Source organism: Bacillus sp. RC251 (genome assembly GCF_044908765.1).
Lineage (GTDB): Bacteria > Bacillota > Bacilli > Bacillales > Bacillaceae_G > Bacillus_A > Bacillus_A wiedmannii.
On sequence record NZ_JBIYDP010000011.1, the window covers coordinates 1 to 57,671 of the forward strand.

Annotated in this window: 45 protein-coding genes, 9 tRNA genes and 3 pseudogenes (1 of these 57 running past the window's edge); 41 read left to right on the forward strand and 16 right to left on the reverse strand. The window is 37.0% G+C overall.

Translation table 11 applies throughout. The features are described 5' to 3' along the window. The first annotated feature begins 15 nt into the window (after positions 1 to 15). The 12 genes from ABH961_RS23700 to ABH961_RS23755 all read left to right on the forward strand — a co-directional run bounded on the left by ABH961_RS23700 (position 16) and on the right by ABH961_RS23755 (position 3,758). Positions 16 to 91 (forward strand) — tRNA-Asp (locus ABH961_RS23700). Between the two features lie 14 nt (positions 92 to 105). Beyond that, positions 106 to 181: transfer RNA gene (locus tag ABH961_RS23705), tRNA-Phe, on the forward strand. Positions 182 to 195: 14 nt separating this feature from the next. Further along, a tRNA-Thr gene (locus ABH961_RS23710) sits at positions 196 to 271 on the forward strand. A 10-nt stretch (positions 272 to 281) separates the two neighbouring features. Next, positions 282 to 357 (forward strand) — tRNA-Lys (locus tag ABH961_RS23715). Between the two features lie 13 nt (positions 358 to 370). Then, positions 371 to 441: transfer RNA gene (locus ABH961_RS23720), tRNA-Gly, on the forward strand. A gap of 10 nt (positions 442 to 451) precedes the next feature. Then, positions 452 to 528 (forward strand) — tRNA-Ile (locus tag ABH961_RS23725). Between the two features lie 7 nt (positions 529 to 535). Further along, positions 536 to 610, forward strand: a tRNA-Asn gene (locus ABH961_RS23730). A gap of 6 nt (positions 611 to 616) precedes the next feature. Further along, positions 617 to 707 (forward strand) — tRNA-Ser (locus tag ABH961_RS23735). Between the two features lie 5 nt (positions 708 to 712). Next, positions 713 to 784: transfer RNA gene (locus tag ABH961_RS23740), tRNA-Glu, on the forward strand. 136 nt (positions 785 to 920) lie between these two features. Further along, a complete protein-coding gene (locus tag ABH961_RS23745) occupies positions 921 to 1,415 on the forward strand; it encodes an RNA polymerase sigma factor (protein WP_098131968.1) in 495 nt (164 codons plus the stop codon). Continuing rightward, complete coding sequence (locus tag ABH961_RS23750; RefSeq protein WP_098131967.1) at positions 1,402 to 2,382, forward strand: anti sigma factor C-terminal domain-containing protein; 981 nt, start codon at positions 1,402 to 1,404, stop codon at positions 2,380 to 2,382. Before ABH961_RS23745 ends, ABH961_RS23750 begins: the two co-directional genes overlap by 14 nt. 431 nt (positions 2,383 to 2,813) lie before the next feature. Further along, a complete protein-coding gene (locus ABH961_RS23755; RefSeq protein WP_048541166.1) occupies positions 2,814 to 3,758 on the forward strand; it encodes an L-lactate dehydrogenase in 945 nt (314 codons plus the stop codon). A 326-nt stretch (positions 3,759 to 4,084) separates the two neighbouring features. Here ABH961_RS23755 and ABH961_RS23760 read toward each other — a convergent pair whose 3' ends face one another. Together ABH961_RS23760 and ABH961_RS23765 are read right to left on the reverse strand one after the other, a co-directional pair. Continuing rightward, positions 4,085 to 8,308, reverse strand: coding sequence for a S8 family serine peptidase (locus tag ABH961_RS23760; protein ID WP_098152847.1), 4,224 nt, complete (start codon positions 8,306 to 8,308; stop codon positions 4,085 to 4,087). Between the two features lie 32 nt (positions 8,309 to 8,340). Then, a complete protein-coding gene (locus ABH961_RS23765; RefSeq protein ID WP_098047218.1) occupies positions 8,341 to 8,946 on the reverse strand; it encodes a CalY family protein in 606 nt (201 codons plus the stop codon). A gap of 471 nt (positions 8,947 to 9,417) precedes the next feature. Between ABH961_RS23765 and glgB the strand changes: the two genes are divergently transcribed. The 5 genes from glgB (at position 9,418) to glgP (ending at position 17,457) form a co-directional block, all read left to right on the forward strand. After that, complete coding sequence (glgB, locus tag ABH961_RS23770) at positions 9,418 to 11,355, forward strand: 1,4-alpha-glucan branching protein GlgB (RefSeq protein ID WP_000382600.1); 1,938 nt, start codon at positions 9,418 to 9,420, stop codon at positions 11,353 to 11,355. Beyond that, the gene (gene glgC, locus ABH961_RS23775; RefSeq protein WP_000057613.1) at positions 11,303 to 12,433 is read left to right on the forward strand and encodes a glucose-1-phosphate adenylyltransferase; all 1,131 of its coding nucleotides are present in this window, start codon (positions 11,303 to 11,305) and stop codon (positions 12,431 to 12,433) included. The genes glgB and glgC overlap by 53 nt, the downstream gene beginning before the upstream one ends. Positions 12,434 to 12,451: 18 nt before the next feature. Then, complete coding sequence (glgD, locus tag ABH961_RS23780; protein ID WP_000504143.1) at positions 12,452 to 13,486, forward strand: glucose-1-phosphate adenylyltransferase subunit GlgD; 1,035 nt, start codon at positions 12,452 to 12,454, stop codon at positions 13,484 to 13,486. A 113-nt stretch (positions 13,487 to 13,599) separates the two neighbouring features. Next, the gene (gene glgA / locus ABH961_RS23785) at positions 13,600 to 15,030 is read left to right on the forward strand and encodes a glycogen synthase GlgA (RefSeq protein WP_002203738.1); all 1,431 of its coding nucleotides are present in this window, start codon (positions 13,600 to 13,602) and stop codon (positions 15,028 to 15,030) included. 18 nt (positions 15,031 to 15,048) lie between these two features. Then, positions 15,049 to 17,457 carry a glycogen phosphorylase gene (gene glgP, locus ABH961_RS23790; RefSeq protein ID WP_098047220.1) on the forward strand — a complete coding sequence of 803 codons (2,409 nt, stop codon included), beginning with the start codon at positions 15,049 to 15,051 and terminating at the stop codon, positions 17,455 to 17,457. 120 nt (positions 17,458 to 17,577) lie between these two features. Here glgP and ABH961_RS23795 read toward each other — a convergent pair whose 3' ends face one another. The 3 genes from ABH961_RS23795 to ABH961_RS23805 all read right to left on the reverse strand — a co-directional run bounded on the left by ABH961_RS23795 (position 17,578) and on the right by ABH961_RS23805 (position 19,468). Further along, positions 17,578 to 17,712 carry a hypothetical protein gene (locus tag ABH961_RS23795; RefSeq protein WP_000911073.1) on the reverse strand — a complete coding sequence of 45 codons (135 nt, stop codon included), beginning with the start codon at positions 17,710 to 17,712 and terminating at the stop codon, positions 17,578 to 17,580. Positions 17,713 to 17,788: 76 nt separating this feature from the next. Next, positions 17,789 to 18,511, reverse strand: a complete 723-nt coding sequence (locus tag ABH961_RS23800; protein ID WP_001260119.1) for a lipase family protein — start codon at positions 18,509 to 18,511, stop codon at positions 17,789 to 17,791. 174 nt (positions 18,512 to 18,685) lie between these two features. Then, positions 18,686 to 19,468, reverse strand: a complete 783-nt coding sequence (locus tag ABH961_RS23805) for a TIGR00266 family protein (protein WP_001147830.1) — start codon at positions 19,466 to 19,468, stop codon at positions 18,686 to 18,688. A 321-nt stretch (positions 19,469 to 19,789) separates the two neighbouring features. On the opposite strand from ABH961_RS23805, the gene cspD reads away from it, so the two are divergent. Then, complete coding sequence (gene cspD, locus ABH961_RS23810; protein ID WP_001193052.1) at positions 19,790 to 19,990, forward strand: cold-shock protein CspD; 201 nt, start codon at positions 19,790 to 19,792, stop codon at positions 19,988 to 19,990. Between the two features lie 43 nt (positions 19,991 to 20,033). Here cspD and ABH961_RS23815 read toward each other — a convergent pair whose 3' ends face one another. Together ABH961_RS23815 and ABH961_RS23820 are read right to left on the reverse strand one after the other, a co-directional pair. Next, complete coding sequence (locus tag ABH961_RS23815; RefSeq protein WP_098079229.1) at positions 20,034 to 20,765, reverse strand: yteA family sporulation protein; 732 nt, start codon at positions 20,763 to 20,765, stop codon at positions 20,034 to 20,036. Positions 20,766 to 20,913: 148 nt separating this feature from the next. After that, positions 20,914 to 21,867 (reverse strand): 1,4-dihydroxy-2-naphthoate polyprenyltransferase, encoded by a 954-nt coding sequence (locus tag ABH961_RS23820; RefSeq protein WP_098498991.1) that lies wholly within the window; start codon positions 21,865 to 21,867, stop codon positions 20,914 to 20,916. A gap of 194 nt (positions 21,868 to 22,061) precedes the next feature. Here ABH961_RS23820 and ABH961_RS23825 point away from each other — a divergent pair, with 194 nt between their 5' ends. The 11 genes and pseudogenes from ABH961_RS23825 to ABH961_RS23875 all read left to right on the forward strand — a co-directional run bounded on the left by ABH961_RS23825 (position 22,062) and on the right by ABH961_RS23875 (position 34,751). Continuing rightward, positions 22,062 to 23,456 carry an isochorismate synthase gene (locus tag ABH961_RS23825; RefSeq protein ID WP_098079224.1) on the forward strand — a complete coding sequence of 465 codons (1,395 nt, stop codon included), beginning with the start codon at positions 22,062 to 22,064 and terminating at the stop codon, positions 23,454 to 23,456. Beyond that, positions 23,453 to 25,207, forward strand: coding sequence for a 2-succinyl-5-enolpyruvyl-6-hydroxy-3-cyclohexene-1-carboxylic-acid synthase (gene menD / locus ABH961_RS23830; RefSeq protein ID WP_048541145.1), 1,755 nt, complete (start codon positions 23,453 to 23,455; stop codon positions 25,205 to 25,207). Before ABH961_RS23825 ends, menD begins: the two co-directional genes overlap by 4 nt. Beyond that, entirely contained in the window at positions 25,204 to 26,016 is an 813-nt protein-coding gene (menH, locus tag ABH961_RS23835; protein WP_098047222.1) for a 2-succinyl-6-hydroxy-2,4-cyclohexadiene-1-carboxylate synthase, read from the forward strand. Before menD ends, menH begins: the two co-directional genes overlap by 4 nt. A gap of 68 nt (positions 26,017 to 26,084) precedes the next feature. Continuing rightward, positions 26,085 to 26,903 (forward strand): 1,4-dihydroxy-2-naphthoyl-CoA synthase, encoded by an 819-nt coding sequence (menB, locus tag ABH961_RS23840; RefSeq protein WP_000963888.1) that lies wholly within the window; start codon positions 26,085 to 26,087, stop codon positions 26,901 to 26,903. 445 nt (positions 26,904 to 27,348) lie between these two features. Then, positions 27,349 to 28,833 (forward strand): o-succinylbenzoate--CoA ligase, encoded by a 1,485-nt coding sequence (locus ABH961_RS23845; protein WP_404520149.1) that lies wholly within the window; start codon positions 27,349 to 27,351, stop codon positions 28,831 to 28,833. A 12-nt stretch (positions 28,834 to 28,845) separates the two neighbouring features. Beyond that, positions 28,846 to 29,422: pseudogene (locus tag ABH961_RS23850) on the forward strand (IS607 family transposase). After that, positions 29,419 to 30,575: pseudogene (locus ABH961_RS23855) on the forward strand (RNA-guided endonuclease InsQ/TnpB family protein). Before ABH961_RS23850 ends, ABH961_RS23855 begins: the two co-directional pseudogenes overlap by 4 nt. Before the next feature lie 155 nt (positions 30,576 to 30,730). After that, positions 30,731 to 31,837, forward strand: coding sequence for an o-succinylbenzoate synthase (menC, locus tag ABH961_RS23860; RefSeq protein WP_098076081.1), 1,107 nt, complete (start codon positions 30,731 to 30,733; stop codon positions 31,835 to 31,837). Positions 31,838 to 32,010: 173 nt separating this feature from the next. Then, entirely contained in the window at positions 32,011 to 32,709 is a 699-nt protein-coding gene (locus ABH961_RS23865) for a response regulator transcription factor (protein WP_098047225.1), read from the forward strand. Continuing rightward, complete coding sequence (locus tag ABH961_RS23870; protein WP_098076079.1) at positions 32,702 to 33,808, forward strand: HAMP domain-containing sensor histidine kinase; 1,107 nt, start codon at positions 32,702 to 32,704, stop codon at positions 33,806 to 33,808. Before ABH961_RS23865 ends, ABH961_RS23870 begins: the two co-directional genes overlap by 8 nt. 82 nt (positions 33,809 to 33,890) lie before the next feature. Continuing rightward, positions 33,891 to 34,751, forward strand: coding sequence for a M15 family metallopeptidase (locus ABH961_RS23875; RefSeq protein WP_098076077.1), 861 nt, complete (start codon positions 33,891 to 33,893; stop codon positions 34,749 to 34,751). Positions 34,752 to 34,837: 86 nt separating this feature from the next. On the opposite strand, the pseudogene ABH961_RS23880 reads toward ABH961_RS23875, so the two are convergent. Continuing rightward, positions 34,838 to 36,052, reverse strand: a pseudogene (locus ABH961_RS23880) (translocation protein TolB). Between the two features lie 194 nt (positions 36,053 to 36,246). On the opposite strand from ABH961_RS23880, the gene ABH961_RS23885 reads away from it, so the two are divergent. The 7 genes from ABH961_RS23885 (at position 36,247) to ABH961_RS23915 (ending at position 42,796) form a co-directional block, all read left to right on the forward strand. Beyond that, positions 36,247 to 37,347, forward strand: coding sequence for an amidohydrolase/deacetylase family metallohydrolase (locus tag ABH961_RS23885; protein WP_098076073.1), 1,101 nt, complete (start codon positions 36,247 to 36,249; stop codon positions 37,345 to 37,347). Continuing rightward, positions 37,325 to 38,428 (forward strand): DgaE family pyridoxal phosphate-dependent ammonia lyase, encoded by a 1,104-nt coding sequence (locus ABH961_RS23890; protein WP_404520152.1) that lies wholly within the window; start codon positions 37,325 to 37,327, stop codon positions 38,426 to 38,428. Before ABH961_RS23885 ends, ABH961_RS23890 begins: the two co-directional genes overlap by 23 nt. Before the next feature lies 1 nt (position 38,429). Continuing rightward, entirely contained in the window at positions 38,430 to 39,185 is a 756-nt protein-coding gene (gene dagF, locus ABH961_RS23895) for a 2-dehydro-3-deoxy-phosphogluconate aldolase (RefSeq protein ID WP_044793624.1), read from the forward strand. Further along, positions 39,178 to 40,194 carry a sugar kinase gene (locus ABH961_RS23900; protein WP_098047230.1) on the forward strand — a complete coding sequence of 339 codons (1,017 nt, stop codon included), beginning with the start codon at positions 39,178 to 39,180 and terminating at the stop codon, positions 40,192 to 40,194. The genes dagF and ABH961_RS23900 overlap by 8 nt, the downstream gene beginning before the upstream one ends. Beyond that, positions 40,194 to 40,919: a GntR family transcriptional regulator gene (locus ABH961_RS23905; RefSeq protein ID WP_000539282.1), complete on the forward strand. Its 726-nt coding sequence runs from the start codon at positions 40,194 to 40,196 to the stop codon at positions 40,917 to 40,919. Before ABH961_RS23900 ends, ABH961_RS23905 begins: the two co-directional genes overlap by 1 nt. Positions 40,920 to 41,103: 184 nt before the next feature. Beyond that, positions 41,104 to 42,429 (forward strand): gluconate permease GntP, encoded by a 1,326-nt coding sequence (gene gntP / locus ABH961_RS23910; RefSeq protein WP_404520154.1) that lies wholly within the window; start codon positions 41,104 to 41,106, stop codon positions 42,427 to 42,429. A 169-nt stretch (positions 42,430 to 42,598) separates the two neighbouring features. After that, positions 42,599 to 42,796, forward strand: coding sequence for a YjcZ family sporulation protein (locus ABH961_RS23915; RefSeq protein ID WP_001290407.1), 198 nt, complete (start codon positions 42,599 to 42,601; stop codon positions 42,794 to 42,796). A 50-nt stretch (positions 42,797 to 42,846) separates the two neighbouring features. On the opposite strand, the gene ABH961_RS23920 is transcribed toward ABH961_RS23915, so the two are convergent. The 6 genes from ABH961_RS23920 to ABH961_RS23945 form a co-directional block, all read right to left on the reverse strand. Continuing rightward, entirely contained in the window at positions 42,847 to 44,820 is a 1,974-nt protein-coding gene (locus ABH961_RS23920) for an FtsX-like permease family protein (RefSeq protein WP_000144903.1), read from the reverse strand. Beyond that, complete coding sequence (locus ABH961_RS23925) at positions 44,817 to 45,569, reverse strand: ABC transporter ATP-binding protein (RefSeq protein ID WP_098076067.1); 753 nt, start codon at positions 45,567 to 45,569, stop codon at positions 44,817 to 44,819. Before ABH961_RS23925 ends, ABH961_RS23920 begins: the two co-directional genes overlap by 4 nt. A 20-nt stretch (positions 45,570 to 45,589) precedes the next feature. Beyond that, complete coding sequence (locus tag ABH961_RS23930; protein WP_098076065.1) at positions 45,590 to 47,545, reverse strand: ABC transporter permease; 1,956 nt, start codon at positions 47,543 to 47,545, stop codon at positions 45,590 to 45,592. A 68-nt stretch (positions 47,546 to 47,613) separates the two neighbouring features. Further along, on the reverse strand, positions 47,614 to 49,593 hold the full coding sequence (locus ABH961_RS23935) for an ABC transporter permease (protein WP_098076063.1): 1,980 nt from the start codon (positions 49,591 to 49,593) through the stop codon (positions 47,614 to 47,616). 94 nt (positions 49,594 to 49,687) lie between these two features. Further along, a complete protein-coding gene (locus ABH961_RS23940; protein ID WP_048541114.1) occupies positions 49,688 to 50,710 on the reverse strand; it encodes a sensor histidine kinase in 1,023 nt (340 codons plus the stop codon). Between the two features lie 2 nt (positions 50,711 to 50,712). Further along, the gene (locus ABH961_RS23945; RefSeq protein WP_098076061.1) at positions 50,713 to 51,408 is read right to left on the reverse strand and encodes a response regulator transcription factor; all 696 of its coding nucleotides are present in this window, start codon (positions 51,406 to 51,408) and stop codon (positions 50,713 to 50,715) included. A gap of 207 nt (positions 51,409 to 51,615) precedes the next feature. Here ABH961_RS23945 and ABH961_RS23950 point away from each other — a divergent pair, with 207 nt between their 5' ends. Both ABH961_RS23950 and ABH961_RS23955 read left to right on the forward strand, forming a co-directional pair. Continuing rightward, positions 51,616 to 51,888 carry an autorepressor SdpR family transcription factor gene (locus tag ABH961_RS23950; RefSeq protein WP_001070536.1) on the forward strand — a complete coding sequence of 91 codons (273 nt, stop codon included), beginning with the start codon at positions 51,616 to 51,618 and terminating at the stop codon, positions 51,886 to 51,888. Next, a complete protein-coding gene (locus tag ABH961_RS23955) occupies positions 51,885 to 52,523 on the forward strand; it encodes an SdpI family protein (protein WP_098076059.1) in 639 nt (212 codons plus the stop codon). The genes ABH961_RS23950 and ABH961_RS23955 overlap by 4 nt, the downstream gene beginning before the upstream one ends. 42 nt (positions 52,524 to 52,565) lie before the next feature. On the opposite strand, the gene ABH961_RS23960 is transcribed toward ABH961_RS23955, so the two are convergent. Further along, complete coding sequence (locus tag ABH961_RS23960) at positions 52,566 to 53,438, reverse strand: AraC family transcriptional regulator (protein ID WP_000377706.1); 873 nt, start codon at positions 53,436 to 53,438, stop codon at positions 52,566 to 52,568. 306 nt (positions 53,439 to 53,744) lie between these two features. Between ABH961_RS23960 and ABH961_RS23965 the strand changes: the two genes are divergently transcribed. Further along, positions 53,745 to 54,515: an ABC transporter ATP-binding protein gene (locus tag ABH961_RS23965; RefSeq protein WP_000859659.1), complete on the forward strand. Its 771-nt coding sequence runs from the start codon at positions 53,745 to 53,747 to the stop codon at positions 54,513 to 54,515. Then, on the forward strand, positions 54,502 to 56,451 hold the full coding sequence (locus ABH961_RS23970) for an ABC transporter permease (protein WP_098076055.1): 1,950 nt from the start codon (positions 54,502 to 54,504) through the stop codon (positions 56,449 to 56,451). Before ABH961_RS23965 ends, ABH961_RS23970 begins: the two co-directional genes overlap by 14 nt. Before the next feature lie 67 nt (positions 56,452 to 56,518). Here the strand turns inward: ABH961_RS23970 and ABH961_RS23975 are convergent, their stop codons facing one another. Then, a complete protein-coding gene (locus tag ABH961_RS23975) occupies positions 56,519 to 56,977 on the reverse strand; it encodes a hypothetical protein (protein ID WP_048561984.1) in 459 nt (152 codons plus the stop codon). Between the two features lie 308 nt (positions 56,978 to 57,285). Here ABH961_RS23975 and ABH961_RS23980 point away from each other — a divergent pair, with 308 nt between their 5' ends. Then, positions 57,286 to 57,671, forward strand: partial view of a class I SAM-dependent methyltransferase gene (locus ABH961_RS23980; RefSeq protein WP_098076051.1) — the 5' portion only. It continues 193 nt past the right edge of the window; 386 of the gene's 579 nt are visible here — the first part of the coding sequence; it begins with the start codon at positions 57,286 to 57,288; its stop codon lies beyond the right edge, outside the window.

Sequence of the window (57,671 nt, forward strand, 5' to 3'; positions counted from 1 at the left end):
TCCCCGCAACCAAATGGTCCCGTGGTGTAGTGGTTAACATGCCTGCCTGTCACGCAGGAGATCGCCGGTTCGACCCCGGTCGGGACCGCCATTTTTTTACATAAAGGCTCGGTAGCTCAGTCGGTAGAGCAGAGGACTGAAAATCCTCGTGTCGGCGGTTCGATTCCGTCCCGAGCCACCATTTTGAAGTCGCAAGCCGACTTAGCTCAACTGGTAGAGCAACTGACTTGTAATCAGTAGGTTGGGGGTTCAAGTCCTCTAGTCGGCACCACTTTCAAAATGAGCCATTAGCTCAGTTGGTAGAGCATCTGACTTTTAATCAGAGGGTCGAAGGTTCGAATCCTTCATGGCTCACCATTTACAATTTAATGCGGGTGTAGTTTAGTGGTAAAACAAGAGCCTTCCAAGCTCTGGTCGAGAGTTCGATTCTCTTCACCCGCTTTTCAATTATGGGCCTATAGCTCAGCTGGTTAGAGCGCACGCCTGATAAGCGTGAGGTCGATGGTTCGAGTCCATTTAGGCCCACCATAATTATTCCGCAGTAGCTCAGTGGTAGAGCTATCGGCTGTTAACCGATCGGTCGTAGGTTCGAGTCCTACCTGCGGAGCCATATTATAGAGAAGTACCCAAGTGGCTCAAGGGGCTCCCCTGCTAAGGGAGTAGATCGCGAACGCGGTGCGAGGGTTCGAATCCCTTCTTCTCTGCCAGAATTGGCCCGTTGGTCAAGTGGTTAAGACACCGCCCTTTCACGGCGGTAACACGGGTTCGAATCCCGTACGGGTCATACTAAAAGAGATAGCATAATCTGCTATCTCTTTTTTGTTGTGTAAAGGTGGACTTTGAATAGTCTGCTTTTTTTTATGGGTTTCTTGTATACTTTTTTCTATTTAGATCGTCTAACTAATAGAAAGGAGAGAGCGATGGAGTATGAAAAAGTCATTATAGAATCATCTAGAAGCATTTATAGATACTTGCTTAAAATTGGAGTAACACCAGCAGAAGCAGAGGATATCGTTCAAGATACGATACATAAAGCGTTAGTATCTATACCGAATATGAAAATTACGTATATAAAAACATGGTTATTTCAAGTTGCGATTAATAGGCATCGTGATCTAGTGAAAAGGCGAAATCGTATTGAACAAATCCCGATTGAATCTGTTCAATTAATTGGAGCAAAAGGATTAGATGAACCACTTTTAAGAAAAGAGCTTCAAGTAGAAATACAAAGCATACTCGGAAAGATGAATCCGGTATATAAGCATATTCTTTTATTAAAGTATGATTATGGACTTTCTTATAAGGAGATAGCAGCCGTACTAGAGATGAAAGAAGAGACCGTACGTGTTTCTTTGTACAGAGCTCGCAATGAGTTTAAAAAGCTTTATAGGAGGTTTGAAGATGGGCAGAGATGATTTTGATTTTGATATAGATTCAAGTAAAGTATCAAAAATGTTGAAGAAGGCGAAGCGAAGACAATTATTAAAAATAATCGTAATTTCAATTGCACTTTTTATTGTTTTATTCTCCGGCTCTATTATAGGAATTTCACAATTGAATAATAGAGCTTATCTAGCTATGGATCGTGACGTAAATATGATAAGACAAATTACAAGGCCTAATACGGAAAGAGGGGTAGCAATTACTTCTAACGGTTTATTTAAAAGCACGATAGAGTATAAAACATATAAGGTTATTGAGGGGAAACCTGTTAAGTGGGAAGATGAAGTGTATGAGTATAAAGTTTGGAATACATTTCGCCGATTATCGGATGTAAACCCATTAACAATAGCAGATAATGTTGTAATGGGGAATGAGCGTATTAATAAGGCGAGTGAATTGTACAATAATCAAACAATGGAAAGAGAGATGCAATTTTATCTGCCATTTGCTTCATATAATAGTTATATAAATGATATAGAGAAAGTAAAAAGTGAAAATAAAGTAGCTGAATTGGCTATATCTTTTGATAAACCACATAAGGTGTCTGAAATAAAAAAGATGCTGCCAGAAGGGATTCATCCTGTTTGGTATTGGGTAGATACGTATGATGATAAAAAATCATATTCTATTAATGATATGACCGAAAGTGCTTATAATGTGTACGGTTTTAAAGCAAAACCAGGTGATATTGAATTTGGAAATGGAACGGAAAAAGATTTCCTTTTAGCAATTCAAAATGGGCTGGAGCAAAAGGGAAAGTATTATGAGGAATATAAGCGTATATATGACTACCTAAAAGGAAAGAAAACAAAACCAAGTGAGCAGGATGTAAAAGTCATTGGAGTAGTTGTGACAGGAACGGCTGCGGATTTACAGAAGTTAAATGGTCAAAATTTCGTAAAAGCTGCTGTATTAGGAGCTACTGCGGAAAATAAATAAAAAAGCTGTCTCTAATAGATGATCTATTGGAGACAGCTTCTTTATGTTGTCATTATTGTCGGGTTTGTCGGTAAGTCGATATTCCTTGTCGAATCGTTGATATATTTTGAGTTACGGTCGATATATTCTAAAAATCGTTGATATATTTAAAGAATCGTCGATATAATTTCACTTACCGGTAAAAACGGAACAATTTCACGTTCACAATCTAAAGAAAACGCCTCCATTGAGATTGATTTCATACTTGATTTAATAACTTTACACTCTATGTGAAAAAGTTCACAAATAGGTCATAATTTGTGAAGTAATTCACAATTATACGTGCTACAATATGAATGTAAAGAAGTTAAACAACATTAAATTAGTATTTTAATTAATTACTTAAACAATCATAAAAAAATAGATGTGAACAATAGAGAGGGGAAATTACCATGAAAAAAGGTATCAATCGTGTAGTATTAGTAGGAACAGGAGCTGTAGGTTGTAGTTACGCTTACTCAATGATCAACCAAGGTGTAGCTGAAGAATTCGTATTAGTAGATGTTAATGAAGCAAAAGCAGAAGGGGAAGCAATGGACTTAAGCCATGCGGTACCATTCTCTCCATCACCAACAAAAGTTTGGAGCGGTAGCTATGCAGATTGTAAAGATGCAGATCTAGTTGTTATCACTGCTGGATTACCACAAAAGCCAGGTGAAACTCGTTTAGACTTAGTTGAGAAAAATACAAAGATCTTTAAACAAATCGTTCGCGGCATTATGGATAGCGGGTTCGATGGAATTTTCTTAATCGCTACAAACCCAGTTGATATTTTAACTTACGTAACTTGGAAAGAATCTGGTTTACCAAAAGAGCGTGTAATCGGTTCTGGTACTACTTTAGACTCTGCTCGTTTCCGTTACATGTTAGGTGACTACCTAGATGTAGATCCACGTAACGTTCATGCTTACATCGTTGGTGAGCACGGTGACACTGAACTTCCAGTATGGAGCCACGCTACTGTAGGTGTACAAAAGTTAGAAACAATCTTAGCTAACAACGAGCAGTACAAACAAGAAGACTTAGATAAAATCTTCGAAAATGTACGCGATGCAGCTTATCATATCATCGAACGTAAAGGTGCAACTTACTACGGAATCGGTATGTCACTACTTCGTGTAACTAAAGCAATCTTAAGCAACGAGAACAGCGTATTAACTGTATCGGCATACCTTGAAGGTCAATATGGTGAGAAAGATGCTTTCGTAGGTGTTCCAGCTGTTATTAACCGCGAAGGTGTACGTGAAATCGTAGAACTTGAGCTAAATGAAGAAGAAAAAGCGAAATTCGCTCATTCTGTAAAAGTATTAAAAGAAACAATGGCACCAGTACTATAATAATTGCTAAATAATTCAGAGGCGGGAAACTGCTTCCTACCTCTGAGTTTTTATATAATTTAATATAAATTCCTTTTCCGGTTTCCCTTGTATATCCCCAATATACCCCTTTTGCTGGATAAGGGTCGTTTATAGAAAAGAGCACTCTACTTTATATAGAGTGCTCTTTATTATCCCGCTATTTGCCGGGCAGTAAGATCCCCACCTCAAAATGCAGCGAAAGCAACGAAGTTAGTTTGGTGATCAACTGCTCGTAAAAGCCCGATTGGTGAGGGCTAATAATCAGTGGGGGATGAACACCCCCCACTGATTAAAGTTTCACTTTATCATTTTTTAGGTGTTAATCCTAATTTCTTTAAAATATCTGCCAGTGTACCGCTTTTTGATTTTTCAACAGGTATTTGTGATTTAGATGCATCCGGTCCTTTTTTCAAGAAGTTCTTTTCAACGAAACGAATATCTTTTTCGTCGACAATGCCATCTTTGTTAAGGTCGCCGTCTTTTACAGATAGTCCTTTTTTACCATAGTTGCTAGCGATAATTTCAGCATCTTTTATATCAATTACTTTATCTCCATTTACATCACCGGCAAGATTTTCATCAGGTCGTGCATAATAATATTGGCCAAGCAGCTTACCATCTTTTTCAGTACCTAATTTCGTTGTTAGTCGGCTTGTTAAATGCCCTGGAACCTCCACGTATAAGTTATAATCACGTTTATTAACAGGAAGTCCATTTAGTTTAAAGTAACCGTATTTATCAAGTGAGCCTTCAAACTTATGACGGTAAGAATCCGTTGCATATACTTTTACACCAAGCTTTGTATAATCGAATTTCTCATCTAAATATCCACGTTCATTTAAGAATGCACCAGGTTTAATATTTCCTTCTACTTTTGAGTTTAAAGACATAACTGAGAATGTTTGATCTTGAAGGACACGCATTCTATTTGGCTCTGATTCACCTTGTTTCCAGTAAGCAAACACTGCTAAATCTAATTGAGCATTTGCTTCATAAAATTCATCATTTTCTACTTTGAAAGTTACATCAATGAACGGGAAATCACCATCTAATCCGCCGAAGTTTTTATCATCAATAGCCCCGCCTACTGTAACAGAACCTTCTTCTAGTTTCGGTTCATTTACTTTTGCTGTTACCCCTTTTTCGGAAAGGAGCTTTTCAAAAGCAGGATTCAATTTCGCATTTGCAAATTTGAAGTTTTTCTCTAGGAATTCTACGTTAAATTCTCCAGACACAAATTGTTTTACATGTTTGGCGTTTAGCGTCACAGTGAATTCATCATCTTTATATAATTCCTTTTTATCGTAACTAGCTTTTGCATATTGAGCGCCTTGCGGGATAAACCAATAGTTATTTACACCGCTCGGGTAGTCAGGACCTGCAGTTGCATAATCGAAAATATATACGCCTGTATTCATTGGGCCTTCCACCTTAAAGGATTCAGGAGTAATGCCAACTTTAAAGTCACCATTTGCATTAATAGGCAAAAACTTATGCAAGTATGGAGAATAATCATAGTACATAACACCGTTCGCTTCTTGCGTAATGTTAAATCCTTTTCCTTTTAAGTAGTCAACGTTAGAATCATATACATTTCCTTTAATCCATAGTGCTTTTTTACCGTCTTCTACTGTATAGTTTTCTTCATTTAATTCATAAATACCAGGCTGTAATCCAGTTAATTTCACTTCTGGCGGTGTATTATCAATTACGACATAATCGCCTTTCACACGTGCTTTTCCGGCTTTATCATAGCCAACAAATTCAATTGTGTAATCACCTTCTGGTAAGTCGATTTTCTCATCACCAATTGGTTTTGCAGGATCATTTGTAAAAGGATACACTCTGCCGTTAAAGAATGAATCTAAGTAGTAATACACGTCCGTTTTTAGTCCACTCGTGTTTAACGTTCCGATGAAGCCGAGAGCCTTATTTGTTTTCGAATCTTTCACGATAAGATCTAACGTCTCCAGTTCGCTATTTAATTGGAATGCCCCGTGCAAATACGATTCACGGTATGGATTGAATGTAGATGTATCAGTTGAGATTGTTTTTCTTGATAACAGTGCATTTTCAATACCAGGCTCTGATACACGAATAGAGAACGGAATTTGATACGTTTCTTCTTTATTTTTCGTGTTTGTAATATGGATGTATCCTTCATATCGGCCTTGCTTTGCACCAGCTGGAATATTAATTTTTGCTTCAATTTCATCTGATTTGCCGGCATCAATCGTAATTGTTTCAGCAGTAGAAACTTTTACACCGTTTGCGGCAGCATCGTTAATAGCAGAAGATGCTGGTGTATAAGAAATTTCTGTTTTAAATTCTTTCTTCTCTTGTTTATTGCGATTTTTAACTTTAATTTTTCGTTTTTGTTCAAGAGATTCCCCGTCTTTTTGATAGTACTTACCGAATGCAATGGATCCAGTTTCTTCAGGTACTTCAATCACTTCATCATTTACAATTGTTTTTGTCGTATCTAACACTTTAAAACTTGTTTCCGTATGAACAGAGTTATAAGCATCTACTCGTCCAGCTCCCACTTCATATACGGAATACTTTTCTTTTAAATCATCAGCTGTGTTCATAAGAGATGCTTTTACATCGAATGGAGAGTATTCTGGATGTTCTTGTAAAATAAGAGCCGCAACGCCAGCGATATGAGGAGATGCCATAGATGTTCCTTGCATACGTTCATAGGAAACATCGTAATTTTCGCCCTCTTGTGGGTCGTTAATATATTCAGGTACTGTTGAAAGTACCGCAACACCAGGTGCTGTAATATCAGGTTTAATATCATCATTTGATGTAACAGGGCCGCGTGAGCTAAAGTCTGCAAGATGATCGCCTTCTGTTTGAATGTAATTGATTTCATCGAAAGTAAAGGATGTATTACCTTGTTCGATTTGAGCTTTTAGTTTTTCACCATCTTCTTTCGTTAGGCGGAATGCTGGAATGTATTTTGTGCTTTCGCCAACGTAGAAAGGGATTTCTCCGTCCACATTGTTATAAATAATAACTGCTTTTGCACCAGCTTGTTTCGCATTCGCGATTTTTTCATCAAATGAGAGTGTACCACGTGCAACGAGAGCAATTTTTCCTTTTACATCTTTTTTACTAAATTCGTCAGGCGTACCGATTCCGACAGATTCAATAGGTAAGGATTGTCCTTTGAAATCTTCTATTTTATCAGTGAAGTTTTTGCCGAATAAAATTAGGTTAGGGAATTGTAATTGTCCAGCATGACTTGATAATTTCGGTAAGGAAATAGAGCTATCACTTGCTCCAACTGTAATAGCAAATGGAGAAGCACCTGGTGATCCGAGTGTCGCTGGATTTGGACCAGAGTTCCCAGCAGCAACGACTGTAACAACACCAGAAAGCATCGCATTATTAACAGCGATAGACGTTGGATCAAGCGGATTGTTGTTATCGTCACCTAACGATAAGTTAATGACGTTCATACCGTCAGAAATAGATTTATCAATTGCAGCGATAATACCAGAACTATCTCCACTTCCGTATGGACCGAGTACACGATAGTTATACAGTTCAATGTCAGGTGCAACACCTTTTACTGCGGAATCTGATTTGTTTTTCTTTTGAGCAGAAACGATACCTGCTACGTGAGTACCATGCGCAGTGTAGAAGGAAGAACCACGATCATCAAATTCAGGAGCACCAGATTGTTGCCACTCTGCATACGTAGTCTCCATCGGATCTGCATCGTTATTAATAAAGTCCCAACCTTTTACAGAGTTTGGGTCTATTTTGCTAGAGTCCTCGCCATTTTTTGCACGGTATCCTTTATAAACATCTTTTAAGTCAGGATGATTGTAATCAATACCTGTATCTAATACACCAACTTTAATTCCTTTTCCAGTAATGCCCTCGCTATGTAACTTATCGACTCCAATTTGCGGAATGCTATCTGTTAGTTTTTGAGGTGCTTTCTGCTCTGTTTGTTTTGGTAAATTTAATTTCACTTCGTAATCTTTCCAAATACGTTTTACAACGCCAATGCGTAACAATTCTTCAACTGTATTTGCAGGTAATGTTAGAGCAACACCATTTATTGCATGTTTATAAGAACGTTTAATTTGTACAGATTGGAAATTCCCTGATTTTACTGACGGGCTAAATTGATAAAGACGTTTGAGTCCTTTTTGAAATTCTTCATGTTCTTGATCAATACGTGCTTTTATATTTTCAGGAGCAGCTTGTAATCCTTTTTCTTTTTGTTTTAATTCATTAATCTTTACTGGAGCCGTTTGAAATTCTACAATGATATTTACTGGTTCGGAACTACTCGTATTAATATCTGGGGAAATAGTAAAACCAGGATTGGCATCTAACGTTTGTAATGCTTGGCGCTGTTCTTTAGAAAGTTTTGATAGTAAAGACTGGGCGTTTGAAGAGTCAATTTGGTTAATAGGGTTTTCAGCAAGTACATTGAACGGAAGGGTAGTTGAAAATAGAACACCAGCCGTTACAATTCCGGTAACAAAACGATTTTTCTTTTTCATATATAGGCCTCCGATAATTTATATTTTAAAAATTATTTCTCCACGCCTGGTGTTTGCTCTGCATGGAATGTCCAGTTTAGCTGCAGGGAATCACCTTGGAATTTATTTTGATCTTGGTCGTTGTCTTCAAAGGAGAAGAGAACGTGTAAATAATCTGTTTCACCAGATTTAATACCATCTATTAAGTTATGACGTTCTAGAGAAGTAGCTACATCCTCCGGTTTCATAGTTTTTAATTCTGATAGTTTTGTTTCCCACAAAATTTCATGATCATCGTTTGGATTAGATGGCTTTCCATCATTCACTAAAAATTTGACGGTGATGTGATCACCTAAATCTTCACCAGCATTATTTTGCTTTGCATCTGTAACCTCATAGGATGTTTCAAGTGCTACTTTTGCAATATCTAATGTTCCTTTGTTTTCAAGCTTGAAATTTCTTTCAATCAAATCACCTGGTTTTAAATCTTTCACATTAACAATTACGCTTGGGTTAATAGAAAGATCTAGTGTACCAGCTTGAAATGAGTTACTGGATGTTTCAGAATCACTGAAATAGGCGAATACACCGCCGAATGTAAGGGATAAGCCAAGCGTTGCTGTGACAACTCCCATTCCAACTTTTTGTTTTAATGACATAAGAAAGCCCCCTAATATAATTTTTTATCGAACTTTCGCCTGGAGCATGGATAGAGTAAACATAGTGTTTCAGTATGAATTATAGCTGCGAAGGTTCGGTGTTCTTTATTGAGAACAAGTATATGCTTATGAATTTTCCATTTCAATAAAATTGTGACGAAAAATGTTGAGAAACATTTTTTTATGACAGATTATTTTGTTACGATTTTAAATGATAACTAGCGAGTAAAATAGGATAAATCTAATGAAATAAAGGTTGAGAAATAAATAATAGGATGAAAGACTAGTAGGGAATGAAGCGTTTGCAATGAATATTCGTCAAAATTCGATATTTTACACAATAAATTTGAATATTTTAAGCGGAATTAAAGAAAAAAACGAATGTTTTTAAAAAAATAACAAGGATATTTCAGTTTTTCGCAGAAATGATAAAGAGTAAAAAATTTCTGTCATCTTAGTGAGGTGAACATATTGGATGTAATAAATTGTGAAGAAGTGAAACGAGATGAGTTTCATACAGAAAAGTACTATGACAGTTATAACATCTTTGGGGCACATATTGTGACGGAAGATGGGATGCGAGGTGTACGATTCACAGTATGGGCTCCTCATGCGAAAGCAATGAGTGTTGTTGGAGATTTTAATGAATGGGATTATGAGCAACATAAGATGCTACAAGTGACAGAAGAGGGGATTTGGTCCTTGTTTGTACCGCATATTGAAGAGAATGAGATATATAAGTATGCGATTGAAACGATGGATGGTGACGTTATTTTAAAAGCAGATCCTTACGCAGTATATGCAGAAGTAAGACCAAATACGGCATCTGTAGTTTTTGATATAGAGGGATATGAATGGAATGATAAAAACTGGATTCGTAAGAGAAAGAAAAAATCGATTTATAAAGAAGCGATGACAGTTTATGAATTACATTTCGGTTCTTGGAAAAAGAAAGAAGATGGCGCTCTGTATTCTTATAGAGAAATGGCCGAGGAGCTCATTCCGTATGTGGTGGAACATCAATTTACACATATTGAAATTATGCCGCTTGTTGAGCATCCATATGATCGTTCTTGGGGATATCAAGGGACGGGATATTATGCAGCGACAAGTAGATTCGGCACGCCACATGATTTGATGTATTTTGTCGATGAATGTCATAAATATGGAATCGGTGTCATTTTAGATTGGGTGCCGGGGCATTTTTGTAAAGATGCTCACGGTTTATATTTGTTTGATGGGACACCGACTTATGAATATAAAGATATAGATGTACAAGAAAATCTAGTATGGGGAACTGTTAATTTTGATTTAGGGAAGAGGGAAGTACGTAATTTTTTAATTTCAAATGCGTTATTTTGGATGAAGTACTTCCATATTGATGGTTTCAGGGTGGATGCAGTTGCGAATATGCTGTACTGGAATAAAGAAGGACAAGAGCAAAGTAATGAGTACGCTGTTTCATTTTTACGAGAGTTAAATGAAGCGGTGTTTGCAGAAGATGAAGATTTTCTTATGACAGCAGAAGATTCAACAGCTTGGCCACTTGTAACAGCTCCAACGTATGAAGGTGGGCTTGGGTTCAATTACAAATGGAATATGGGCTGGATGAATGATGTGCTGAAATATATGGAGTGTGCGCCTGAGTATAGGAAGTATATTCATGAGAAAATGACGTTCTCTTTAATATATGCTTACTCTGAAAATTTCATATTACCGCTTTCTCATGATGAAGTCGTTCATGGGAAAAAGTCGTTATTAAATAAAATGCCAGGAGATTACTGGGATAAGTTTGCTCAACTTCGTTTATTATATGGATATTTCTTTACTCATCCAGGTAAGAAATTACTCTTTATGGGTGGAGAATTCGGGCAGTTTGATGAGTGGAAAGACCTTGAAGATTTAGATTGGAATTTACATGATTTTGAAATGCATCGTTATATGCATGATTACTTTAAAGAGCTCATAGCATTGTATAAGCGCTCCAAACCACTTTGGCAGCTTGATCATTCACCTGAAGGATTTCAGTGGATAGATGCTAATAATCATGAGCAAAGTATTTTCTCGTTTATCCGTCAAGGGGATAAACAAGAAGATGCGTTAGTTGTCGTATGTAATTTTACGAAAGCTACATATGAAAACTATAAAGTAGGTTTGCCAGATTTCGAGTATTATAACGAGATTTTAAACAGTGACGCTGAGCAATATGGCGGATCGGGGCAGGTGAATAAGAAACGTCTCAAGACGATTCAAGAACCGTATCATAATCAAGCGGCACATGTAGAAATTACAATTCCACCATTTGGCGTATCCATATTACGACCAGTGAAGACGAGAAAGGGGAGCAAAAAACAAGATGGCTCAAAAGCAAAAGTGCGTAGCAATGTTACTAGCAGGGGGAAAAGGTAGTCGATTAAGTGCATTAACAAAAAATTTAGCCAAGCCAGCTGTTCCATTTGGTGGTAAATATCGCATTATTGACTTTACGCTAAGTAACTGTGCGAATTCTGGTATTGAAACGGTTGGGATTTTGACGCAATATCAACCACTCGAACTTCATAATTATATCGGAATCGGCAATGCTTGGGATTTAGACCGAGTAAGCGGTGGAGTCACAGTGTTACCTCCTTATGCGGAGTCTTCAGGTGTGAAGTGGTACACAGGTACAGCTAGTGCCATTTATCAAAACTTAAACTATTTAAGTCAGTATGAACCAGAGTATGTTCTGATTTTATCAGGCGATCATATTTATAAAATGGATTACAGTAAAATGCTAGATTACCATATTGAGAAAGAAGCGGACGTTTCGATTTCTGTTATTGAAGTGCCGTGGGATGAAGCGAGTCGCTTCGGTATTATGAATACGAACGAAGAGATGGAGATTGTTGAATTTGAAGAGAAACCGCAATTTCCAAGAAGTAATCTTGCATCAATGGGAATTTATATTTTTAACTGGGCAATTTTGAAAGAGTATTTAGAGATGGATGCAAGAAATCCTGAATCTAGTAATGATTTCGGAAAAGATGTACTTCCGCTTTTATTAGATGAAGGGAAAAAGCTTATGGCGTATCCGTTTGAAGGATATTGGAAAGATGTTGGAACGGTGAAAAGCTTATGGGAAGCGAATATGGATTTACTTCGCGATGAAACATCGCTGAATTTAAACGATCGTAATTGGCGTATTTATTCTGTGAATCCAAATGAGCCACCTCAATATATTGCAGAAAAGGCAAAAGTAGAAGAATCACTTATTAACGAAGGATGCGTCATTGAAGGGGATGTGAAGCATTCTGTATTATTCCAAGGGGTGACGGTGGAAGAAGGTAGTATGGTTATTGATTCTGTCGTTATGCCAGGAGCGAAGATTGGTAAAAATGTTGTGATTGAAAGAGCGATTGTTGGATCGGAAATGGTTATTGAAGATGGAACAATTATTCGTCCAGAAAAAAATGTCGACGATGTAGTACTCATTGCTGAAGGGAAATAGAAAAGGGGGATGAAATGAATGGGAGAAAAAATGTTAGGAATTATTAATGCAACGGGAAGTTTTCCTTCCTTAAAGAAAGTAACAGGGCATCGTTCATTAGCGGCGTTACCATTTGGGGGCCGTTATCGACTCATTGATTTCATGCTTTCAAATATGGTGAATTCTAATATTCATAGTGTAGCGGTTTTTACAAGTCATAAAAACCGTTCACTAATGGACCATGTTGGTTCAGGAAAACAGTGGGATTTAGATAGAAAAAGAGACGGACTGTTTTTATTCCCGCCAAATTGCCAATGTGACCAAGATGAATTTGGGTCTTTTGCACATTTTAGAAGACATATTGATTATTTTTTAAGAGCTAGAGAAGAATACGTTGTTATTACGAATAGCCATCTCGTAACAGCATTAAATTTTCAAGCGGTGTTAGAGCGACATATACATACGGCAGCTGATATTACTGAAGTTTGCCATGAAGGGGTTTCGCTTCAAACATACGTGTTAAAGAAACAATTATTGTTAGATTTATTTGAGACATATAAAGATGTGGAGCAATACAGTTTATTTGATGTAGTGAGAGAAAAGCGCGGAAAATCACTGCATATTGCTACGTATGAGCATACAGGATATGTAGCTATTATTGATTCAATTGAAAGTTACTATAAACATAGCTTAGAAATTTTGCAACCTGCTATTTGGAAGCAATTATTTAAGAAAGAAGCACCGATCTTTACGAAAGTAAAAGATGAACCACCAACTCGTTACCTGAAGGGTGCAGCCGTGAAAAATACAATGATTGCAAACGGCAGTATTATTGAAGGAGAAGTAGAAAATAGTGTTATCTCCCGTTCTGTTAAAATTGGAAAAGGCTCAATTGTTCGTAATAGCATTATTATGCAAAAGAGCAAAATTGGAGATAATTGTATAATAGACGGTGTTATTATTGATAAAGACGTGAAAATTGGTGACGGTGTTGTACTAAAAGGAAACGCCGATGAGCCATATGTTGTAGAAAAAGGAAGTATTCAAAGCAGCACGATTAATAGTTATTCTTAAAAGAATCAGTGGGGGTTTTTCCTCCACTGATTAAAGCATTCATTCAAATGAAAACTCGAAGGGAGGAAGCTGCAAGGGAAGTCGTATAAGCTTTTCGTGCAGTGGGACAACAAGTGAATATTTTATTTGCAGTATCAGAATGTGTACCATTTGTTAAATCGGGAGGATTAGCTGATGTAGCAGGTGCGCTCCCAAAAGAGCTGAAAAAATTAGGTGTGGACGTTCGCATTATACTTCCAAATTATAGTCTTATTCCGCAAAAATTAAGGGATGGATGTACGTTACATAAAGTAATTAACGTCCCGCTTGGGTGGAGAAATCAATATTGCGGAATTTTAAAAGGTGAGCAAGACGGGATTACGTATTACTTAATAGATAATGAATATTATTTTAAGAGAGATTCTTTATATGGTCATTATGATGACGGAGAGCGTTTTTCTTATTTTTCGAAAGCAGTTTTAGAGTGTATTCCGCATCTTGATTTCGAAGTGGATGTTCTTCATAGCCACGATTGGCATACAGCTATGGTGAATTTCTTACTGCGTGAAAAGTATCAAGATAATCCATTATATGAGCATATTAAAACGGTGTATACGATTCATAATTTGCAGTTCCAAGGTGTATTTCCTCCTGAAGTGATGTACGACTTGTTAGAACTTGGTGATGAATATTTTCATAGTGAGCAGCTAGAGTTTTATGGAAATGTGAACTTTATGAAGGGCGGAATTATTGCTTCTGATCAAATTACAGCGGTTAGCCCGACATACAAAGAGGAAATTCAATATGAGTTTTTCGGTGAGAAGTTAGATGGGTTGTTACGAAAAAATAATGGTAAGCTTAGCGGCATCGTAAATGGAATTGATACGAGCGTATATAATCCAGAAACAGATTCGTATATTACTGCTCAGTATGATGCAGAGTCATTAGAGGAAAAGAATGAAAATAAACGCGCCTTGCAGCGTTATTTTGGTTTGCCAGAAAAAGAAGATACACCAATTATTTCGATGGTAACGAGATTAACGAAGCAAAAAGGTCTTGATTTAGTACGTACTGTATTCCGCGAAATAATGGAGGAAGATGTGCAATGTATTATTTTAGGATCAGGTGATTCTGAATATGAACAATTCTTTGAGTGGATGGCATACGAGTATCCTGAGAAGGTAAAAGTGTATATCGGATTTAATGAAGAACTAGCCCATCAAGTGTATGCAGGAAGTGATTTATTCTTAATGCCATCACTATTTGAACCGTGTGGACTTGGACAACTTATCGCATTAGCGTACGGTACAATTCCGATTGTAAGAGAGACAGGCGGATTAAATGATACTGTACAATCTTATGACGAAGAAACTGGAGAAGGAAATGGTTTCAGTTTCACGAACTTTAATGCGCATGACATGTTGCACACGGTTCTTCGTGCGATTGAATTTTATCATGATAAACCGGTATGGGAGCAGCTTGTAAAACAAGCGATGACTGAAGATTATAGCTGGGAGAAATCAGCTCTTGCCTATAAGAAATTGTATAAAAGTCTCATGGAATAACATGTAGGTGGTGAAGAAATGTTTACTCATGTTGAAAGTTTCAAATCAGCTTTTCTAGAAAAGTTAGAGACGATGTATGGTAAAAGTTTTAAAGACTCTACAACTCGTGATCAATACAATACGCTTGGGTACATGGTACGTGAGTATATGAATAGTCAATGGATTGCAACGAACGAAAGTTATCGGTCTGGAGAGCAAAAGCAAATGTATTACTTATCCATTGAGTTTTTACTTGGGCGTTTGCTTGGAAGTAACATATTAAATTTAGGCATCAGGGATGTATGTGAGCAAGGACTTTCTGAGCTTGGGATTTCTTTGCAACAGTTAGAAGAGGTGGAAGCAGATGCAGGTCTTGGAAATGGTGGACTTGGACGATTAGCAGCCTGTTTCCTTGATTCACTTGCATCTTTAAACTTACCAGGTCATGGCTGTGGAATTCGTTACAAGCACGGCTTATTTGATCAAAAAATTGTTGATGGTTATCAAGTTGAATTTCCAGAACAGTGGCTTCTTCATGAAAACGTATGGGAAGTAAGAAGGCATGATCAAGCTGTAGAGGTAAGTTATTTCGGCAATGTTGAACCGCTATACATTGACGGGCGTTTAGAGTTCAGGCATACGAATGCAGAAGTGATTATGGCAGTACCATATGACGTTCCAGTAGTAGGTTATGAGACGAGTACTGTAAATACACTCAGACTTTGGAATGCTGAACCAGTTCCTTTCCCGCAAAATTGCAAAGATATTTTGAAATATAAGCGTGAAACAGAGGCGGTATCGGAGTTTTTATATCCAGATGATACGCATGATGAGGGGAAAATACTTCGTTTGAAGCAACAGTATTTCCTCGTATCGGCAAGTTTGCAAAATATCGTTCGTATGCATAGAGAAAGATATGGTGATCTTCGTCAATTACATGAGAAAATTGCGATTCATATTAATGATACACATCCAGTTTTGGCGATTCCAGAACTAATGCGTATTTTATTAGATGAAGAAAAACTAGCATGGGAAGAAGCTTGGCACATAACAACGCAAACGATTTCTTATACGAATCATACGACGTTATCAGAAGCGCTTGAGAAGTGGCCAATTCACATTTTTAAACCGTTATTACCGAGAATTTATATGATTATTGAAGAGATTAATGAACGTTTCTGTCATGAACTTTGGGAACGTTATCCATATGAATGGCATCGTATTGAAGAGATGGCGATTATTGCGCATGATCTTGTGAAAATGGCTCATTTAGCAATTGTCGGTAGCCATAGCATAAATGGTGTAGCAAAAATTCATACGGAAATTTTAAAGCAACGTGAAATGCGATTGTTTTATGAGTTTTATCCAGATAAGTTTAATAATAAAACGAATGGAATCGCTCATAGACGTTGGCTAATGAAGGCGAATCCACAGCTGACGAACCTTATTTCAGAGGCGATTGGAACAGAGTGGAAGAAAGAACCGATTAAGCTTCAAGCGCTGCAAACAGTTCAATACGATGCGAGTTTCCAAGAGAAATTTGCAGAGGTAAAACAAGAGCGTAAAGAGATTTTAGCGGAGCGTATTCATAATAAAATGGGGATTACAATTGATCCTAATTCTATTTTTGATGTGCAAGTAAAAAGACTACATGCTTACAAACGACAATTATTAAATGTTCTTCATATTTTATATTTGTATAACCGTTTGAAAGAGGATGCTAGTTTTACATTTTATCCGCGTACTTTTATCTTTGGAGCGAAAGCATCACCTGGCTATTACTATGCGAAAAAAATTATTAAATTAATCAATGAACTCGCTAGGAAAGTGAATAATGATCCGTACGTAAGCCAATATATGAAAGTTATCTTTCTAGAAAACTATCGAGTGTCTTTAGCGGAAGATATATTCCCAGCCGCGGATGTGAGTGAGCAAATTTCAACCGCGAGTAAAGAAGCATCAGGAACAGGGAATATGAAATTTATGATGAATGGTGCGATCACACTCGGAACGTTAGACGGAGCTAATGTTGAAATAAAAGACCGAGTCGGTGATGATAACTGTTTCATTTTTGGCTTAACAGCGGAAGAGGTTCTTCATTACTATCAAAATGGTGGATATCGTGCAAGTGATTATTATCACCACAATATGCATATTAAAAAAGTAGTAGATCAGTTAACGAATGGCTTCTTTGCACATTCGGGAGCTGAATTTGAAGCAATTTATGATTCTCTCGTAATTCAAAATGATGAATACTTCGTTCTGCGAGATTTTGGTCCATATGCGGAAAGGCAAGAAGCTGTTGGTAGAGCGTATGAAAACCGAACGAAGTGGCTAGAGATGTCGATTTTAAATATTGCACAGTCTGGTCATTTTGCGAGTGATCGAACGATTTTACAGTATAGTAATGAGATTTGGAGTATTGGTAATGCCGTTACACAGTATTAAGTGAAAGTCCCTTTTGAAGGGACTTTTATTCATGGAGACAAAGTATATTCACTTTTAAAAGAGGAATATAATTGCTAAAAACCGAGCTTAATCTCATTAAGCTCGGTTTTCTTTTTTTGCTTAAGAAAGAAATGGGATAGCGGTATATATGATACCTGTTCCACCATATTCTCCCGTCGCAAAGTATGAAAATGTAAAGAAACCTGTAAACGTAAAAATTACAATGAGAAAAAGTGCAAAGATAAATTTTAGCATGTAAGGTCCCCTCATCCAAAAATAACTTCATATATTATTATAGTATAAGGATATAGGGTTTCCAATCATTACCTGGTTAAAAATGAGAAGTCAGACATGTTTTGTATGTTGTCATGGCATGATTATTTGTAATAGATTTTGTGTTTTTTGTAAAAGTCATGTTGTGATGAACGTGTGCATATTCCCAGTCTTGGTCATTAAAATGGACATTGCGCGGAGGGAGAAGAGGAACGACATCAAATAGATTAACGAAGCGAAAGCTACTAGCTACTTGTAGTTTATAATAATTACGAAATGCAATATCGCCCACTTTGGGAGAGGCAAATGTATAAAGACCGTACTGTGCGAAGGCGGTGTTGATACGCGCATCGAGTATATGTAGTGTGGCGAGCGCCCCGCCTAAGCTATGACCTGTTGCAAGGAGTTTTTTATGGGCTGGTAGTGATACGAGCATATCCATAATAGAATCTCGGCAAGATTCATAAATGGAAAGAAAGCCGTTATGGACATTTCCGCTGTTTAAAGCATATGGGTATGGTTTTTGGTTAACGAGTGAATCGATAATCCAGTCTGTATCTGTTTGTGTTCCGCGAAAAGCTACAATAATCGTATCCTCAGATTCTAGTATGAATCCGAACCATTCTGTCGTTTGAATGGTTTTTCCTTGAAAGCCTTGTACATATTGAAAACCATCCGGTATTTCGAAAATCCCATTTTGTTTATATTGTTCATACGTTAACTCACAACAAGAAGCTAACAATATGGCGGTATCTTTATCGAAGGATAAAGGAGTACGCATTAAGGAAGCCCTCCTTAAGAAAAGGTATAGTTCAATATATGCAGTGAGGGACTTGATTCATTCTTTTGGAGGGGGCAAATAGTTTGTATCGCGTATATAAATTAGTGGATGAAATTATAGCGACTTATGGACGAATCATGCCAAAATAAAACAGCACCCCATAAGGGCACTGTTTTACTCTTTTCCATCTAATAAACGTCCAAGTCCGCCTAAAACGCTGCCTTCACCGCTGTTTTGAGCTGCTGGGCTTGTAAGGCGTGCTGCTAAACGGCTAAGTGTTAAGGACTGAATCCAAACCGTTCCAGGACCTTCTAACGTTGCGAAGAATAAACCTTCGCCGCCAAATAGAGCTGTTTTTACTTTTCCAACGAACTCGATATCGTAGTTAACGTCTTTTGTCATGGCAACGAGACAACCTGTATCGATGCGAAGTCTTTCGCCAGGTTTTAATTCACGCTTATATACAGTTCCTCCTGCATGCATGAAAGCGAGTCCATCACCTTCAAGTTTCTGCATGATGAAACCTTCACCACCGAAGAAACCAGTTCCAATTTTTTTCGTAAACTCAATTCCGATAGAAACGCCCTTTGCTGCACAAAGAAACGCGTCTTTTTGACAAACGACTTTTCCTTGATATTGTGTTAAATCAACAGGGATGATTTTTCCTGGATAAGGAGCGGCGAATGATACGTGGCGCTTGCCATGACCTGTATTTGTAAAGACAGTCATAAACATACTTTCACCTGTAACAAGACGCTTACCAGCGCCCATTAATTTACCGAATAGACCACTAGATGGGCCAGAACCATCACCGAAAATGGTTTCCATTTCGATATGATCTTCCATCATCATCATTGCGCCAGCCTCTGCGATAACGCTTTCTTCTGGATCTAATTCAATTTCAACAAACTGCATATCATCGCCATATAATTTATACTCGATTTCATGTGCTTGCATTTTTTCACCTCATTATATGTAGTAATTATATTGTACAGAAATCAAAGGAATTAGAATACTGTAGATTTGTTAATTTTTGAATAAAAATAGAATGAAAATTTAAGGTTATACTAGGATTATAAAAAACGATGGGTTGAAAGTGTTCTCATTTGACGTTTTTGACATAGCATGATATAGTGAAAATACTATTGAGCTACATAATGTGGTACGGAAATAAAGCACGTTGTATTAAAGGCTGTAAGCTTGTTATACATTCATGTCCTTTATATCCACCTTTTCATGTGGATTCATAGTTTCATTTTTATTTAGGAGGTACATGACATGCAAACAGGTAAAGTTAAATGGTTTAACGGCGAAAAAGGTTTTGGCTTCATCGAAGTTGAAGGCGGAGAAGACGTATTCGTACATTTCTCAGCTATCCAAGGCGACGGCTTCAAAACTTTAGAAGAAGGTCAAGAAGTTTCTTTCGAAATCGTTGAAGGAAACCGCGGACCACAAGCAGCTAACGTTACAAAAAACTAATTAGCTAGCGAAAAAAAGCATTCCGAATTTCGGAATGCTTTTTTTATTCTTTGGAGCTAGATTCATTTGAAGATAACTCGCCTTTGAAAGTACGCTCTTCAAAGTCATCAAGCATTTGTTCATACTCTTCATGTTCTTCTGTGGCGAAAACTTGAGGATTTTTGCCATACATGTCTGTTCCTATAAAATTTTCGAAATCCTCTACATACCCAATATTTTCTTCACTATTTACGTACATGCCATTATAGTTTTTGGAATCCTGTCTTTCTAAATCGGACGGTGTTTCTGATGTCCCATAATTTGCGACATCTTGCCATGCATCTTCAGCATCGTATTCTACAGAATGATCTTCGTCGTGCTTGTGAAAAGAAGGAGCCAACACCTCTTCTTCAACTGGTCGCGTGTTCAAATTTAATTTATTTGTAGTGTGCTGAATACATGTTGTAGCGGTTGGCATTGCCTCTAATCTTTCAAACGGAATTTCTTCGCCAGATACTTCGCAAATTCCATACGTACCTTCTTCAATTTTTTGCAGGGCATGTTTTGTATCTTCTAGCTGCTTATGCCAAAATTCGATGAGCCCGAAATCTTTCTCACGTTCGTACAATTCTGTAGCCATATCACCTGGATGATTGTCATAGCTAGATAATTCTCCAACAGAATCGCGTTCAGAAGCACGATCTGTATTCTCATGAGTTTGTATTGTTTGTTCAACTTCTTGCTGTTGTTTTTCTAAAATAGATTTAAATTGATTTATTTGTTGTGGAGTTAACATAGTCGTCCACCTTCCTACAATTCAGTTTCTTTACATAGTATGAGCGTCGAGAGGAGGAATTATGAGCTGAAATTGGTATATGAAAAAGGAGCCACGTTAGCAGCTCCTTTTTATCCCGCATTAACGGGCAGTTGATTAAAGTTTCACTTTATAGGAAATATCCAAGCAATAATCCGATTCCCATGAGGAGACCGAAGATTGTATTTGTTTTTGCTGTGGCAATCATTGCAGGTACCATTTCCATTGGAATGCTTTTGCCGATAAAGCCTTTCGTCGCTTTAAATGCTTTCGGTGCACTTAAAAATACGATAAGCATCCATGGTGATACGATGTTAACGATAATTAGAGCGATTGTCCAAATATAAGAAACGATGAACATAGAAGCGAGTACACCAACGGCTCTTTCGCGTCCAACGAGAATTGCTAACGTTTTACGACCGTTTTCTTTATCGCCATCTAAGTCACGAATGTTATTAGCTAATAATATGGCACCAATTAAAATGGAGCTTGGAATAGATAGTAAAATGACTTCTGATGTTACAGTTCCAGTTTGAATAAAGAATGAAATCCCAATAATAATGACACCCATAAATAGTCCGGCTGTTAACTCTCCAAATGGTGTATATGCAATTGGAAGTGGACCGCCTGTATAAAGGTAAGCAACAGCCATACAGACAAGACCGATTGCCGCAAGCCACCAGCTAGAATTCATACAAATATAAACACCTAATAGTATTGCGATGCCGAAAAATCCAAATGCTAAGTTAAGCACCGTTTTTGGCTGAATGCCATCGCGAACGATAGCGCCGCCGATACCAACTGACCCTTCGTGATCAAGTCCTCTTTTATAATCAAAGTATTCATTAAACATGTTTGTTGCTGCTTGAATGAGAAGACAAGCGAGAAGCATCATAAGGAAAAGAGGGAGATGTATTTGATTTATGCCTCCGACCTGCATTGCATATGCTGTTCCGATGAAAACAGGAACGAAAGCTGCTGTTAATGTATGGGGACGTAGTAAACTCCACCAAATGCGCCAGCCTGTTTGCTTACTTGGCTTTGGCGCCGTAGGAGAGGAATTCGTTTCGACGTTCATTTCCATGTTGAATCCTCCTTTGGTCACATATTGTACACAACTAAGTGTAGAAAAAGCATCATTTAGTGTCAACGTTTATTTTCTAGGAAGAGAAGGTGAATTTCTCAGAAATGCTAAACGTTGACAGGCCTTTCGTTTGAGGTGTATCTTAAAATCAAGCGTAATTATGACTATTTTTCGCCCATAGGGGGGAGACAATTGTGATTCAAACGAAACAAATAGGCTTGCAAGAAGTTCTTAGTGCAGCCATTAAGCGTGCAACTGATGAAAAAATATTGGTGAGCTTCGTAAAACAAATAGACTGGATAGATCCGCTTCTGTTTTATGCAGCAGGAAAAAGGATCTCATTCGAAAATAGATGTTATTTTGCAGACCCAGCTCAGCATGTAATATTTGCTGGAATTGGCTCTGTTTTCACTATAGCAACTTCTTCTCACAAACGCTTTCAAACGGCTCGTGACGAGTGGGATAAAGTAAAAGAGAAAGCATTTGTACAAAGAGAAAGATACGAATTTGGAACAGGTCCTCTTTTATTTGGTGGATTTTCATTTGACCAAGAAAAAGAGAAAACCGACTTATGGAAAGAATTTGATGATACGACATTTTCACTACCAGCATTTTTATTAACTGTAAAAAATGAAAAAGCATGGTTAACAATGAATACATTCGTTTCAGCAACTGATTGTGCAGAAACTCTTTATAACGAAATTGTTTCTTTAGAAGAGAAAATTTTTGGGGAGAGTAAATGTGCACTTGAAGGATCGAAATTAACAGTTACTTCTAAAGTAGAAGTAGATCCGAAAGGCTGGATGAAGGCCATTGAAACAGTGCAAGATGAGATGAAGCAGGGGAACGTGCAGAAGGTTGTATTAGCGAGGGAGCTAAAAGTAGAAATGGATCATCATATTGATTCTGCTCTTGTTTTAGAAGCACTTCGCATTGGGCAACCAGATTGTTACGTATTTTCTTTTGATTATAAAGGAGCATGCTTCTTAGGAGCCACGCCAGAGAGATTAATTCGCAAAGAAGATGAGAAGTTTACTTCGATGTGTCTTGCTGGTTCAACTGGTCATGGTCAATCTATAGAAGAAAGTAAACGAAATAGTAATGCGCTTCTTCATGATGAAAAGAATTTAGCTGAACACGGTTATGTTGTGAACATGATTCGAGGAGTACTAAATGAGCACTGCGAATCTGTTAATATTCCGGAAAGTCCGGGCTTATTAACAACGAAAAACTTAATTCATTTATATACGCCTGTAGAGGCAAAAGGCGATGCAAGTCTTTTAACAATGGTAGAAGAATTACACCCAACACCAGCTCTTGGCGGGACACCTCGTTTGGAAGCGATGAAACTGATTCGTGATGTTGAATTGTTAGACAGAGGGTTATATGGTGCACCGATTGGCTGGATAGATGATGAAGGAAATGGTGAATTTGCGGTTGCACTTCGCTGCGGATTATTAAATGGCGCGAAAGCATCCTTATTTGCTGGGTGCGGGATTGTAATTGATTCAGTACCGCAACTTGAATATGAAGAAACAAGCTTGAAGTTTAGACCGATGCTTGGTGCTTTGGAGGAATTAATGAAATGAACAATCATATAGAAGCATTATCATATTATTTAGGCGCGTTCGTGGATGAACTGACGCGTCTAAATGTATGTGATGTTGTCATTAGTCCAGGCTCACGGTCAACACCGATTGCTCTACTAATGGAACAACATGAAGGAATGAACACATATTTACATGTAGATGAAAGATCAGCGGGATTTTTTGCGCTCGGTATCGCAAAAGCAAAAAAACGCCCTGTTGCGTTATTATGTACGTCAGGGACGGCAGCAGCAAACTATTATCCAGCTGTATGTGAAGCTTTTCATTCACGAGTGCCGCTTATCGTCTTAACAGCAGATAGACCGCATGAATTAAGAGATGTTGGTGCGCCACAAGCGATGAATCAATTCAATTTATACGGTACATTTGTGAAGCAATTTACAGAGATGGCACTTCCAGAAGCGAGTGAAGCGATGTATCATTATGCTCGCATGACGACGCAGCGCACGATAGCAAGCGCACTTCTAGCGCCGCAAGGACCTGTTCATCTTAATTTTCCAGTTCGCGAGCCGCTTATCCCAAATTTCTCATTAGAAAGTTTATGGGATAAAGGACGCGGGGAATATACAGGAGTAGTTCAGCAAGGGAACGTGATGATGCCGAGTGAATATGTAGATTCTCTTGTAGGGCGCCTTTCACATATGGAAAAGGGGCTTATTATTTGTGGAGATGATAGTCATTCAGAAATCGCAGCGTTTGCGGCAGAACTAGCTGAGAAAACGGGATATCCAATATTAGCGGATCCACTTTCTAACATTCGTAGCGGACATCACGATAAAACGATGGTAATCGACTGTTACGATACATTTTTACGAAATGAGCTGTTAAAAGAAACGTGGAAGCCAGAAGTTATGATTCGTTTTGGTGGGATGCCTGTTTCGAAAGCATTAACGCAGTTCATCAAAAAACAGACGAAAGCTGTTCATATCGTTGTTGACGAATCTGGACAATGGAGAGATCCAGCTCTCGTTGCGACAGAGGTTGTCCAAGCAAGTGATATTGCGTTTTGCGGTGCATTAATAGAAAAACTGCCAGTTATGAAAAAGAATGATTGGTTCGGAATGTGGCAACATATAAACGAAAAAACGAAGGAAACGCTTCGTGAAATGGAAACATATGAAACTGCATTTGAAGGGAAAGTTATTACGGATATCGTCCGCGTACTACCAGAAGGGGCAACGTTATTTGCGAGTAATAGTATGCCAATTCGTGATACAGATTCATTCTTTTTCACATCGGATAAAAATATTCAAGTGATGGCAAACCGTGGTGTAAACGGGATTGATGGAATCATTTCGACAGCTTTAGGAGCGAGTATTATTTGCGATCCGCTCGTATTAGTTATTGGTGATTTATCATTTTATCACGATTTAAACGGATTATTAGCCGCAAAATTACATGAATTAAATATAACGATTGTCGTTGTAAACAATGATGGTGGCGGTATTTTCTCATTCTTACCACAATATGAGAAAAAGGAACATTTCGAATCATTATTTGGAACGCCAATTGGACTTGATTATGAGCATGTTGTCAAAATGTACGGCGGTTCATTTAGCCGTGTAAATGGTTGGGAGCAATTCCGAGAAGAGGTACAAAAAGGAACGACGACGGAAGGTTTACACGTTGTAGAAATTTGTACGAACCGTGATGAAAACTTAACATTGCACCGTAAATTATGGGCAAAAACGCAGGACGTAATTACTACATCGTTGCAAGGTGAATCAAAATGAACGTAACGCTGCAAGGTGTATCGTATGAATATGAAGTAGTCGGAAGCGGGGAACCACTTCTACTTCTTCATGGTTTTACGGGAAGCATGGAAACGTGGCGTTCCTTCGTCCCTTCTTGGAGTGAGCAGTTTCAAGTCATTTTAGTAGACATTGTGGGGCACGGAAAAACGGAAAGTCCTGAAGATGTAACTCACTATGATATTCGAAATGTAGCATTGCAAATGAAAGAACTATTAGATTACCTTCATATTGAAAGAGCGCACATACTTGGCTATTCAATGGGCGGTAGACTGGCGATTACGATGGCATGTCTATATCCAGAATATGTACATTCTCTTTTATTAGAAAATTGTACAGCTGGGCTCAAAAGTGAAAATGAGAGAGAAGAACGTCGTGAAAAAGATGAGCGACTTGCCGATAAAATTGAGCGAGAAGGCATCAATAGTTTTGTAACGATGTGGGAAAATATTCCGCTGTTTGAAACGCAAAAACTTTTAGCACAAAACGTACAAGAAGCAGTGCGAAAAGAAAGACTTGCTAACAATCCAAAAGGAATTGCAAATAGCTTGCGCGGCATGGGAACAGGGGCTCAGCCTTCATGGTGGAACGAGCTGCAAAACTTAAAAATACCTGTTCTTTTAATGAACGGGGAGCATGATGAAAAGTTCTTTCGCATATTAAAAAACATCGAAAAATGCGTCTCTGACGCGAAATTTGTGAAAATTGATGGTGCTGGCCATGCAATTCATGTGGAACAACCGGAAAAGTTTGATACAATAGTAAAGGGATTTCTAAAAACTATGCAGTGATGCTTGTTCATCTAAGAAGGAAGCTACACTTATAGAGGAGATCAGAAATATACAAGGAGGTAGTTGTAATGGCTATTGAATGGGTAAAAGAAGGCAATTACGAAGATATTATTTATTCAACATACAATGGTATCGCAAAGATTTCGATTAACCGTCCTGAAGTACATAACGCATTCCGTCCTAAAACGGTAATGGAGTTAATCAACGCTTTTGCACACGCTCGTGATGATGCAAATGTTGGCGTTATCATTTTAACAGGTGAAGGTGGACGTGCATTCTGTTCTGGCGGCGACCAAAAAGTTCGCGGTCATGGTGGATATGTAGGTGACGACCAAATCCCTCGTTTAAACGTATTAGACTTACAACGTCTAATTCGCGCAATTCCTAAACCAGTTATCGCAATGGTAGCAGGTTATGCAATCGGTGGTGGACACGTACTTCATATCGTATGTGACTTAACAATCGCTGCAGACAACGCTGTATTCGGACAAACAGGTCCTAAAGTAGGAAGCTTTGACGGTGGATACGGAGCTGGTTACTTAGCTCGTATGGTAGGCCACAAGAAAGCTCGCGAAATTTGGTACCTATGCCGTCAATACAGCGCACAGGAAGCGCTTGATATGGGCTTAGTAAACACAGTAGTACCATTAGAAGAACTTGAAGCAGAAACAGTACAATGGGCACAAGAAATCTTAGCAAACAGCCCAATGGCACTTCGTTTCCTAAAAGCTGCATTCAACGCAGACACAGACGGTCTAGCTGGTATTCAACAACTAGCTGGAGATGCAACGTTATTGTACTACACAACTGACGAAGCAAAAGAAGGTCGTGACGCGTTCAAAGAAAAACGCAGTCCGGACTTCGGTCAATTCCCTCGTTTCCCTTGATCAAACCAAAAGCGGAAGCGGCTCGCTTAGAATGTGAGGGGGATGGAGCTTCTGACGAAGAGGCGCTTTTTGCCTCGTAGGAAGAAGTGAAGCCACCGAACATTCTAGCCGCTGTAGCTGGATGAAACCAAAAGCGGAGCCGACTGTTTAGCCTCGTAGGCTAAGGTTCTTTCGCACAGAAAGTGTTTTTTACTTTCTCGTGCGGAAGGTTCTTAGACGGAAGGGGCTAGGAGGCGCAGCTAGATGAAACCAAAAGCGGAAGCGGCTCGCTTAGAATGTGAGGGCGTTGGAACTCCTGACGTAGAGGCGTTTTTTGCCTCGTAGGAAGGCGTGAAACGACCGACTGTTCTAGCCGCTGTAGCTAGATGAGATCAACCGGAAATAAAACAACTAAGAGACTTGATGTCATATCAAGTCTCTTTCTTTCATGAAAGGAGAATGTATGATGGAGACGATGCCAAATTGGTTAAAGCAACGTGCATTTTTAACACCAGATCGCACTGCAATTGAAATAGAGGAAGAGAAAGTTACTTTTATGCAGCTGCATGAAAAAGTAGTATCTGTTTGTGAACACCTCACGCATGTAGGAGTGAAGCGTGGGCAAAAGGTGGCTGTTCTGATGGAAAATGGTATGGAGATGATTACAGTTATTCACGCCCTATCTTACGTAGGTGCAGTAGCTGTGCTTTTAAATACGCGTCTTTCAAGAGAAGAGCTACTTTGGCAAATCGATGATGCTGAAGTTATATGCTTAGTGACGGATCAAGATTTCGAGGCTAAGGATGTTCTTGTATATTCGTTCGCCGAAGTGATGAATGGATCGAAGGCGGAAGCCTCTATACAAGAAGAATTCTCTTTAGAAGAAGCGATGACAATCATTTATACGTCAGGGACGACAGGAAAACCGAAAGGCGTTATTTTAACGTACGGCAATCACTGGGCAAGCGCAGTCGGTTCTTCGCTTAATTTAGGACTTCGTGATGATGATTGCTGGTTAGCTTGTATGCCAATGTTCCACGTTGGCGGGCTATCTCTTTTAATGAAAAATGTTATGTACGGAATGCGTATTTTACTCGTTCCGAAATATGATGCTGATTTTATTCATAAAGCACTTCAAACGAGAGGTGTTACGATCATTTCTGTCGTTTCTAAAATGTTAACTGATTTATTAGAGAGACTTGGAGAAGAGACATATCCATCTTCTTTACGATGTATGTTACTTGGCGGAGGACCAGCGCCGAAACCGTTATTAGAAACTTGTGTAGATAAAGGAATTCCTGTGTATCAAACGTACGGTATGACAGAAACGTCGTCGCAAATTTGTACGTTATCAGCAGATTATATGTTAACGAAAGTAGGATCAGCTGGGAAACCACTATTTCAGTGCCAACTTCGTATTGAAAAAGATGGCGTAGTAGTACCGCCGTTTGTGGAAGGCGAGATCGTAGTAAAAGGACCAAACGTAACAGGCGGTTACTTTAACCGTGAAGATGCGACACGCGAAACAATTCAAAACGGATGGCTTCATACTGGTGACCTCGGTTATTTAGACGAAGAAGGATTTTTATACGTACTAGATCGCCGCAGTGATTTAATTATTTCTGGCGGAGAGAATATATATCCGGCTCAAATTGAAGAAGTGTTACTCTCTCATCCGATGGTAGCAGAAGCTGGTGTTGTCGGTATGGCTGACGATAAATGGGGACAAGTACCTGCTGCTTTTGTTGTAAAAAGTGGAGAGGTAACAGAAGAAGAAATTCTGCATTTTTGCGAGGAGAAATTAGCAAAATATAAAGTGCCTAAGAAAGCGTGTTTCTTAGAGGAATTACCACGAAATGCTTCGAAAAAATTGTTAAGACGAGAGTTAAGAGAATTAGTGGGGGAGAAAGAAACAGTAAACAAAAACATAGACAAAAGTAGGCATATATAATAAAAAGTAATTATGAAACAATATAAACCAAAAGAATTTTCAGAAATGCTTAATGTCTCTGTTAAGACATTGCAAAGGTGGGACAATCAAGGTGTTTTACCTGCTTAGCGAAACCAAAAAGGAAGAAGATACTATACAGAAGAACAGTATAAGGTATATATGAGTATTCAAGAAGAAAATAAAGTAGGCGAAGTAGTTATTCAAATCCAGGTCAGAAAGATGATTTAGAAAATCAGGTTGAGTTTCGCAAATGCACGAGGGATAATTGTAGATAAAGTTATCAAAGGTATTGGTAGCGGATTAAACTACAAAAGAAAACAGTGGAATAAACCTGATTGACAGTTGTATGGAAAGAAATATTTCGACTATCATCATTGCACACAAAGATAGATTTGTACGTTTTGGATATGATTGGTTTGAAGAGTTTCTTCGTAAAATGGGAGTGGAAATTATGATTGTTAACAATGAAAAACTATCTCCTCAAGAAGAACTTGTTCAGGATTTAATATCTATCATTCATGTATTTAGCTGTAGAATATATGGGTTGAGAAAATACAAAAAGAAAATGTCGGAGGATGAAGACTTATGAAAAGAGCATATTTAATAGAAATCAAACCGACAACTGAACAAGTTAGTAAAATCCATCAAACTATTGGGGTATGTCGATATGTATATAACCTGTATATCTCTAAAAATAAAGAGGCATATGAGTCGGAGGGGAAATTTCTTAGTGGCTATGACTTTTCTAAATGGTTAAACAACATTCATACAAAAGAGTGTGACCAGTGGATTAAAGAAGTGTCGAGCAAAGCGGTAAAACAAGCGATTATGAATGGAGATAAAGCTTTTAAGCGATTTTTTAAAGGTTTATCTCAGTTTCCAAGATATAAAAAAAGAGGAAGCAAGATGTGAAGTGCTACTTTCCGAAAAACAACAAAACAGATTGGACAGTAGAAAGACATAGAGTCAAAGTTCCTACAATTGGTTGGATAAGGTTAAAAGAGTATGGATATATTTCAAAAAATACAACTGTAAAAAGTGGTACAGTCTATCAAAGAGCAGGAAGATACTATGTGTCTATACTCTGTGAAGTGAAAGAGGTAAAACCAAATGCAACACTCAATGCAGTAGGTCTAGGAATTGATTTGGGAATTAAAGACTTCGCTGTACGTAGCGATGGAAAAACTCACAAAAATATAAATAAAACAGTACAAGTAAAAAAGATAGAAAAACGGTTAAAACGTGAACAACGCTCTTTATCACGCAAATTTGAAAATATAAGAAAGAGAGGTGAACAACCTGTTACTAATAAAAGAGCGAATATAAACAAAAATATTCTTAGGGTGCAACAACTACATGCTAGGCTAGCAAATATTCGATTAGCGTATGTAAAGTCTATTGTAAATGATGTGGTGAAAACCAAGCCAATGTTTATTACAGTAGAAGATTTGAATGTGAAAGGTATGATGAAGAACAAACATCTATCTAAAGCTGTAGCGCAACAATGTTTTTATGCTTTTAAAACATGGTTATCAACGAAATGTAGGGAATATGGAATTGAACTACGGCAAGTGGACAAATTCTATCCATCTTCTAAAATATGTTCATGTTGCGGTCAAAAAAAGTCGGATTTAAAGCTGTCTGACCGAGTATATACATGTGATTGTGGAAATGTAATGGATAGAGATTTAAATGCATCTATCAACCTTTTACAAGCAAAAAAATATACAATACTAACGTAAATAGATTGTATATATGTACGGTGGGCTACATCGGAATTTACGCCTGTGGAGTGTCACAGCAAACTGTAGTAGCGAGTGATTAGCGAGGCAGGGCACTTAGAAGCAGGAATACTCTAAGAATATACATTTGTCTATATTTTTAGTAGCAGATGTAAGTGGAAATAAAAAAAGCGACACTTCATATAACGGAAATGCCACTCGTAATCCCGTTTGCTGCAAGCTACGGAACGTATGAGAAGCGTGAGAGCATCGTGATTGAATTAGAAGATACGGACGGGTACATTGGATTCGGCGAGGTCGTTGCGTTTTCTGAGCCTTGGTATACGGAAGAAACAGTGAAGACAGCGCTGCATGTACTACAAGATTTTTTATTACCTGATTTATTGAAAGCTGAAATTTCTCATCCGAATGAAATACCAGAGTTGTTCAAGCATATAAAGAGAAACAGAATGGCAAAGGCCGGAATTGAAGGGGCTGTTTGGGATTTATATGCAAAGCGTCAAAAGAAGTCATTAGCGACATTGCTTGGCGGAACTAGGACTGAAATTGAAGTAGGCGTTGTGATTGGTATCAATACAATTCCGGTTATGTTAAAACAAATCGAGAAGTATGCAGAAGAAGGATATGAGCGTTTTAAAGTGAAAATAAAGCCAGAGCACGACTACGAGTTATTGAAAGAAATTCGTAAAGAGTTTCCAAGCATCCCGTTAATGGTTGATGCAAATTCAGCGTATACATTAGCGGATACGGAGAAACTGAAACGATTAGATGAATTTCAATTGATGATGATTGAACAACCGCTAGCGGATTACGATTTTCTTGATCATGCACAACTGCAAAAGAAAATGGAAACGCCGATTTGTTTAGACGAAAGCATCCATAGTTTAGAAGACGCGCGCGTTGCGATTACGCTTGGCAGTTGCCGAATCGTTAATATTAAACCAGGGCGAGTGGGTGGATTAACAGAATCCATTCAAATTCATGATTACTGCATGGAGCATAACATATCAGTTTGGTGCGGTGGTATGGTAGAGATGGGGATTTCACGAGCACAAAATGTTGCGCTTGCTTCACTGCCAAACTTTACGATTCCAGGTGATATATCTGCCTCTAGTAGGCACTGGGAGAAGGATATTATTTCGCCGGAAGTGATGCTTGAGGGCGGAAAGGTGATTGTACCGCAAAGTGTTGACACTGAGTATGAAGTAAATCGAGGAAGGCTGGCGGAAATCACGAAGCAGCGGATTGTGTTTGAGCGGTAGGTTGAGTCTTTAAAATAGCGGGCGAATTTCGTCGGTAATTGTCGGTAAGTCGATATCCCTTGTCGAAACGTCGATATAATTTCATTTACTAAGGTTACTCTCATGAGTAACCTTTTCGTATTGTACAAATTGGATAGACTAGTTTACAATCGAGCGTATAAAGGGGGAGTAAAATGAAGCGCATTTCAATTTTAATAGCGGATGATGAGGCAGAAATTGCTGATTTAATTGAGATACATTTAGAAAAAGAAGGTTACCACGTCGTGAAAGCAGCTGATGGAGAAGAGGCAATTCAGGTTATTGAAACGCAGCCAATCGACTTAGTGGTTCTAGATATTATGATGCCGAAAATGGATGGTTATGAAGTGACACGCCAAATTCGCGCGAAGCATCATATGCCAATCATTTTCTTAAGTGCGAAAACGTCTGATTTTGATAAGGTGACAGGTCTTGTATTAGGCGCAGATGATTATATGACGAAACCTTTTACACCGATTGAATTAGTTGCGCGTGTAAATGCACAATTACGCCGATTTCTGACGTTAAATCAGCCGAAAGTAGCGGAGAATAAATCTGCTTTAGAGGTAGGTGGAGTCGTTATTGATCCTGAGCGAAGAACTGTAAATGTGTACGGAGAGCAAGTTGAATTAACACCGAAAGAGTTTGATATTTTGTATTTATTAGCGAGCCATCCGAAGAAAGTGTACAATGTGGAAAATATTTTTCAGCAAGTATGGGCCGATGATTATTTTGAAGGCGGAAATACAGTTATGGTACATATCCGTACGTTGCGGAAAAAACTTGGGGAAGATAAAAGAAAGAATAAGTTAATAAAAACAGTGTGGGGAGTAGGGTATACTTTCAATGGCTAAAAAGATGAGAAGCTTTCGCTCGAAGATGGTTATGCTATTTGCGTTAAGTATGATATTTGCTGGTGGCGTAACCTATATCATTTATGAAGGATTACGGATTTATTATAAATTAGTCGTTCGTTTTGAGGATCCATTAGCTCAATTTCGTTCCATGGTAAGACAAATTGGGGATGTTAATTTCTTTTTAATTATTTTCATCCCTCTATCCATTATGTTTTTCTTCTTCCTTACTAGACCGTATGTAAAATATTTTGATGAGATTTCGAGCGGGATTCATCATTTGGCGAACGGAGATTTTACAAATGAAGTGCGCGTGTCATCAAATGATGAGTTTGGATATATCGCACGTGAAATAAATGTAGCGAGTGAAAAATTAAAGGAAGCAGTAGAACGAGGAGACTTTGCAGAAAGTAGTAAAGACCAACTCATTGTTAACTTAGCTCACGATTTAAGAACGCCGTTAACATCTGTTTTAGGATATTTAGATTTAATTCTTAAAGATGAGAATTTGACGAAGGAACAAATTAAACACTTTTCCACAATTGCTTTTACGAAGTCCGAAAGGCTGGAAAGTTTAATTGATGAATTATTTGAAATCACAAGAATGAATTATGGGATGCTGAAGCTGGACAAAAGACCAATTGATGTAGGTGAATTGCTTATTCAGTTAGATGAAGAATTATATCCGTTATTAGAAAAGAAGGAATTAGAAGCGAGATTGAATATCACGCCGCAGTTACCTATTAACGGTGACGGGAAATTATTAGCGAGGGTATTTGAAAATCTTTTAACGAATGCGATTCGCTACGGGTATGATGGAAAGTTTGTTGATGTGAACGGGTATATTGAAGGTGAAGAGGTAGTCGTACAAATTATTAATTACGGAGATAGCATTCCAGAAGGAGATTTACCGTATCTTTTTGATATGTTTTATACAGGTGATAAGGCAAGATCAGAGCAACAAGGTGGTACAGGCCTTGGGCTATTTATTGCGAAAAATATTGTTGAGCAGCATGACGGGACGATTTCTGCTGAAAGTAATGTGATTAGAACGATATTTGAAGTGAGATTGCCAAAAGAAGAGATCGAAGCAGTTTAATAAAAATTTAAACTTTATCCCACTTTTTATTTTAATAGTTTTTTCTATTCTATACGTAAGTTACGTTAAGGAGGAACTAGAGATGAAAAAGTGGGTATTTATTTCTCTTTTTATAGCATGCACAATCTGCGTAGGCTTTTATATATCACCATTATTTCAAAAAGAGATCGATGTTAAAGTTGCAGAAAAAGATAATACGGTAAGAGCTGCGAATACGGAAAATATAGAGGTTACAAAAGAAGACATTTATAAAGGGGATCTGTTATTAGTTAATAAAGATTACCCAGTAAAAAAAGACAGTATTAGGTCTGATATTATAAATGTAAATCACAATAGTGAATTAGTAAGAGGTTATGTGATATTTGATAGAAATCTTCGTTTATCAAAGGATGTTGTGAGCAAGTTTTTGAACGTTGTCGATGCAGCTGGGAAAGATGGCGTACAGCATTTCTTAATGAATAGCGGATATCGAGATTTTCAAGAGCAAGAAAAGTTATATGAAAAAATGGGCTCTGACTATGCACTCCCGGCAGGGTATAGTGAACATAATTTAGGATTATCACTGGACGTTGGATCAACGCAAAAGAAAATGGAAAAAGCGCCTGAAGGAAAGTGGATTGAAGAGAACGTATGGAAGCAGGGCTTTGTGTTACGTTATCCGAAAAATAAAAGTCATATTACAGGCATTCAATATGAGCCGTGGCATATACGTTATGTCGGCTTACCGCATAGTGCCATTATGCAAAAAGAGAAAATTACATTAGAGGAATACTTAGACTTCTTAAAAGAGAAAAAAGAAATTTCAACGAATGTAGAAGGTAAGAAATATACGGTTTCTTATTATAAAGTGTCCGGGAACATGAAAGTGAATGTTCCGGTAAATAAGCAGTATGAAATTTCGGGGAACAATGTGGACGGGGTTATTGTGACGGTTCAGGAATAGATCATTTTGATTCTCCCATGTGGGAGAATCAAAATAGAGGAACAGGTACAAATTTTTATATGACTAGGATTGTAATTAACATATTTTCAATGAAGTTTAGTCAGAGTAAAAAAAGTCGGAGCCTCATCAACATTCTTTAGCCATATATACTCCTGACTATGTAAGCTATCCTTCACCCAGACATCGCCTTTATATGCATTTGTTTTAAGATAAGGGCCAATAACTTGAGGGTCTTCATCACGTTCATTCTGTTTTGGGAACGAGATTTGTCGCTGTTCTTCTGTTTTTATATTGATCATATAAAGTGTTGTAAACATTGTCGGAACAGGACCGTCTTTCCATACCTTGTTTTCTTTTGCGCGAGCTACAACTACTTTGTTTGGTGAAAGCCATTCTAAATCAAGGTCTACATAACCTACAGGTGTATATTCCTTTTGTTGTTTTGCTGTTACCATGTCTGCAATTGTGAGTTTTTTATTTTCTACAAAAAACCTTCCTTCTCCTGAAATATAAGCCAGTTGATTGGCTGATGGAGCCCACTTCATCCAGTCTTTGAACCATAGCATGTTACCGATCTTTCGAAAGTGTTTCCCTTTTGATGAGATAACACATAATGTATTGCTATCCATTGCCAAGGAGGCAGTAGGACCGGCCAAAAAACTAATCCACTTTCCATCAGAACTCCACTTGAAATAGTTAGCGTTAATCGCAAATAAATCAGTTTCATTTGTTTGAATCGTATAAAAAAGTTTTATTTTATCTTTAGCAAGATTTGCATCGACTGGAATTTTATAAAGCGGAACCTTGCCCCATCCAGTCGGACGCAAGCAGGATTGTGAGGAGACGATAAATTCCTTTCCGTTCGGGAACCATTCGAAATCACTAACCCCAAGTGATACATTTTCAAAATCTTGTGGGCGACCGTTTTTAATTTTTGTAACGTTTAATAAACCTTGATCAGTGTAAGCTAATTGACTTTTGTTTGGTGACTACTTAAAATCAGATGTTACGACTCTTACATAAGGCTGATAGTTTATTTTCTCTTCCGTATCATAAATGAATAAGTTAGATTCTTTACCCGCTTCATCACTATCAATATAGCCAATAAACCTACCGTCATAAGACCATTTTGGAGAATACACATATCGATTTTTTGTGATTTGTATTTCTTGATTTCCTGTCTTTATCCATAGCTGATGGTCCCGGATAAATGCAGCCGTGAGTGATGGAGGGGCTGCGCTAACCGTTGTTGATATAGACAAAGTGATTAAAATTATAAATAATAAAATTCGAAATCCCATGAATATCCCTCCTGCTTATAGATTGTCCGAATATGTAATGGAAACTCTCATTTTAATATAAAATCAAACATTATAACGTTATATTTACTTCTCCATTTTTTTGTGTTACGCTAAACGTGTGAAAGATATATATAAAATGAAACTTTAATGTAAGCGTATTCTTATGGCTTCTTATAGAAAAGGGTGGAAATACAATGACAGAACGATTCGTACTACGTAATGTGAAACGTGTGAACGGGGAAGAGATTGACATTGTAATTGAAAATAATAAAATCGCACAGGTGACGAAAGCTGGTGCTGGCGAGGGTGGAAAGGTTCTTGATTACTCAGGTACTTACGTATCGAGTGGCTGGATTGATTTACACGTTCATGCTTTTCCAGAGTTTGATCCGTATGGCGATGAGGTGGATGAAATTGGCGTTAAGCAAGGGGTAACGACAATTGTTGATGCGGGTAGCTGCGGAGCTGATCGCATTGCAGATTTAGTACAAAGTAGAGAGCAGGCAAAAACGAATTTATTTGCCTTTTTAAATATTTCTCGCATCGGTTTGAAACGAATTGATGAATTATCCAACATGGAATGGATAGATAAAGAGAAAGTAATAGAAGCAGTAGAAAAGTATAAAGATGTAATCGTTGGGTTAAAAGCGAGAATGAGTAAAAGTGTCGTTTGTGACAGCGGAATTGAACCGCTTCATGTAGCGCGCTCTTTATCCCGCGAAACATCATTACCGATTATGGTACATATCGGTTCAGCGCCTCCTCGCATTGAGGAAGTTGTACCTCTTTTAGAAAAAGATGATGTCATTACACATTACTTAAACGGGAAAGAAAATAATTTATTTGATGAAGAAGGCAAACCGCTACCTGTGTTACTAGATGCAGTGAAGCGCGGTGTTCATTTAGATGTTGGTCACGGTAATGCTAGTTTTTCTTTTAAAGTAGCAGAAGCGGCGAAGCGTCACGGTATTGCCTTTCATACAATTAGTACAGATATTTACCGGAAGAATCGCGTGCACGGTCCCGTGTATAGTATGGCTCACGTTCTTTCGAAATTCCTTTACTTAGGTTATCCGCTAGAAGAAGTAATTGATGCGGTGACGAAAAATGCAGCAGAGTGGCTGAAAAAACCAGAGCTTGGCCGTATTCAAGAAGGCGATATTGCAAATTTAACTTTATTTACGGTGAAAGATGAGAAGATTACGTTAATTGATTCAGAAGGGGATCAGCGCATTGCTGAAAGAAGGATTGATACGAAAGGGGTTGTAATCAATGGGTCATTCATTGAATGCTAAGTATGGATTAAAAAGAGTAATAAATGCGAGCGGTAGAATGAGTATTTTAGGTGTATCCGCTCCTACAAATACAGTTATGGATGCGATGAAACATGGTGGACAAAATTATGTGGAAATTGCAGATTTAGTAGATAAAGCAGGAGACCATATTGCGAGAATTCTAGATTCAGAGGCAGCAGTCGTTGTGAATTCAGCATCGAGCGGAATTGCGCTTTCTATCGCTGGTATCGTTACAGAAGGAAATCGCCGTAAAAGTGAAAGACTTCATCAAGAGGTCATCGCGAAAAACGAAGTGATTATGTTAAAAGGTCATAACGTTCAATACGGTGCTCCTGTTGAAACGATGATTTACTTAGGCGGGGGTAAACTTGTAGAAGTTGGCTATGCAAATGAAGGGAAAGCAGAGCATATTGAAGAGGCGATTGGTGAAAATACAGCAGCAATTCTGTATGTGAAGTCACATCACGCCGTGCAAAAAAATATGATTTCTGTTGAAGAAGCATGGGAAGTTGCGCAGCGAAATAACATCCCACTTATCGTCGATGCGGCAGCTGAAGAAGATATTCAAAAATATGTGAAGTATGCAGACCTTTCCATTTATAGCGGTTCAAAGGCAATTGAAGGACCGACTTCTGGTATTATCGGCGGGAAACGAAAATATATCGAGTGGCTGAAAGTGCAATTACATTGCATCGGAAGAAGTATGAAAGTTGGTAAAGAAACAACTTTCGGCTTACTTCAAGCACTTGATGAGTACGGAGTAAAAGAAGATAAGAGTGAGCAAGAAAAAGAATTATTACAAGTACTTATGCCGCTAAAAGAATTAAATGGTGTAAATGTAACAATCGTTCAAGATGAAGCAGGAAGAGCAATCTTTAGAGCACGTATTCATATTAACGAGAACGAGTTAAATAAATCAGCAAAAGATGTTGTAGCAGCATTACGCGAAGGGGAAATCGCAATTTATACACGTGATTACGGAGTAAGACAAGGATTCTTTGATATCGATCCACGTCCACTTCAAGGTGATGACATACATGTAATTGAAGAAAAAATGAGAGAAATTGTAGGGGGAAACTAAAATGACAAACATTCAAAAACGTTTTTATAAAGGCCGCGTAGCATTAAATGTATTAGCGAACAATATCGAAAATGCGAAAGACATTTTTGAGGCAGCAGAAGGTTATGTAGTAGTCGGAGTGTTATCAAAAGACTACCCAACAGTAGAAGAAGCCGTTACAGCGATGAAAGCATACGGAAAAGAAATTGATGACGCAGTATCAATCGGACTAGGAGCTGGAGATAATCGCCAAGCGGCAGTTGTGGCTGAAATTGCGAAACATTACCCTGGTAGCCATATTAACCAAGTGTTCCCTTCAGTTGGAGCGACACGTGCAAATCTTGGCGGAAAAGATAGCTGGATTAATAGTTTAGTATCTCCAACAGGAAAAGTAGGGTACGTAAATATTTCTACTGGTCCAATTAGTGCAGCTGGAGAAGAAAAAGCAATCGTTCCAATTAAAACAGCGATCGCACTTGTACGTGATATGGGCGGAAATTCATTGAAATACTTCCCAATGAAAGGGCTAGCTCACGAAGAAGAATATCGCGCAGTTGCGAAAGCATGTGCGGAAGAAGGATTTGCATTAGAACCAACAGGCGGAATTGATAAAGAAAACTTCGAAACAATTGTACGCATTGCGCTTGAAGCAAACGTAGAGCAAGTTATCCCGCACGTGTACTCTTCTATTATTGATAAAGAAACTGGCAATACGAAAGTAGAAGATGTTCGCGAATTATTAGCAGTCGTGAAGAAATTAGTTGATCAATATGCGTAAGAAAATTGCAGCATTCGGCGAAGTAATGATGCGCCTGCAAGTACCAGGATATGAGTTATTGTCGCAAGCTAACACATTAAATTACTCCTTTTCTGGTACAGGTGTGAACGTTGCAGCAGCACTTTCTCATCTCGGACATGAAGGCTTTCTTATTTCAACTTTACCGGAAAATTCTGTAGGGGATGCTGCGGTATCACATATTCAAAAGTTAGGCATTCGGGCACCGTTTATTTCAAGAGGCGGTAAATATGTCGGCATGTACTTTTTAGAAAATGGATTTGGAGCACGTGCAAGCCGCGTTACATATTCAAATCGATTAGAAAGTAGCTTCAATACGGCATGTGAAGACATGTACCAATTTGAAGAAATCGCAAAGGAAATTGATATCGTTCATTTTTGCGGCATTACACTTGCGATGAATGATACGGTGCGCCATCATATGAAATCTTTAGCGAAAGCAGTGAAAGAAAACGGAGGTACTGTCGTTTTTGATTGCAACTATCGTCCATCTCTTTGGGGAGAAGACGGATATGAGCAGGCGAAATCGCATTATGAAGAAATGCTAGCTCTTGCTGATATCGTTATGATGAACGAAAAAGATGCAATGTTCGTTCTTGGAATGAAAACAGAAGAGACGGAGCGAGAAGCACAACTTATTGATCTTATTCCAAAAGTGGCTGAAACATATCATATCGCTACAATTGCTGGTACACATCGCTCTATTAATAGCGATAATACACACTCGCTTCGCGGGTTTATATGTAAAGATGGTGCGTTCACTTTTGCAAAAACACTTACGTTTTCTGTATATGATAGAATAGGTGCTGGAGATGCTTATACGAGCGGAATTATTCATGGCGAGATAGAAGAGTTTGCACCAGAGAAAGCTGTTTCATTTGCGTCAGTAGCTGGAATGCTTGCACATACAATCGTCGGTGATACGCCAATGTCATCAGAGAAGGATATACTTCGGGCAATGACGGCATCAGTAGGTGATGTAGAAAGGTAGTGGGTGTAACGGTGAACGTAACGAGGAAAAAAGGACCATTATATTTACAAATAAAAAATATTATTCGTGATCGAATATTGCATGGTGTATATGCGATTCATACGAATATTCCTTCCGAACCGCAGTTAGAAGAAGAGTTCAAAGTGAGCAAAATTACAGTGCGTAATGCGATTAAAGAACTTGCTCAAGAAGGATATTTAGAAAAGAAAAGCGGTAAAGGAACGAAAGTTATCCGCAATACTTCTGCGACAAAGTTGTCAAAGGGTAAGAAATTTACTGAAGTGTTAGTGGAAGAAGGATATAAAGTACAGAAGAAATTGCTAAAAGCAGAAATCGTTCAGAATGAAGAAGGAACAGTGCCATTTCGATTATTCGGTAAAGAGAGTTTTCGTATCGAACGTTTATATACGTTAAATGATGCACCGTACATTCATTATACGCACTATTTCTCAGCTAAAATGGCAAGTACAGATTTATCGGACTTTGATCTACAATCGCTTTACGATTTAGTTGAAGACCGAGGTATACATTTAGAAAACTTCAGAGATGAATTCGCTGTTGGGCTTGCGCCTAGTTTTGTTGCAGAAGCGTTAGGTGAAAAAGAGGGGACAGCGCTATTAAAACGTATGCGCTATTCTTACGATGAAGTTGGCGAAGTAATTGAATATAGCGAAGGCTACTACAATACAGAAATGCAGCATTATGTAGTAAATTATGACGTATAAAAAAGAGGGATTTTCCCTCTTTTTTTATCCCGCGTTAACGGACAGTAAAACTCCCACCTCAAAATTCAGTTGGAGCAAAGAAGTTAGGTGGGAGATCGACTGTCCATAAACGTCCGATTGGTTCAACTAATAATCAGTGGGGGATGAACAAAACCCCCACTTTATAAAGTAAGGGGAATGGGAGATGGATATATACTTATTAATCGTCACATTATTTGCAATCGCGATTGTTATTTTAGGGGTATCATGGTGGAAATGGCATGCATTTATTAGTTTAACAGTTGCGAGTTTATTTTTAGCTATCATGTCTGGATTGAATTTGACGAAAATAGTAACTGCCTATGAAACTGGTGTTGGTAGTGTACTAGGGCATTTAGTTGGTATTTTAGCTCTCGGAACAATTTTAGGAAAAATGATGTCCGATTCAGGGGCCGGCATGCAAGTGGCAGACTTCTTTATTCGATTTTTCGGTGTAAAGAAACTACCTTGGGCTATGTTATTTGCAGGATTTGTTATAGGGATTCCGGTATTTTTTGAAGTGGGGATCGTCATTTTATTACCACTTGTTATTTCCATTCGAAAAACGACGAAGCAAAATATATTATTAATTGCGTTACCTGTTATTGCTGGATTATCTATTGTTCACGGGCTCGTGCCACCACATCCAGGGGCGATGACAGCAATCGGTATTTATAACGCGAGCTTAGGAAAGGTACTTTTATATTCATTAATTATCGCGTTACCAACAGCCATTATCGCAGGACCGATATTTGCAAAGTGGGTACATAAAAGGGTTATACCTGAAAATGAACCAGAGCTTATTCGAGTTACGACTGTCTCAACTGATTTACCGAGTCGTAAAGTTTCATTCTTTATTATTTTATTACCAGTTGTATTGATGATTTTATCAGTAGTCGCACCATATATTTCATTACCGAAAAAGATAACTGAATTTTTCATCTTTATAGGAAGCCCAGTAATAGCTTTACTCATTTCATGTTTTGCAGCGTTTTATTTACTTGGCATGAGACAAGGCATTAATAAAAAGATGATTAAAAAATTAACAGACGATAGTTTATTACCGGTCGGTTCTATTATTTTAATTATCGGTGCAGGCGGTGGATTTAAACAAATATTAATTGAAAGCGGCGTTGGAACAGCGATTGCGCAAATGGCAGAACATATATCGTTATCACCAATTGTATTAGCTTTCATGGTAGCTGGATTAATTCGAATTGCAACAGGTTCAGCGACAGTAGCATTAACGACAGCAGCAGGGATTGTTTCACCAGTTATTCAGCACATGTCAGGTGTAAATTTAGAATTGCTCGTTATAGCAACAGGTGCAGGATCATTAATGTTTTCTCACGTAAATGATGCAGGATTTTGGCTTGTAAAAGAGTATTTAGGGTTAACGGTGAAGGAAACGTTTAAAACGTGGACGGTGTTGGAGACATTGTTATCATTTATTGCATTTGGCTTTGCGCTTTTATTAAATATGTTTATTTAGAAGATACCTTAACTGGTATCTTTTTTTTGATGAAGCCCATTTCTAAAAACAAGCCCGTTTTTAGGTAAGCCAAGCTTCCTATTCGCCCTGAAAACATACTATAAATGGAATCCCCTCATTTAGAGCAAGGTGAACTTGTTATGAATGATACTAAAGGAGGAATAGAGTAATGAGCGAAAAGTGTGAACACAGACATGATGATTGTAACCGCAGAAACCATGGTTGCGGAGGCGGTTTTGCGCTTCTAATCGTATTGTTTATTTTATTAATTATCATCGGTGCTAGCTGCTTCGGCGGAGGCGGAGGCGGTTGTGGTTATGGTGGTTACGGCGGTTATGGCGGCGGCTATGGTGGATATTGCTGCTAATTAAAAACTATTGAAAATAGCCTTGTGCATTATGCACAAGGCTATTTTATTCATATTTTTATATGCTGTGATAATTTATTAATGTACAGAGAACGGATTAAGAAGAAGAAAATGATCTCAATAATCCCGAATAAAGTGAGTACGATTAATGTCTCTTTCAGTAATGAGAAAGAAAACATGCTTTGTAAAAACTTAATGGCGAATATTGTATGAATACCAGCAACAATATAAGGAACGAAAAATAATATTCCTAATTGAATCGTTGCAGAACGAAACATTTCTGATTCTGTTAAGCCAAGTTTTGTAATCGTAATATACTTTTGTCTTTCAGTTGTTAAGTCGTTATACATACGGAAATATAAAACACTAGCCGCACCGATAAAGAAGATAAAGCCAAGAAATGCCCAAATAAAGAATTGAGCAACTGCATTTCCTTTACCGTAAATGAGTTCATCCGTAGCTGTATATATGAAGAAAGGAACTTGAGCGTTCTCTTCTGTATGCTTTTCGTAGAACTTACGTGCATCACCACTAATAACACGTAACATATTTTTTGTTGGAACGATTGCATTTTCCCAGTTTTCTACGAAGTAGTTATAGATTACGGTTGTTTCAATATGAGGAATCATATTATCAAATACATAATCTTGTACGACAGCTAAATGTGGGAATGCAAAGGATGGTTCTATTCCCTTATTAATAAACCCTTTAATATGAAATTCTTTTTTATTAGATCCAAGTGTAATCGTATTATGCTTTGCAAATGGATTAGATACGAGATTGAGAAGTTCTGGTGAGTGGCGAGAAATAATATACACTTGTGTAGAATCAAGTGTTATTTCCGGTCTTTTCAATTGTTTAGCAATTGCGTTATAATCACTCATCTTCATAAGCATAATGTCTTCTTTTGAAGCTGTATCTTTTACTACTGTAAACTTATATTTTCTGTACTGAAAATTATTATTTGTAAGCTCAGTTTCAATTGTAGTAATATGCTTTTGTTCAAGGGAATTGTCACCTTCTGATGTATAAGTGAAGGGGACGGGATATCGTTCTAGTACCGATGCTGTTGTATTGTTATTAGCAGCGAATAAACCAATAATAATTGTAAATGCAAGTGCAGATAGCATAGAAACGATAAAGAGTACATTAATATTACTACGGGTACGAGAAACTAAATCTGAAATCCATAACATATTTATTTGTTTCAAATAAAACTTTCTTCGTTTCTTTAAAATATAGATGAAAAGAAGAAATGTTTGTGAAAAGAATAAATATGTCCCGACTACTACGAGTGGCAAAATAGATAATATAATAAAGAAGACAGATCCATTTTGGGCATTTTTATCTGTTACATATCCTTGTGGATAACCGGCGATATAATAGCATAGCCCTAAACAGATTAAAGCGAATAAAGAAATGAGTATAGATGGTCTTTTTTCAGCTTTCATTTTTTTGTTACCTTTAATGAGCTTCGCTGTTTTACGAGTACGAATAAACATCGGTGTAAATGTAGAAACGATTAAAAATAAAATGATAAACGTTACGGTTGTAACGATAATCGCTTCGGTTGGCCAATATAAATAGAGGCCTTTCGCACCTGTTAATTTCGAAGTGACTAATAAGAAGAAGTTAGAAAATACAAGGCCACCTTGAATACCGATAAAGATAGACAGTATCCCGATCATCATGTTTTCAGTAAATAACAGTCTTTTTAATTGTCTTTGTGAGATACCAAGAATAGTGAGTATCCCGAATTGTTGCTTTCGTACATTTAAAAATGATCCAACTGAATATAAGAGAAAGAAGAACGAGAACAAAACAATAATAAACTGTGCAGTACTAGCCGAATTCATAAGAGGATCTCGTTCTTGAAAACCTTGTACACTTTGTAAACGTGGATGGAACGCATATACAGTAAATGAAAAGAAAACCATGATAGAAAATGCGCTGCTTACAAAATAAGCGAAATATGCTTTCGAATTACGCGAGACATTTTTAAATGCAAATTGCCAAAATGTCATCCACGTCTTCCTCCTAATAAAGCTAAAACATCTAATATTTCTTGATAAAACTTCTCGCGATATAGTCCGCGGTGAAGTTCATTGTAAAGCTCTCCATCTTTAATGAAAATGACGCGGTTACAATAACTTGCTGCGAACGGATCGTGCGTAACCATTAAAATTGTTGCATCTTCTTCTTTATTTAATTTCGTAAATAACTCCATTACATCGATTGCTGCTTTTGAATCTAAGTTTCCCGTTGGTTCATCAGCAAGTAGAAGTGAAGGGTGATGAATAACAGCACGAGCTACTGCGGTACGCTGTGCTTGTCCCCCAGAAACTTCAAAAATACGTTTATCCAAAATATGATCAATTCCAAGTTTCTTGGAAATGTTATCAAGCTTTTCATCCATTTCCTTTAATGGAATATTATCTAATGTTAAAGGTAGTACGATATTTTCACCGATTGTTAGTGTATCTAGTAAGTTAAAGTTTTGGAAAACAAATCCTAACTCTTGGCGGCGGAAAATAGCTAACTTCTCTCTACGAAATGTGTGCGGTTTTTTTCCGTTAATCACGATATCACCAGAAGTAGGGGAATCAATTGTAGAGATAACGTTTAAAAATGTAGATTTACCACTACCAGATGGCCCCATGATAGCAACAAATTCCCCCTTATCTACATGTAAATTTATATTTTTCAAAGCAGTATGAGGGACTTTTCCTTCATACACTTTTGAGACGTTTTTTATGTGTAAAACTTCTTCCATAGTAATCACCTTTCTATCCTTTAAAACTTAATGTGTTGTGATAATTTTTGCATATAAAAGGAACGAATTAAAAGGAAAAATAAAATTTCAACCGTCCCAAAAATCATCAGTACGACTGTAATCTCAGCGAAGAACGAGAGATGTAAAACTTCTTGTAGCATCTTTGTCGCAAACATCGTATGGATCGATGCCATAATGTATGGAACAAAGAACAGAATCGCAAGTTGAATTGTAGCAGATCGTTTCATCTCGGCTTCTGTTAAACCGATTTTTGTAATCGTCACATACTTTTCTTGCTCACTTGTTAAATCTGTATACATCCGGAAGTAAAGAACACTGCCAGCACCGATAAAGAAAATAACACCTAAGAAAGTACCAATTAAGAAGAAGGAAGCGACATTGAGTTTAGTTGTGTATAGAGAATCACTTGCTTCACTTGCATGGAATGGTGGGTGCTCAGCCTTAATCGCTTCATTATCATTATCAATTTTTGTTATAAATTCCGAACCGATGTTATGTGCTTTTTCCCAATCGTTAACTTTAAAGTTATATACACTCATCTGTTTTGAAACCGATGATAATGCCTCTACATTTTCATCAGATAATACGAGTAATGTTGAGACTAAGCTGTTTGGGAAAGGATTATAATTTTTATATTCTTTTACTTGTAGCTGTAGGCTGTTTTGAGTAAGTGTAAGAATATCTTTCCTGTCTGTATCATAAATTGTGCCAATGAATTGATCATCTATGTCTTTCATAAGGATATAAGATTCATTATTTTTTACGTTGAGATGTTCCCAGTTTAACGCCTTAGCAAGTATATTGTAATCACTTTGTTTAATTGTATAATAGAGCTTTGGGTTCTCTTCCGCCGAAGATACTTCATATATATCCGTTTTAAATTGTTTATAAGTAAATTGTTCTTCGTTAAACTTTTGTTCTAACCAATTCAAATGTTCATCCGCTAACGTATTTTCAGTATGTGATAAATATGTAAAAGGAAAAGGATTTTCCCTTACTGCATCAAACTTTGTGAATTTCCCAAAACCGTATAAGAACGTAATCATAGTGAAAGCGAGTGTTGATAGCATCGCTACAATAAAGAGCATGTTAATATTTGTCCGAATGCGAGCTGCTAAATCAGAAATCCAAAGCATATTAATACGTTTCATATAAAATTTTCTTCTCGTTTTTAATATACGAATGAGTAAAAAACTAATTTGTGAAAAGAAAAAATATGTTCCAGCCGCAACGAGTGAAGGAATGACAAATATACTGGTGACGGCGTACAAAATTCCAATTACGTCGCCAAGCGATATGAAATATAGCGGATTTGCTGCTAGTACGTATCCAGATATTAAACATGTCGCACCAAATAGAGAGATGAGCACGGATGCTTTTCTTTCTTTTTGCTTTGTTCCTGCTTTTAAAAGACGTACAGCCTTTCTCGTCCGAATGAGCATCGGCGTAAAAGATGAAACGAGAATGAAGAGTCCAAGAAAGATGATCATAGTTAAAATAATAGCACTCGTTGGCCAATATAAATATAAACCAGGTACATGTGTAATTTTGGCGGTAACTAGTAGAAAGAACTGTGAAAAGACAAGTCCAAGTTGAATGCCGAAAAATATGGAAAGAACACCAATTAGCATGTTTTCTAGAAATACAAGTCTTTTTAATTGTTTTTGAGATATACCAAGTACTGTTAAAATCCCAAATTGTTTTTTTCGTACTTTTAAGAAAGTACCGATTGAATATAGTAAAAAGAAAAACGAAAAGAATACAATAACAACTTCTGAAATTGTCATTAATATGTTCAGAGCAGCATTCACGCCTGTCATATGCAATTTAGGATGAAGTAAATAAACCGCAAACGAGAAAAAAATTGCAATGGAAAATGCACTACTTACAAAATAGGCGAAATAAGCTCTGGCGTTCCGGGTTACGTTTTTGAATGCAAACTGCCAAAATGTCATTCACCTGAACCTCCTAATAAAGTGAAGATAAAAAGAGTATGAAAGATACTCTTTTTATCACGTTTGTCTTAAATAATTTGTCCATTCGTATATTGTGATAATTTTTGCATGTAAAGTGAACGAATGAATAAGAAAAATACAATTTCAACGACTCCAAAAATAATAAGAACGGCTGCAACTTCTTTGAACAAAGATAGATCAATTACATCTTGTAGCATTTTCGTTGCAAACATTGTATGAATGGATGCCATAATGTAAGGAACGAAAAATAAAATACTAAGCTGAATGGTTGCAGATCGTTTCATCTCTTTATCTGTCACACCGATCTTAGAGATTGTTATATACTTCTCTTGTTCATTCGTCAAATCTGTATACATTCTAAAGTAAAGAACGCTACCAGCTCCAATGAAGAAAATAACTCCTAAAAATGTCCCGATTAGGAAGAATGCGGCACTACCAGACGTTATTTTATATAACGTTCCTGCTGATTCAAAGGATCGAATAAGAGGTCCTTCATACTGGGAATTATTTCGATCTTTTTGCACCTTTTCTATAAAATCATCCGCAATTTTATATGTCTGTTCCCAGTTTTGAATTTTGTAATTGTATGCTGATATATGTTTTACCGTGTTGGGTAAGTTATTTACGAGAATATCAGGTAAAACTATCGTTTGATATGAAAAGCCAGATGGAATTGCATTAACATGCTCATAGCCTTTTACTTTTAATTTCGTATTTGTACTAGAGAGTGTAATGTAATCTCTTTTGTAGCTTTGCTCAAATTCATTAAATATAGTGATATAAGAGGTCCCCGTTAACACGTATGCTTCATTATCATCCATAAATAGTTGTTTCATTCGTAAAGAAGCAGCAAGTTTGTTATAGTCACTTTGCTTAATTGCGTATACGTCATTATAAATAGCTACATCTTTATCTTCTCTTAGTGGTGTTTCATATATATCAGTTTTGATTTTCTCATAAGGAAAATGCTCTTTTTGTAACTGTTGTTCAAGCCAATTTAAATGCTCAGTAACAAAAGGATTTGTATCATAAGAAAAATAAGAAATTGGGAAAGGAGAAGTTCTATTAACCTCTAGTTTAATAAACTTCCCAGATCCATATAGGAACGTAATCATCGTGAAAGCAATTGTAGAGAGCATCGCTACAATAAAAAGCATATTAATATTCGTTCGAATACGGTTTGCTAAATCAGAAATCCAAAGCATATTAACACGTTTCATATAAAACTTTCTTCTCGTTTTTAAAATGTAAATAAGTAAAAAACTAATTTGTGAAAAGAAAAAATATGTCCCGATTGTAACAAGCATTGGGATAACGAAAATACTCGAAACCATATATATAACACCTATTTGCGGGCTTACTGATACGAAATATTTAGGATTTCCAGCTAAAGCATAACCACCTAATAAACAAATCGCACCAAATAAAGAAATAAGTATGGATGGTTTTTTTTCTTTTTGTTTTCCGCCATTTGTTTTTAAAAGTTGTACCGTTTGTTTTGTACGGATAAGCATTGGTGTGAATGTAGATACAATGATAAAAAGACTAAGGAAAACGATAGTCGTTAAAATAAACGCGTTAATAGGCAAGTATAAATATATGCCTGGTACATGCGTAATTTTTGCTGTCACTAATAAGAAAAATTGTGAAAATACAAGTCCAAACTGCATACCGAAAAAGATAGATAAAATACCGATTAACATATTTTCCATAAAAACAAGACGATGTAATTGCTTTCTCGATATTCCTAAAACGGTCAAAACTCCAAATTGTTTTTTTCGAACTTTTAAAAACGTACCAATGGAATATAGTAAAAAGAAGAAAGAGAAAAATACAATTACAACTTCTGAAAATATCATTAATCCTGAAATTTCAGCGGTCATGCTAAAGTTTTGTAATTTCGGATGGAATAAGTAAACAGCAAACGAAAAGAAAACAGCAATGGAAAAGGAACTACTTACAAAGTAAGCAAAATAAGCTCTCGAGTTGCGCGTTACATTTTTAAATGCAAATTGCCAAAATGTCATAATATGTACCTCTCGCTAGAAGGCAAATATGTAGTTTTATTGCAAAAAATGTATGAGAGTAAGTTCTCATACATTTTGCTAGCATATGTTCCGATCATGCTTCGGCCACCTTCTCCGTAGTTTCTGCTTGATTATTTGCAGCGTTGTGGAAGATGATTTTAATCGTCGTTCCTTTACCAACTTCAGAATCTAGTTTGACAGAGTGACCTAAATAATCACAAATTTTACTTACAATATAAAGTCCCATACCAGTAGATTCTCCGAATGCGCGACCATTTTTCCCAGTGTAAAACGGTTCAAATACTCTTCGAATATCTTCTTGCGGAATACCAACACCTTCATCGCGAACTTCTAAAATAATATCTTTTCCGTTTCGGTAAGCAGATAGGAATACTTTCTTTCCGCGCTCACCAGAGTAACGCACTGCATTTGTCATTAACTGATAAATGATGAACTTTAGCCATTTCGCATCAGAAGCAACTTTTAAATCGGAATGAACTTCTAAAACAGGGAAGACGCCGTTTCGAATGAATAGTTCTTTTAATCCGTTAATATTTTTTGTTACCGCATCTTTTAATGAAATCGTCTCAACATGGAAATCTTCATGGAAGTTATTTAACCTTGCCATATATAAAGCCATATCGAGCCCTTGATTTAATCGTTCTAATTCTTTTTTGAATTTCGGAATCAAATGTTCATCTTCCATTTCGAGCACCATAAGCTGCATAACAGAAACAGGTGTCTTCATTTGATGCACCCAGTGGTTAATGAATAATTGATGTTCTTGTTGTTTTACTTCATACGATTGTAGTTCTTTTTGGAATAGACGATATTGCGTGCGCACGAGTTCATTTACACCGTGAGGCATCGGAGCAGTCGCTCTTTCAATAAACGCATCTTCCATTTTCTCTGGTTGTTCACTTAATCTATGGTACATTCTACGATTGCGAACGTAACGATAAGCGAGGAAACAAATGAATAAGTATAAGCTTAAAACGATGAAGTAAAACTTATTATTTTGGAATCCATCTACTGCATCATAAAGAACGAAAATGATACCGAAGTTTAATACATATAGTAGAAAAAATGCAAAATGATCACGTAAAAATAGCTTCATGCTTATTCACTCCAAGTTGCGTTAAAACGATACCCAAGCCCGCGCACTGTTTCAATAGCATTTTCAATACCAAGCTCATTGAACTTTTTACGAAGACGCGTAATGTTTACGTTTAATGTATTTTCCTCAACGAAGCTTTCGTCATCCCATAGGGCAGCTAATAAATCTTCACGGCTCGCTGTACGAGGGAATTTAGATAATAACATTTCTGCTAAAATTGCCTCTTTCTTCGTTAAAAGAACTTGCTCAGCACCGAAATGAATTTCTGGGCGTTCTGGGAATAGTTTTAAACCTTCTACTTCAACGATACGTTCAGAAATATTTGGCGCATAATCACCGTAAATACGGCGTAATTGACCTTTAATTTTCGCCATTACAACGTCGTAGTGGAACGGTTTTGTAATGTAATCATCCGCACCGCTTTCAATTGCCATAATTTGTTCCATCTCACCAGCCCGCGCTGAAATGAAAATAATTGGACAAGTAGATTCATGACGAATTTGACGGCACCAGTAGAAACCATCGAATTTCGGTAAGTTTACATCAAGTAAAACAAGATGCGGTTTCACTGCATTAAACGATTCCATAATATCATCAAAGTTTTCAGTAACAACAGCTTCATAGCCATATTTTTGAATGTGAGATTGTAGTAATGATGAAATATTTGGATCGTCTTCAACGATTAAAATTTTATACATATGTATATTCCTCCTAAAAAAACAATTGTAGCTATAGTGTATCATGTGTTTCAAGTCTTTTCATTATGTTGAAAGATAAGCTAGTAAACAGTATAGGTCAAAAGCGTGAAAAGTAAAAAGGGCGTATGTATAATTGACAATTAACTGAAAACATTTTAACATTTAGATAAATATCTAAATGTCTAATTAGTGAAAGGAAGAAAGACATTGAATCAAGCATTCAAAGCATTAGCAGATCCAACAAGGCGAAAAATTTTAGATTTATTAAAAGAAGGCGATCTAACCGCTGGTGAGATTGCTGAACAATTTAATATGACAAAACCAAGTATTTCACACCACTTAAACGCACTGAAAAATGCTGAACTTATTCAAGATGAAAAGAAAGGTCAATTTGTTGTGTACTCTTTAAACACAACTGTCTTTCAAGATTTATTAACGTGGGTGTTTACATTTACGAATAAGGGGGAAGAGGGGAAATGAGGAAGCATATATTTCCGTTACTATTAATTGCTTTAACGATTATTGCATGGTGTGTCGCGTGGCCGCATTTACCAGGTGAAGTTCCGAGCCATTGGAATGTTGCTGGGGAGGTAGATGGACATATGTCTAAAATGGGAGGGATGATTTTTGATGTAGCAATTATGATTTTTATATATTCTTTATTAACCGTATTGCCTAAGATAGATCCGAAGCATAAAAACTATGATAAGTTTTCTAAAGGATATAATGTAATAAATTATAGCGTATTAATCTTATTATTTTTAGTAAATATCATTGGAATTGGGGCTGGATTAGGTTATGACATTCCAATGAATAGTACACCGCATATTCTTGTTGGTCTTTTATTTATAGTCATCGGCAACTATTTACCACAATGTAAACCAAACTACTTTGTAGGTATAAAAACACCGTGGACATTAAGTAATGAGGAAGTGTGGAGAAAAACGCACCGTTTTAGTGGGAAGGTGTTTGTTGTATTAGGAGTTATTATGATTTTAAGTATTTTTGCTCCGGTAGCGTGGAAAACTTTCCTAATCATTGGCATTATTGTTGGTGCAGTAGGATTAACAATGGGATATTCCTACGTCGCTTATAAAAAAGAACTAAAAATATAAATAAAAGCTGCTTTTCCTTTTAAGGAGGAGCAGCTTTATTTTTTATTTCTTCAAAACCGGTATCCAAATTTCACTTTTAAAGTTTGGAGAGGATGTATCTTTCTGTTCATTCCACAATATTTCTGGTCCTTCTGCTAGTTCATAGTTTGAGGAAGGAAACCATTCGGAATAAATGCGTCCCCATACATTTTGTAATGTTTCAGGAAATGGACCGACAGCTTCAAATACGGCCCACGTTGAAGCTGCGACTTCAAGTTGTGCGAATTGCTCTGGACAATCTTTCATTGAGGCTACTCCAATGTAGTGGTCGAGTTCTCCATTTTCCTCCATTCTTCCTTCAGAAAAGTTAGTAGAAGCACTAATAATTCCAGTAGGTTCCATGTTTGAAAGGGACTTTAATGTTTGAATGGTCCCCGGATCTAAGCTTTTCCACATAGAAGCAATTTCTTCATTTACACCGTTAAATACAATCGGTACGCGTTTTGTAATACCAATGATTTGAAATGGCTCTTTTTCTTCAATTCGATAGTTCATTTCATTTCCTCCTTGAATCGATAACTGGAAGGTCATTGGTGAATAAGCTTTCAAAGAATGACTACTATTTCGGGCCTCTGAAGGTGTTATGCCGTGCAAGTTTTGAAAAGCACGTGTAAAAGAATCTGGCGAGTTGTACCCATATTTTATAGCAACATCAATGACTTTTGCAGCGCTATCTTTTAGTTCAAAAGCAGCAAGAGTAAGACGTCTACAGCGAATATATTCTGATAGTGATACGCCAGCTAGGAAAGAAAACATTCTTTTGAAATGATATTCGGAGCAGAAAGCTATTTTTGCGACTTCTTTAAAATCAATTTCATCTGTTAGGTTGTTTTCAATATATTGCATTGCCGCATTCATGTTTTTAAGTGAATCCATATCATGACCTCCTTGTTAAATAGAATAGCAGGAACAAAATAGCTCCATCCGACATTTCATGCACAACTTTGTAGGGGACATTTTTAACCTTACAAAATTGTAATGTTCCTGTAAGGAGAATGAATGGATGGCATGATATCCCAATGTTATAGTAACAAAGTACTTTCGTTCAGTAGGTTAAATTTTGATTTCTCTACTTACCGGCCTTACATAACTGTCATGTTTGTGTAAGAAACATCGATAGTGGCAAGAGTAGAGAGTGTATATAGTTGAAAATAGAGAATAGAAGAAATGAGGGATGTCGAGATGAAAACAGTGTTAGAAGCAAAAAATATTGAAAAAGTGTATGACACGGGTGGTAATAAATTTGCAGCGTTAAAAGGTATTAACTTACAAGTAAAAGAAGGTGAGTTCGTTGGAATTATGGGACCTTCTGGTTCGGGTAAGACGACTTTGCTAAACGTTCTTTCTACAATTGATAATGCGACGAACGGTGAAATTTTAATTGATGGAAAAGATATCGTGAAGATGAACGATGATAAGTTAGCGTTATTCCGCCGCGATCATTTAGGATTCATTTTCCAAGATTATAATTTATTAGATACGTTAACGGTAAAAGAGAACATTGCGTTACCTCTTGCGTTATCAAAGGTGAAAGCAAGTGAGATTGATCGCCGCGTTCTTGAAATCTCAAAGAAATTCGGTATTGATCATATTTTAAGTCAGTTCCCATATCAAGTGTCGGGCGGACAGAAGCAGCGCTGCGCAGCATCGCGTGCGATCGTTACAAGTCCTAGTATGATTTTCGGGGACGAGCCGACTGGAGCGCTTGATTCTAAATCAGCGACAGATTTACTTGAAAGTATGAAGTCGTTAAATGAATATGATAATTCTACAATTTTAATGGTAACGCACGATGCGTTTGCGGCGAGTTACTGTAAACGAGTTATTTTTATTAAAGATGGTGAGTTATATAAAGAATTGCACCGCGGTGAATCAACACGTAAACAGTTCTTCCAAAAAGTCGTTGACGTAATGTCTTCTATTTCTGGAGGTATGGCTGATGACCTTATCTAGCATTGCCCTCCGCAACATACAGCGGAATTTTAAAGACTACTTTGTATATTTTGCATCTATGATCTTTAGTATCGTCATTTATTTTACATTTAAGGCGTTGCAGTATAATTCACAAATGGAAAAAGCTGCGGAAGCTTCTAAAAAAATTAGCGGTGCATTTCAAGTTTCAAGTGTCATGCTAATTATTTTCGTAGCGGTGTTCATTATATATTCGAACGGTTTCTTTACACGAAAACGTAAAAAAGAAGTTGGGCTATATTCCTTATTAGGCATTCGTAAAAGACAAATTGGTAAAATGCTGTTTTATGAAAATATGTTAATGGGATTAATGTCTTTAATTATCGGAATAGCGATCGGTAGCGTTCTTTCAAAACTATTCCTTGAACTACTAATAAGTATGATGGGAATAAACTTAAACGTTCATTTTGAAATACCGATGGCCGCAGTTATTGATACAGCACTTATTTTCTTTGTGATTATTTTGTATACATCACTTCAAGGATATCGTTTAATTTATCGCTTTAAGCTAATTGAACTTTTTCGAGCGGAACGCGAAGGAGAAGCAATGCCAAAAGGATCTGTCATTATGGCGTTAATTTCAGTTTTCTTAATCGGCTCAGGTTATTTCTTAGCGTTAATGTTTATGAAGGCAGTTATGTATGCAAACTTTATGGTAGTTGCACTTTATATATTACTTGCAACAGTATTAGGTACGTATTTACTATTTATGTTCTTTACAGTATTCGTATTGAAACGTGCAAGAAATAATAAGTCAGCGTTTTATAATGGTATGAATATGATAACGACGTCACAGTTACTATACCGTATTAAAGGAAATGCAAAGTCACTTGCGACAATATCTATTTTAAGTGCAGTGACATTAACAGCGGTTGGTACGTCAGTTACGATGTATTACAACACATTTACGCAATCAAAAACATCCATGCCATACAGTTACTCTTATGAGAAAAAAGATGCAGAATTGGATAAGAAAGTAAATGCAATTCTTGTGGAGGAGAAGCAGGATCACCCTGTTAAAGATCAATTTGAAATTGAAACGGTTCCTGTCAAAGGGAAGTTCGAAGGAGATAAAGTTGATTTCATTCTTAATATGAATTACACGATTTCAGAGAAATATCAGTTTATATCTCAATCTGAATTCAACAAAATTGCGAAAAAAATCGATGCGGAAACAGTGAATGTAGCTACTGGCGAAGCATTTATATATGATAGTTCTTATATGGAAGGGTATGAGTTTAGCCCTGAATATAAAGGAAATAAAGCGGTATTCCAAATTGGAAATGAAACGAAGACATTGACGATCCAAGGTGTAAATAATACTGCAATTACGAACTTAGGTGAATTAGTTGTTGTCGTTCCAGATGAAATGTATGCACAAGCGAAGCAAGCATTTGGAACACGTGTTGTAAAAAATATTGATGTAAAAGATGAAAGAAACAGTAAAGTATTAACAGAAAAATTAACAAAAGTGATGCCAGCTGGTGAATCAGAAATGGCACCACCATTTAGAGACTTCTACACTGGTTTCCATATGGGACTTGAAGCAACTGGACTAATGATGTTCATCGGACTATTCTTAGGCTTAGTCTTCCTATTAGCGACAGGCTCCATTATTTACTTCAAGCAGCTTACAGAAGCAAGTGCTGACCGTGATCGTTACATTGTCCTTCATAAAGTTGGTGTAACGAAACAAGAGATGAAGAAAGCTATTGCAAAACAAGTGAGCTTTATCTTTGCAATTCCACTAGTAATCGGAATTCTACACAGTTTGTTTGCATTAAAAGGTTTAGGAAACATACTACCATTTGAAATTATGGTTCCGCTTCTAATTAGTATCGGAGTATATAGCATTATTTATATCGGATATTACTTCTTAACAGTTCGTTCTTATTATAAGATTGTGAGTGCGAAGTAATGCAAGAGTTGTTTTTATCTTAGTAAAAAAGCATCCGACTAACATGTTAGTCGGATGCTTTTTTTGTCTATACGTGAGCTTTATTTTCGTCCGAACTATCAAACATGTCCATTACTTTAAAAATACCTTCCAATAGCAAGGTACATAAAATAGCGAAAATTAATACGGCATGAGGTGATAATTCAACTGATGTGAAGTTAAGGTCTGCCAACCAAAAGTAACCTACATAAAAACTTAGAAATGTGCTAACAGCCGAAAGTGTAAATCCTAAAAATCCTAATTCCTTTAATTTTTCCTCAGATAATTTACATAAACGTAAAACAATAGAGAAGAGAATTCCTACTATGAAAAATCCCATACATAATGCGAACAATGATATTATGCTTGGATATTTAACTTCATCAGGTATCCACTTTTTCATTCCCACTATTAAAAAGGTAGGGACAAGAATAGGCAATAAAAGTGGTAGCACTATTTGTATAGCTGCAAATAATGCATTTGATTTATTATCGTTTTGATTATTCATAAAGCCTCCAAAAATGATTTCTATACTAATTCCAAATATCTTAGAGGATTCTAACATAAAAATAGTAACTTCGCTATACAAAATCGGAGTAGGATCATAATCATTCATGGTAAATAAACAAGCTGACTTATTTGTATATGTTCGATTCGCTTATCTTTGGAATTCAATTTTTTATGTTTGCTTATAGTAAATATGAAGCTTTCCTTCATCTTCATAAAATCTTAAGAATTCCCCTCAATATTTGTTAAGAAACGATAGTTATACTTAAACACAAGTTAAAAACTATTGAACGAATGGAGAGGGAGTATATGCAGCTCATAACATTCTTAACTGAATTCATAAAACATCCGAAACATATTGGTGCGGTTGTACCGAGCTCAAAAATATTAGCAAGGAAAATGGTAGATGTAATTGATTTTAATAGAGCAAAATGCATTGTAGAGCTAGGGCCGGGTACAGGAGCTTTTACGAAAGAGATTATGAAGAGAAAGAAGAAGGAGACAATATTTCTTCTTGTTGAAATTAATGAAGTATTTTTTAAAGAGTTAAAGAGAAAATTTAAAGATGAGCAGAACGTGATTGTTATACACGGCTCAGCTGAAAATATAAAGAAGTATATGGAACAATTAAATATAGAATGTATTGATTACGTCTTATCAGGATTGCCTTTCACTTCTTTACGAGAAGAGGTTTC

Bases quoted from the DNA above. Each gene is read 5' to 3' on its own strand.
- gntP (WP_404520154.1), top strand. From the start codon at position 41,104: ATGGATATATACTTATTAATCGTCACATTATTTGCAATCGCGATTGTT.
- ABH961_RS23745 (WP_098131968.1), top strand. From the start codon at position 921: ATGGAGTATGAAAAAGTCATTATAGAATCATCTAGAAGCATTTATAGA.
- cspD (WP_001193052.1), top strand. From the start codon at position 19,790: ATGCAAACAGGTAAAGTTAAATGGTTTAACGGCGAAAAAGGTTTTGGC.
- ABH961_RS23945 (WP_098076061.1), bottom strand. From the start codon at position 51,408: ATGTATAAAATTTTAATCGTTGAAGACGATCCAAATATTTCATCATTA.
- ABH961_RS23875 (WP_098076077.1), top strand. From the start codon at position 33,891: ATGAAAAAGTGGGTATTTATTTCTCTTTTTATAGCATGCACAATCTGC.
- ABH961_RS23965 (WP_000859659.1), top strand. From the start codon at position 53,745: ATGAAAACAGTGTTAGAAGCAAAAAATATTGAAAAAGTGTATGACACG.
- ABH961_RS23795 (WP_000911073.1), bottom strand. From the start codon at position 17,712: ATGCTAAAATTTATCTTTGCACTTTTTCTCATTGTAATTTTTACGTTT.
- ABH961_RS23975 (WP_048561984.1), bottom strand. From the start codon at position 56,977: ATGAATAATCAAAACGATAATAAATCAAATGCATTATTTGCAGCTATA.
- dagF (WP_044793624.1), top strand. From the start codon at position 38,430: ATGACAAACATTCAAAAACGTTTTTATAAAGGCCGCGTAGCATTAAAT.
- ABH961_RS23845 (WP_404520149.1), top strand. From the start codon at position 27,349: ATGGAGACGATGCCAAATTGGTTAAAGCAACGTGCATTTTTAACACCA.
- menB (WP_000963888.1), top strand. From the start codon at position 26,085: ATGGCTATTGAATGGGTAAAAGAAGGCAATTACGAAGATATTATTTAT.
- ABH961_RS23815 (WP_098079229.1), bottom strand. From the start codon at position 20,765: ATGTTAACTCCACAACAAATAAATCAATTTAAATCTATTTTAGAAAAA.
- ABH961_RS23915 (WP_001290407.1), top strand. From the start codon at position 42,599: ATGAGCGAAAAGTGTGAACACAGACATGATGATTGTAACCGCAGAAAC.
- ABH961_RS23755 (WP_048541166.1), top strand. From the start codon at position 2,814: ATGAAAAAAGGTATCAATCGTGTAGTATTAGTAGGAACAGGAGCTGTA.
- menD (WP_048541145.1), top strand. From the start codon at position 23,453: ATGAACAATCATATAGAAGCATTATCATATTATTTAGGCGCGTTCGTG.
- glgP (WP_098047220.1), top strand. From the start codon at position 15,049: ATGTTTACTCATGTTGAAAGTTTCAAATCAGCTTTTCTAGAAAAGTTA.
- ABH961_RS23955 (WP_098076059.1), top strand. From the start codon at position 51,885: ATGAGGAAGCATATATTTCCGTTACTATTAATTGCTTTAACGATTATT.
- ABH961_RS23865 (WP_098047225.1), top strand. From the start codon at position 32,011: ATGAAGCGCATTTCAATTTTAATAGCGGATGATGAGGCAGAAATTGCT.
- ABH961_RS23940 (WP_048541114.1), bottom strand. From the start codon at position 50,710: ATGAAGCTATTTTTACGTGATCATTTTGCATTTTTTCTACTATATGTA.
- ABH961_RS23970 (WP_098076055.1), top strand. From the start codon at position 54,502: ATGACCTTATCTAGCATTGCCCTCCGCAACATACAGCGGAATTTTAAA.
- ABH961_RS23920 (WP_000144903.1), bottom strand. From the start codon at position 44,820: ATGACATTTTGGCAATTTGCATTTAAAAATGTCTCGCGTAATTCGAAA.
- ABH961_RS23800 (WP_001260119.1), bottom strand. From the start codon at position 18,511: ATGCGTACTCCTTTATCCTTCGATAAAGATACCGCCATATTGTTAGCT.
- menH (WP_098047222.1), top strand. From the start codon at position 25,204: ATGAACGTAACGCTGCAAGGTGTATCGTATGAATATGAAGTAGTCGGA.
- ABH961_RS23930 (WP_098076065.1), bottom strand. From the start codon at position 47,545: ATGACATTTTGGCAGTTTGCATTCAAAAACGTAACCCGGAACGCCAGA.
- ABH961_RS23890 (WP_404520152.1), top strand. From the start codon at position 37,325: ATGGGTCATTCATTGAATGCTAAGTATGGATTAAAAAGAGTAATAAAT.
- ABH961_RS23750 (WP_098131967.1), top strand. From the start codon at position 1,402: ATGGGCAGAGATGATTTTGATTTTGATATAGATTCAAGTAAAGTATCA.
- ABH961_RS23870 (WP_098076079.1), top strand. From the start codon at position 32,702: ATGGCTAAAAAGATGAGAAGCTTTCGCTCGAAGATGGTTATGCTATTT.
- ABH961_RS23820 (WP_098498991.1), bottom strand. From the start codon at position 21,867: ATGGAAATGAACGTCGAAACGAATTCCTCTCCTACGGCGCCAAAGCCA.
- ABH961_RS23765 (WP_098047218.1), bottom strand. From the start codon at position 8,946: ATGTCATTAAAACAAAAAGTTGGAATGGGAGTTGTCACAGCAACGCTT.
- glgD (WP_000504143.1), top strand. From the start codon at position 12,452: ATGGGAGAAAAAATGTTAGGAATTATTAATGCAACGGGAAGTTTTCCT.
- ABH961_RS23900 (WP_098047230.1), top strand. From the start codon at position 39,178: ATGCGTAAGAAAATTGCAGCATTCGGCGAAGTAATGATGCGCCTGCAA.
- ABH961_RS23960 (WP_000377706.1), bottom strand. From the start codon at position 53,438: ATGGATTCACTTAAAAACATGAATGCGGCAATGCAATATATTGAAAAC.
- ABH961_RS23885 (WP_098076073.1), top strand. From the start codon at position 36,247: ATGACAGAACGATTCGTACTACGTAATGTGAAACGTGTGAACGGGGAA.
- ABH961_RS23760 (WP_098152847.1), bottom strand. From the start codon at position 8,308: ATGAAAAAGAAAAATCGTTTTGTTACCGGAATTGTAACGGCTGGTGTT.
- glgC (WP_000057613.1), top strand. From the start codon at position 11,303: ATGGCTCAAAAGCAAAAGTGCGTAGCAATGTTACTAGCAGGGGGAAAA.
- ABH961_RS23805 (WP_001147830.1), bottom strand. From the start codon at position 19,468: ATGCAAGCACATGAAATCGAGTATAAATTATATGGCGATGATATGCAG.
- ABH961_RS23935 (WP_098076063.1), bottom strand. From the start codon at position 49,593: ATGACATTTTGGCAATTTGCATTTAAAAATGTAACGCGCAACTCGAGA.
- ABH961_RS23925 (WP_098076067.1), bottom strand. From the start codon at position 45,569: ATGGAAGAAGTTTTACACATAAAAAACGTCTCAAAAGTGTATGAAGGA.